This is a genomic window from Salipiger sp., from assembly GCF_048261495.1.
Lineage (GTDB): Bacteria > Pseudomonadota > Alphaproteobacteria > Rhodobacterales > Rhodobacteraceae > Salipiger.
This window is the reverse complement of record NZ_JBLXFX010000004.1, coordinates 54,447-110,437: the sequence shown is the minus strand read 5'-3', so window position 1 is coordinate 110,437 and position 55,991 is coordinate 54,447. Positions and strand designations below refer to the sequence as shown.

49 protein-coding genes and 1 pseudogene (2 of these 50 cut by a window edge) are annotated in these 55,991 nt (G+C 67.4%); 14 read left to right on the top strand and 36 right to left on the bottom strand.

Annotated features, from left to right (window positions below):
* Positions 1 to 723, top strand: partial view of a UTRA domain-containing protein gene (locus ACN0RJ_RS09725; RefSeq protein ID WP_417719127.1) — the 3' portion only. It extends 12 nt beyond the left edge of the window; the window shows 723 of its 735 coding nt (coding positions 13–735); its start codon lies off the left edge, out of view; the stop codon is at positions 721 to 723.
* 4 nt (positions 724 to 727) lie between these two features.
* Positions 728 to 1,645, top strand: coding sequence for a LysR family transcriptional regulator (locus ACN0RJ_RS09720; RefSeq protein ID WP_417724131.1), 918 nt, complete (start codon positions 728 to 730; stop codon positions 1,643 to 1,645).
* On the opposite strand, the gene ACN0RJ_RS09715 is transcribed toward ACN0RJ_RS09720, so the two are convergent.
* Genes ACN0RJ_RS09715 through hutI form a run of 5 tightly spaced genes read right to left on the bottom strand, consistent with a single transcriptional unit; the run spans position 1,612 to position 7,337 of the window.
* Complete coding sequence (locus ACN0RJ_RS09715) at positions 1,612 to 2,136, bottom strand: HutD family protein (protein WP_417724130.1); 525 nt, start codon at positions 2,134 to 2,136, stop codon at positions 1,612 to 1,614. The genes ACN0RJ_RS09720 and ACN0RJ_RS09715 overlap by 34 nt on opposite strands.
* Positions 2,136 to 3,818: a urocanate hydratase gene (hutU, locus tag ACN0RJ_RS09710; protein ID WP_417724129.1), complete on the bottom strand. Its 1,683-nt coding sequence runs from the start codon at positions 3,816 to 3,818 to the stop codon at positions 2,136 to 2,138. Before hutU ends, ACN0RJ_RS09715 begins: the two co-directional genes overlap by 1 nt.
* An 11-nt stretch (positions 3,819 to 3,829) precedes the next feature.
* The gene (gene hutG, locus ACN0RJ_RS09705) at positions 3,830 to 4,636 is read right to left on the bottom strand and encodes an N-formylglutamate deformylase (protein WP_417724128.1); all 807 of its coding nucleotides are present in this window, start codon (positions 4,634 to 4,636) and stop codon (positions 3,830 to 3,832) included.
* On the bottom strand, positions 4,636 to 6,156 hold the full coding sequence (gene hutH, locus ACN0RJ_RS09700; RefSeq protein WP_417724127.1) for a histidine ammonia-lyase: 1,521 nt from the start codon (positions 6,154 to 6,156) through the stop codon (positions 4,636 to 4,638). The genes hutG and hutH overlap by 1 nt, the downstream gene beginning before the upstream one ends.
* Positions 6,153 to 7,337, bottom strand: coding sequence for an imidazolonepropionase (gene hutI / locus ACN0RJ_RS09695; protein WP_417724126.1), 1,185 nt, complete (start codon positions 7,335 to 7,337; stop codon positions 6,153 to 6,155). Before hutI ends, hutH begins: the two co-directional genes overlap by 4 nt.
* A gap of 90 nt (positions 7,338 to 7,427) precedes the next feature.
* On the opposite strand from hutI, the gene ACN0RJ_RS09690 reads away from it, so the two are divergent.
* Positions 7,428 to 8,759: a formimidoylglutamate deiminase gene (locus ACN0RJ_RS09690; RefSeq protein WP_417724125.1), complete on the top strand. Its 1,332-nt coding sequence runs from the start codon at positions 7,428 to 7,430 to the stop codon at positions 8,757 to 8,759.
* 17 nt (positions 8,760 to 8,776) lie between these two features.
* Here the strand turns inward: ACN0RJ_RS09690 and ACN0RJ_RS09685 are convergent, their stop codons facing one another.
* The 11 genes from ACN0RJ_RS09685 to ACN0RJ_RS09635 all read right to left on the bottom strand — a co-directional run bounded on the left by ACN0RJ_RS09685 (position 8,777) and on the right by ACN0RJ_RS09635 (position 26,072).
* Positions 8,777 to 9,664 carry a DMT family transporter gene (locus tag ACN0RJ_RS09685; protein WP_417719135.1) on the bottom strand — a complete coding sequence of 296 codons (888 nt, stop codon included), beginning with the start codon at positions 9,662 to 9,664 and terminating at the stop codon, positions 8,777 to 8,779.
* A 10-nt stretch (positions 9,665 to 9,674) separates the two neighbouring features.
* The gene (locus ACN0RJ_RS09680; RefSeq protein WP_417724124.1) at positions 9,675 to 11,312 is read right to left on the bottom strand and encodes an alpha-D-glucose phosphate-specific phosphoglucomutase; all 1,638 of its coding nucleotides are present in this window, start codon (positions 11,310 to 11,312) and stop codon (positions 9,675 to 9,677) included.
* Positions 11,309 to 13,171, bottom strand: a complete 1,863-nt coding sequence (locus ACN0RJ_RS09675; protein ID WP_417719137.1) for a 4-alpha-glucanotransferase — start codon at positions 13,169 to 13,171, stop codon at positions 11,309 to 11,311. The genes ACN0RJ_RS09680 and ACN0RJ_RS09675 overlap by 4 nt, the downstream gene beginning before the upstream one ends.
* Positions 13,168 to 15,225: a glycogen debranching protein GlgX gene (glgX, locus tag ACN0RJ_RS09670; protein ID WP_417724123.1), complete on the bottom strand. Its 2,058-nt coding sequence runs from the start codon at positions 15,223 to 15,225 to the stop codon at positions 13,168 to 13,170. Before glgX ends, ACN0RJ_RS09675 begins: the two co-directional genes overlap by 4 nt.
* On the bottom strand, positions 15,222 to 16,661 hold the full coding sequence (gene glgA / locus ACN0RJ_RS09665; protein ID WP_417719139.1) for a glycogen synthase GlgA: 1,440 nt from the start codon (positions 16,659 to 16,661) through the stop codon (positions 15,222 to 15,224). Before glgA ends, glgX begins: the two co-directional genes overlap by 4 nt.
* Positions 16,658 to 17,923: a glucose-1-phosphate adenylyltransferase gene (gene glgC, locus ACN0RJ_RS09660; protein WP_417719140.1), complete on the bottom strand. Its 1,266-nt coding sequence runs from the start codon at positions 17,921 to 17,923 to the stop codon at positions 16,658 to 16,660. Before glgC ends, glgA begins: the two co-directional genes overlap by 4 nt.
* A gap of 91 nt (positions 17,924 to 18,014) precedes the next feature.
* Positions 18,015 to 20,198 carry a 1,4-alpha-glucan branching protein GlgB gene (gene glgB, locus ACN0RJ_RS09655; RefSeq protein ID WP_417724122.1) on the bottom strand — a complete coding sequence of 728 codons (2,184 nt, stop codon included), beginning with the start codon at positions 20,196 to 20,198 and terminating at the stop codon, positions 18,015 to 18,017.
* A gap of 54 nt (positions 20,199 to 20,252) precedes the next feature.
* Positions 20,253 to 22,628, bottom strand: coding sequence for a glycogen/starch/alpha-glucan phosphorylase (locus tag ACN0RJ_RS09650; RefSeq protein ID WP_417719142.1), 2,376 nt, complete (start codon positions 22,626 to 22,628; stop codon positions 20,253 to 20,255).
* A gap of 108 nt (positions 22,629 to 22,736) precedes the next feature.
* Positions 22,737 to 23,708, bottom strand: a complete 972-nt coding sequence (locus ACN0RJ_RS09645; RefSeq protein WP_417719143.1) for a glucokinase — start codon at positions 23,706 to 23,708, stop codon at positions 22,737 to 22,739.
* 5 nt (positions 23,709 to 23,713) lie between these two features.
* Positions 23,714 to 25,036 carry a GH1 family beta-glucosidase gene (locus tag ACN0RJ_RS09640; protein ID WP_417724121.1) on the bottom strand — a complete coding sequence of 441 codons (1,323 nt, stop codon included), beginning with the start codon at positions 25,034 to 25,036 and terminating at the stop codon, positions 23,714 to 23,716.
* 1 nt (position 25,037) lies between these two features.
* Entirely contained in the window at positions 25,038 to 26,072 is a 1,035-nt protein-coding gene (locus ACN0RJ_RS09635; RefSeq protein WP_417719145.1) for a LacI family DNA-binding transcriptional regulator, read from the bottom strand.
* A 267-nt stretch (positions 26,073 to 26,339) separates the two neighbouring features.
* On the opposite strand from ACN0RJ_RS09635, the gene ACN0RJ_RS09630 reads away from it, so the two are divergent.
* From ACN0RJ_RS09630 to ACN0RJ_RS09610, 5 genes are all read left to right on the top strand, one after another.
* Entirely contained in the window at positions 26,340 to 27,683 is a 1,344-nt protein-coding gene (locus ACN0RJ_RS09630) for an ABC transporter substrate-binding protein (protein ID WP_417724120.1), read from the top strand.
* Positions 27,684 to 27,793: 110 nt separating this feature from the next.
* Positions 27,794 to 28,768 (top strand): carbohydrate ABC transporter permease, encoded by a 975-nt coding sequence (locus ACN0RJ_RS09625; protein ID WP_417719147.1) that lies wholly within the window; start codon positions 27,794 to 27,796, stop codon positions 28,766 to 28,768.
* A gap of 10 nt (positions 28,769 to 28,778) precedes the next feature.
* On the top strand, positions 28,779 to 30,032 hold the full coding sequence (locus ACN0RJ_RS09620; RefSeq protein WP_417719148.1) for a carbohydrate ABC transporter permease: 1,254 nt from the start codon (positions 28,779 to 28,781) through the stop codon (positions 30,030 to 30,032).
* A 13-nt stretch (positions 30,033 to 30,045) separates the two neighbouring features.
* Positions 30,046 to 31,701 carry an alpha-glucosidase gene (locus tag ACN0RJ_RS09615; RefSeq protein ID WP_417719149.1) on the top strand — a complete coding sequence of 552 codons (1,656 nt, stop codon included), beginning with the start codon at positions 30,046 to 30,048 and terminating at the stop codon, positions 31,699 to 31,701.
* Between the two features lie 27 nt (positions 31,702 to 31,728).
* Entirely contained in the window at positions 31,729 to 32,817 is a 1,089-nt protein-coding gene (locus ACN0RJ_RS09610; protein ID WP_417719150.1) for an ABC transporter ATP-binding protein, read from the top strand.
* A gap of 35 nt (positions 32,818 to 32,852) precedes the next feature.
* On the opposite strand, the gene ACN0RJ_RS09605 is transcribed toward ACN0RJ_RS09610, so the two are convergent.
* Positions 32,853 to 33,230, bottom strand: coding sequence for a hypothetical protein (locus ACN0RJ_RS09605; RefSeq protein ID WP_417724119.1), 378 nt, complete (start codon positions 33,228 to 33,230; stop codon positions 32,853 to 32,855).
* 290 nt (positions 33,231 to 33,520) lie between these two features.
* Between ACN0RJ_RS09605 and uvrA the strand changes: the two genes are divergently transcribed.
* On the top strand, positions 33,521 to 36,397 hold the full coding sequence (gene uvrA, locus ACN0RJ_RS09600; RefSeq protein ID WP_417724118.1) for an excinuclease ABC subunit UvrA: 2,877 nt from the start codon (positions 33,521 to 33,523) through the stop codon (positions 36,395 to 36,397).
* Positions 36,398 to 36,467: 70 nt separating this feature from the next.
* On the opposite strand, the gene ACN0RJ_RS09595 is transcribed toward uvrA, so the two are convergent.
* Both ACN0RJ_RS09595 and ACN0RJ_RS09590 read right to left on the bottom strand, forming a co-directional pair.
* Positions 36,468 to 36,851 (bottom strand): excinuclease ABC subunit A, encoded by a 384-nt coding sequence (locus ACN0RJ_RS09595; protein WP_417724117.1) that lies wholly within the window; start codon positions 36,849 to 36,851, stop codon positions 36,468 to 36,470.
* Between the two features lie 103 nt (positions 36,852 to 36,954).
* Positions 36,955 to 37,749: pseudogene (locus tag ACN0RJ_RS09590) on the bottom strand (enoyl-CoA hydratase); the annotation flags it as partial.
* 62 nt (positions 37,750 to 37,811) lie between these two features.
* On the opposite strand from ACN0RJ_RS09590, the gene ACN0RJ_RS09585 reads away from it, so the two are divergent.
* Positions 37,812 to 38,234 (top strand): PaaI family thioesterase, encoded by a 423-nt coding sequence (locus ACN0RJ_RS09585; RefSeq protein ID WP_417719154.1) that lies wholly within the window; start codon positions 37,812 to 37,814, stop codon positions 38,232 to 38,234.
* A gap of 106 nt (positions 38,235 to 38,340) precedes the next feature.
* Here the strand turns inward: ACN0RJ_RS09585 and ACN0RJ_RS09580 are convergent, their stop codons facing one another.
* On the bottom strand, positions 38,341 to 38,568 hold the full coding sequence (locus ACN0RJ_RS09580) for a DUF1127 domain-containing protein (RefSeq protein ID WP_417719155.1): 228 nt from the start codon (positions 38,566 to 38,568) through the stop codon (positions 38,341 to 38,343).
* 68 nt (positions 38,569 to 38,636) lie between these two features.
* On the opposite strand from ACN0RJ_RS09580, the gene ACN0RJ_RS09575 reads away from it, so the two are divergent.
* The 3 genes from ACN0RJ_RS09575 (at position 38,637) to rpsI (ending at position 41,166) form a co-directional block, all read left to right on the top strand.
* Positions 38,637 to 40,058: a PLP-dependent aminotransferase family protein gene (locus ACN0RJ_RS09575; protein WP_417724116.1), complete on the top strand. Its 1,422-nt coding sequence runs from the start codon at positions 38,637 to 38,639 to the stop codon at positions 40,056 to 40,058.
* A 158-nt stretch (positions 40,059 to 40,216) separates the two neighbouring features.
* The gene (gene rplM / locus ACN0RJ_RS09570; RefSeq protein ID WP_417719157.1) at positions 40,217 to 40,675 is read left to right on the top strand and encodes a 50S ribosomal protein L13; all 459 of its coding nucleotides are present in this window, start codon (positions 40,217 to 40,219) and stop codon (positions 40,673 to 40,675) included.
* Positions 40,676 to 40,677: 2 nt separating this feature from the next.
* The gene (rpsI, locus tag ACN0RJ_RS09565) at positions 40,678 to 41,166 is read left to right on the top strand and encodes a 30S ribosomal protein S9 (protein ID WP_417724115.1); all 489 of its coding nucleotides are present in this window, start codon (positions 40,678 to 40,680) and stop codon (positions 41,164 to 41,166) included.
* Between the two features lie 61 nt (positions 41,167 to 41,227).
* Here rpsI and ACN0RJ_RS09560 read toward each other — a convergent pair whose 3' ends face one another.
* The 5 genes from ACN0RJ_RS09560 to ACN0RJ_RS09540 form a co-directional block, all read right to left on the bottom strand.
* On the bottom strand, positions 41,228 to 42,079 hold the full coding sequence (locus ACN0RJ_RS09560) for a sulfotransferase family protein (protein ID WP_417724114.1): 852 nt from the start codon (positions 42,077 to 42,079) through the stop codon (positions 41,228 to 41,230).
* Between the two features lie 120 nt (positions 42,080 to 42,199).
* Positions 42,200 to 42,817, bottom strand: coding sequence for a TetR/AcrR family transcriptional regulator (locus ACN0RJ_RS09555; protein ID WP_417719160.1), 618 nt, complete (start codon positions 42,815 to 42,817; stop codon positions 42,200 to 42,202).
* The gene (gene ppk2 / locus ACN0RJ_RS09550; RefSeq protein WP_417724113.1) at positions 42,810 to 43,679 is read right to left on the bottom strand and encodes a polyphosphate kinase 2; all 870 of its coding nucleotides are present in this window, start codon (positions 43,677 to 43,679) and stop codon (positions 42,810 to 42,812) included. Before ppk2 ends, ACN0RJ_RS09555 begins: the two co-directional genes overlap by 8 nt.
* A 51-nt stretch (positions 43,680 to 43,730) precedes the next feature.
* On the bottom strand, positions 43,731 to 44,681 hold the full coding sequence (locus tag ACN0RJ_RS09545) for an alpha/beta fold hydrolase (protein ID WP_417724112.1): 951 nt from the start codon (positions 44,679 to 44,681) through the stop codon (positions 43,731 to 43,733).
* 3 nt (positions 44,682 to 44,684) lie between these two features.
* Entirely contained in the window at positions 44,685 to 45,638 is a 954-nt protein-coding gene (locus ACN0RJ_RS09540; protein ID WP_417719163.1) for a homoserine O-succinyltransferase, read from the bottom strand.
* A gap of 118 nt (positions 45,639 to 45,756) precedes the next feature.
* On the opposite strand from ACN0RJ_RS09540, the gene ACN0RJ_RS09535 reads away from it, so the two are divergent.
* Entirely contained in the window at positions 45,757 to 46,326 is a 570-nt protein-coding gene (locus tag ACN0RJ_RS09535; protein WP_417724111.1) for a hypothetical protein, read from the top strand.
* A 6-nt stretch (positions 46,327 to 46,332) separates the two neighbouring features.
* Here the strand turns inward: ACN0RJ_RS09535 and ACN0RJ_RS09530 are convergent, their stop codons facing one another.
* From ACN0RJ_RS09530 to ACN0RJ_RS09480, 11 genes are all read right to left on the bottom strand, one after another.
* Positions 46,333 to 47,190 carry an ATPase gene (locus ACN0RJ_RS09530; RefSeq protein ID WP_417724110.1) on the bottom strand — a complete coding sequence of 286 codons (858 nt, stop codon included), beginning with the start codon at positions 47,188 to 47,190 and terminating at the stop codon, positions 46,333 to 46,335.
* Positions 47,191 to 47,245: 55 nt separating this feature from the next.
* A complete protein-coding gene (locus tag ACN0RJ_RS09525; RefSeq protein WP_417724109.1) occupies positions 47,246 to 48,160 on the bottom strand; it encodes a DMT family transporter in 915 nt (304 codons plus the stop codon).
* 110 nt (positions 48,161 to 48,270) lie between these two features.
* Positions 48,271 to 49,389 (bottom strand): OmpP1/FadL family transporter, encoded by a 1,119-nt coding sequence (locus tag ACN0RJ_RS09520; RefSeq protein WP_417724108.1) that lies wholly within the window; start codon positions 49,387 to 49,389, stop codon positions 48,271 to 48,273.
* A gap of 153 nt (positions 49,390 to 49,542) precedes the next feature.
* The gene (locus tag ACN0RJ_RS09515; RefSeq protein WP_417724107.1) at positions 49,543 to 50,433 is read right to left on the bottom strand and encodes a DMT family transporter; all 891 of its coding nucleotides are present in this window, start codon (positions 50,431 to 50,433) and stop codon (positions 49,543 to 49,545) included.
* Positions 50,430 to 50,702, bottom strand: a complete 273-nt coding sequence (locus ACN0RJ_RS09510) for a putative quinol monooxygenase (protein WP_417719169.1) — start codon at positions 50,700 to 50,702, stop codon at positions 50,430 to 50,432. The genes ACN0RJ_RS09515 and ACN0RJ_RS09510 overlap by 4 nt, the downstream gene beginning before the upstream one ends.
* Positions 50,699 to 51,349: a CatB-related O-acetyltransferase gene (locus ACN0RJ_RS09505; protein WP_417719170.1), complete on the bottom strand. Its 651-nt coding sequence runs from the start codon at positions 51,347 to 51,349 to the stop codon at positions 50,699 to 50,701. The genes ACN0RJ_RS09510 and ACN0RJ_RS09505 overlap by 4 nt, the downstream gene beginning before the upstream one ends.
* A 70-nt stretch (positions 51,350 to 51,419) precedes the next feature.
* A complete protein-coding gene (locus ACN0RJ_RS09500; protein WP_417719171.1) occupies positions 51,420 to 51,941 on the bottom strand; it encodes a hypothetical protein in 522 nt (173 codons plus the stop codon).
* 80 nt (positions 51,942 to 52,021) lie between these two features.
* Positions 52,022 to 53,587, bottom strand: coding sequence for a glutamine-hydrolyzing GMP synthase (guaA, locus tag ACN0RJ_RS09495; protein WP_417719172.1), 1,566 nt, complete (start codon positions 53,585 to 53,587; stop codon positions 52,022 to 52,024).
* A 52-nt stretch (positions 53,588 to 53,639) separates the two neighbouring features.
* A complete protein-coding gene (locus ACN0RJ_RS09490) occupies positions 53,640 to 54,320 on the bottom strand; it encodes a DUF2270 domain-containing protein (RefSeq protein ID WP_417724329.1) in 681 nt (226 codons plus the stop codon).
* Between the two features lie 101 nt (positions 54,321 to 54,421).
* Positions 54,422 to 55,288: a delta-class carbonic anhydrase gene (locus ACN0RJ_RS09485; RefSeq protein WP_417724106.1), complete on the bottom strand. Its 867-nt coding sequence runs from the start codon at positions 55,286 to 55,288 to the stop codon at positions 54,422 to 54,424.
* Between the two features lie 66 nt (positions 55,289 to 55,354).
* Positions 55,355 to 55,991: the 3' portion of a DUF2270 domain-containing protein gene (locus ACN0RJ_RS09480; protein ID WP_417719174.1), read on the bottom strand. It continues 41 nt past the right edge of the window; the window shows 637 of its 678 coding nt (coding positions 42–678); its start codon lies beyond the right edge, outside the window — the gene reads right to left on this strand; it ends in the stop codon at positions 55,355 to 55,357.

The following is a 55,991-nucleotide window of genomic DNA, read 5'->3' as shown; positions in this document are numbered from 1 at the left end:
GACAGCACAGAGGCGACACGCTCGCTTCACGAGACGATCCTGACGGATCTGGAAACCCGCATCCTGTCGGGGGACTGGCCGCCGGGCCATCGCGTGCCGTCGGAACTGGAACTGGCGGAAACCTATGGCTGTTCGCGCATGACCGTGAACAAGGTGATGACCCAGCTCGCGCAGGCGGGGCTCGTGCTGCGGCGCCGCCGCGCCGGGTCGGTGGTGCTGCCGCAGCGCTCGCAGAACGCGGTTCTGGAGATCCACGACGTCAAGGAAGAGGTGCTGGCCGTCGGAGGCTGGTATCGCCACGAGATCCTCGGCCGCCGCCGCCGGACGATGGAGCCGGTCGAGGACCTGGAACCCGTGCCGGTGCCGGGGGTGGCGGTGCTCGACGTCACCTGCCTGCACACCAACGACGGCGCGCCGTTCTGCCTGGAACAGCGCCTGATCTTTCTCGACGCGGTGCCCGAGGCGCGGGACGAGGCGTTCCGCGACAAGGCGCCGGGCGTCTGGCTGCTGGCGCATGTGCCCTGGTCCGAGGCCGAGAACGAGATCGGCGCCGTCGCCGCCGATCCCGGCACCGCCGCGCGGCTGGGGCTGTCCGAGGGCGAGCCGCTGCTGACCATGACCCGGCGCACCTGGAAGAACGGCGAGCCGGTGACGGTGGCGCGGTTTTCCTATCCCGGCCGGATGCACCGGCTGAAGGCGCGCTTCACCCCGTCGCAAAGCTGACGCGATGGCCCGTCTGCCGCACCTGCGCGCCATGGAGAGTTTCGACGCGGTGGCGCGGCTCGGCTCGGTGCAGGGCGCGGCGCAGGAACTGGGCGTGACCCCCGGCGCGGTCAGCCAGCAGGTGCGGCGGCTCGAGGCGCATCTGGGCGTGACGCTGCTGGAACGCCGGGGCCGGGGGCTGGAACTGACCCGCTGGGGCGCGCTGTATCATGCGGAACTGAGCGCCGCCTTCGAGCGGCTGGCACAGGCGGAGCGACCGCTGCGCGCGGCCCTCGGCGGGGCGCCGCTGGTGGTCGCGGGTCTGCCGACCGTCGCGGCGAAATGGCTGGGGCGGGCGCTGTACGACTGGGCGCGCGACTACCCGGAGGTGCCGGTGCGCCTCGTTGCAGAGGACGGGGAACCGGATTTCGGCGCGGTCGATTTCCACATGGGCTTCGGCGCGCCGCCGTCCGACGGGCCGGGGGCGGAGCTGTTCACCGACCGCGCCGTGCCCGCCTGCGCCCCCGCGCTGGCCGCGGGCCTTGCCGCGCCTGCCGACCTCTTCGCGCGGCCCGTGCTGCGCATCGAATGGGGCGCTCGCTACGACCGTTTCACCCCGCCGGGCTGGGAGCCCTGGGCGGCGCTTCACGGCGTTCCGGTCCCGGAGCCGTCCCCGGCGATGCGCTTTGCACTGACCTCCTCGGCGATCGACGCGGCGGTCGCGGGGCAGGGCGTTGTGCTGGGGCAGGTGGCCATGATGCAGGAGGAACTCCTGACCGGCCGGTTGGTGATCCCCTTCGACCTGCGCCTGCCGCTCAGCGAACCCTATTCCCTGCGCTGGTCCCGCGCCGCGCTGGAAAAGCCCGGCGGCGGGCGCTTGCGGGACTGGCTGATCGCGCGCGGCCGCGCTCAGGCCTCGGCGCTGGAATCGGGCGCGCGGTAGAGCGCGACCGAAAGCGCGCCCTCCGCGACGGCATCGGTTTCGGCCATGTCATGCGCGGCAAGGCCCAGCGACGGGATCGGGGCGCAGGCAAAGAGGAACCGTCGCGCTGCCCCCGGAAGCGGGCCGGGGCCGATCTCGGCCCGGAACGGCGCGCGCGTCATGAGGTTCAGCGCCAGCGTCGGTGCCCCGTCGTGATGGCAGTCGCAGCCGAGGTCGCCGGAAAACCGCAGCGCGCCGTCGCCCGGCCCGCGCCGTTCGCAGCGGCCGTCCGACAGGTGCAGCGTCACCGGCGCTCCGGCGATCACGGTGAACAGGCGCGTGCAGCCCGGAAAGGGCGAAAACGGCCCGGAGCGCGCGATGATGGCCGTGCTGATGCGCCAGTCGAACCCGTCCGGCCCGGCGCCCTCGGGGGCACCGAGCACGGTGGCCGTCTCGCCTCCGCCGTTCTTCCAGGGCTGGAAGACCCGGTCGGAGGCCCGCCAGATCCGCATCAGCCGAGGATGCGCGGCAGGCGCAACCCGTTGGCGCGGGCGCACTCGATGGCCTCGGGATAGCCCGCATCCGCATGCCGCCAGACGCCGGAGGCCGGATCGTTCCACAGCACCCGCTCAAGCCGTTTGGCCGCTTCGGGCGTGCCGTCGGCGCAGATCACCACCCCGGCGTGCTGGGAAAAGCCCATGCCGACACCGCCGCCGTGGTGAATCGACACCCAGGTCGCGCCCGAGGCGGTGTTGACCAGCGCGTTGAGCAGCGGCCAGTCGGACACGGCGTCCGAGCCGTCGCGCATCGCTTCGGTTTCGCGGTTGGGCGAGGCGACGGAGCCGGAATCCAGGTGATCCCGCCCGATCACCACCGGGGCCTTCAATTCGCCCGAGGCCACCATTTCGTTGAACTTGAGGCCGGCGCGATGCCGGTCGCCAAGGCCGATCCAGCAGATCCGCGCCGGAAGCCCCTGAAAGGCGATCCGCTCCCGGGCCATGTCGAGCCAGCGGTGCAGATGCTCGTTCTCGGGGAACAGCTCCTTCATCGCCTGATCGGTCTTGTAGATATCCTCGGGATCGCCGGACAGCGCGGCCCAGCGGAACGGCCCGATCCCCTTGCAGAACAGCGGGCGGATATAGGCGGGCACGAAACCGGGGAAGGCAAAGGCAGTCTCCAGCCCCTCGTCCTTGGCGACCTGGCGGATGTTGTTGCCGTAATCCAGCGTCGGCACCCCGGCGTTCCAGAAGCCCACCATCGCCTCCACATGCGCCTTCATCGAGGCGCGGGCGGCGGCTTCGACCTCCCTCGGGGCGCTCTCCTGCTTTTCGCGCCACTCGGCCACGCTCCAGCCGGCAGGAAGATAGCCGCGATAGGGGTCATGGGCAGAGGTCTGGTCGGTCACGATATCGGGGCGGGGGCCACCGTTCTGCATCCGCTTCAGTAGTTCGGGAAAGACCTCGGCCGCATTGCCGATGAGGGCGACGGATTTCGCCTCTCCGGCCTTGGTCCAGCGGTCGATCAGGGCAAGCGCCTCGTCAAGATCGTGGGTCTTTTCATCGCAATAGCGCGTGCGGATGCGGAAATCGGCGCGGGTCTCGTCACATTCGACCGCAAGGCAGCAGGCCCCGGCCATGACCGCGGCCAGCGGCTGCGCGCCCCCCATGCCGCCAAGCCCGCCGGTAAGGATCCACTTGCCGGTGAGATCGCCGTCATAGTGCTGGCGACCGGCCTCTGCGAAGGTCTCGTAGGTGCCCTGCACGATGCCCTGCGCGCCGATGTAGATCCAGGACCCGGCGGTCATCTGGCCGTACATCATCAGGCCCTTCTTATCGAGCTCGTTGAAATGCTCCCAGGTCGCCCACTCCGGCACGAGGTTGGAGTTCGCGATCAGCACGCGGGGTGCATCCGTGTGGGTGCGGATGATGGCGATGGGCTTGCCTGACTGGACGATCAGCGTCTCGTCCGCCTCCAGATCCTTGAGGCTTTCGACGATGGTGTCGAAATCGTCCCAGGTCCGTGCCGCCCGCCCGATGCCGCCATAGACCACCAGCTCGTGCGGGTTCTCGGCCACGTCGGGGTGCAGGTTGTTCATCAGCATCCGCAGAGCCGCCTCGGTCTGCCAGCTCTTGGCATTCAGCTCGGTCCCGGTGGGCGGGAAGACATCGCGCAGGTTGTGGCGGGGATTGGTCATGGCGGATCCTTTCAGGCGAGCGATCGGGCGAGCGTGCGGGCGACGTCGATCAGGTCTTGGAGAATGGGTTCGAGGGTGGCGCGCAGGGCCTCTGCGCGGTCGGGGTCGAGCGCGAAATCCGGCTCCTCGCGGGCGAGGTGGCTGGATTGCGCCAGCTCCATCTGGATGGCGTGGATGTTGTCGCCGGGCCGACCGTAGTGGCGCGTCGTCCAACCGCCCTTGAAGCGGCCGTTCAGCACATGGGTCCGACCCGAAGCGGCGCAGCGATCGAGGACGGCGGCCTCGACGGCGGGGGCGCAGGTGGTGCCGCCATTGGTGCCGATGTTGAAATCGGGCAGGGTGCCGTCGAACAGCCACGGGATGACCGAGCGGATCGAGTGGCAATCATACAGGATCGCAACCCCGTGGATGGCCCGGACGCGCTCCATCTCGGCCTCGAGCGCGGCGTGATAGGGGCGGTGCCACGCGGCCAGACGGGCGGCGGTGTCGGCCTCGGTCGGCTCCTGTCCTTCGGTCCAGATCGGCGCGTTGTCAAAGGTGGTGAGCGGGATCAGCCCGGTGGTGGTCTGGCCGGGATAGAGCGAGGCGCCCGAGGGGTCGCGGTTGGCGTCGATCACATAGCGGTGGAAATTGGCCCGTACCGTCGTCACCCCGGGCACGAGGTCGCGGTAAAGCGCATCAATGTGCCAGTCGGTGTCGCGCAGCAGCAGCCCTTCCGGGGCCAGGCGGGCGCGGATGTCTTCGGGAAGCCAGGTTCCGGTGTGCGGGAAGGCCAGAACCAGCGGGCTGTCGCCGCGGGCGACGGTGACGGGATGCATCAGGAAACCTCCGGCAGGGATAGCGAACGGGTGAGCGCGCCGGTGGCGACGGCCTCGCCCGCGGCGGCCATGTCGGGGGCGAGATAGCGGTCGGGGCCAAGCTCCGGCACCATTTCGCGAAAGGCCGAAATAACCCCCCGCAAGGCGGGCGAGGTGGCAAGCGGCGCGCGCAGCGCGATGCCTTGCGCGCCGGTCATCGCCTCGACCCCGATGATCCAGAACAGGTTCTGCGTCATCGGAAGCAGGCGGCGCGCGCCGTGACAGGCCATGCTCACGTGGTCTTCCTGGTTGGCCGAGGTCGGGGTGCTGTCGACCGAGGCGGGATGTGCCATCTGCTTGTTTTCGCTCATCAAGGCGGCCGTCGTGACCTCCGCGATCATCAGGCCGGAATTCAGCCCCGGCTTGGGCGACAGGAACGCCGGCAGGCCGAAGTTCAGCGCCGGATCCACAAGCAATGCAATGCGCCGCTGCGCGATGGCGCCGATCTCGGCCACGGCGAGGGCGATCTGGTCGGCGGCAAAGGCCACGGGTTCGGCGTGGAAATTCCCGCCCGAGACGATGGAGCCGTCCGACAACACCAGCGGGTTGTCGGTTGCGGCATTGGCCTCGATTTCGAGCGTGCGCGCGGTCTGGCGCAGCAGGTCGAGGCAGGCGCCGCCGACCTGCGGATGGCAGCGGATGCAATAGGGGTCCTGTACACGCTCGTCGCCCTCGCGGTGGCTGTCGCGGATCTGCGATCCGTCGAGCAGGGCGCGCAGGGCGGCGGCGACGTCGATCTGACCGCGATGGCCGCGCAGGTCGTGGATCTCGGCGGCAAAGGGCGCGGTGGAGCCCATCGCCGCATCGGTCGACAGCGCGCCGGTGACGATGCTTGCCTGCAAGGCGCGCTCGGCGCGGAACAGTCCCGCCAGCGCCAGCGCGGTCGACACCTGCGTGCCGTTGATGAGGGCCAGCCCCTCCTTCGCGATCAGCGCGACGGGGGCCAGCCCGGCGCGTTCCAGCGCCTCGGCGGAGGGCATGCGCCGACCGTCGAGGGTCGCTTCGCCCTCTCCGATCATGGTGGCGGCCATGTGGGCGAGCGGGGCAAGGTCGCCGGAGGCTCCGACCGAGCCCTTTTCCGGGATCACCGGCAGCACGCCCTTGTCCAGCATCGCCTCGAGCAGCGCCACGAGGCCCGGCCGCACGCCCGAGGCGCCGCGCCCGAGCGACATCAGTTTCAGCACCATGACGAGGCGCACGATTTCCGGTGGCAGCGGATCGCCGACCCCGCAGCAATGGGACAGGATCAGGTTGCGCTGCAGCGTGGCGACATCGGCCGGCGCGATGCGGATGGAGGCGAGTTTGCCGAAGCCCGTATTGATGCCGTAGACCGGTTCGGTCCCGGCCGCGACCTCGGCCACGCGGGCGCAGGCGGCTTCGATGCCCGGCATCGCGGCAGGGTCGAGCCGTACGGCGTCCCCCTGCCAGTAGATTGCCGCGAGCTCGCGCAGCGTGACCGTGCCGGGGGTGAGGGTGATCATGCGATCTCTCCCTTGAAGACGCGCCATTTCAACGGGTTGAAGCCGATCCGATTGACGAGGAGCGCGGCGCTCCCCGCGTTCCACAGGGCGAAGTCCGCAGAGAGACCGGGCGCGATGCGCCCCGCCTCCTGTCCCAGCCCCAGCGCGGTCGCGGCATGGCCTGTGACCCCGGAGAGGCATTCCGGCACGGTGAGGCGGAACAGGGTCGCCCCCATGTTCATCGTCAGCAGCAGCGAGGTCACCGGCGAGGTGCCGGGGTTGCAATCAGTGGCGAGGGCCATCGGAACCCCCATTTCGCGAAAGGCCGAAATGGGCGGCACCTGCGTTTCGCGCAGGGTGTAGAACGCCCCCGGCAGCAGCACGGCCACGGTGCCGGAGGCCGCCATCGCGGCGGCATCCTCGGCCGTCGCATATTCCACGTGATCGACCGACAGCGCGCCGTGACGCGCCGCCATCAGCGTGCCGCCCGAACGGGTGAGCTGTTCGGCATGAAGCTTGACCGGAATTCCCAGCGCCTTTGCATGGGCGAACAAGGGCTCAAGCTCCTCCACCGAAAAGGCGATCCCCTCGCAGAAGGCATCGACCGCATCGACCAGCCCCTCGGCCCGGGCAAGGTCGAGCCCGGCGATGGCAACCTCGCGGATGTAATCCTCGGCGCGGTCCCTGTAGGCGGGGGGCAGTGCATGGGCGGCAAGCCAGGTGGTGACGATGCGCACCGGGCGGCATTCGGCCAGACGGCGGGCGGCGCGCAGCATGTTCAGCTCGGCCTCGATATCCAGCCCGTAGCCCGATTTGACCTCGACCGTGCAGACACCTTCGGCCAGCAGGTGATCGAGCCGGGGCAGGGCGGCGGACACCAGATCGTCGACCGACAGGGCTCGCGTCGCCGCCATGGTCGCGGCGATCCCGCCGCCTTCGCGCGCGATCTGCTCGTAGCTCGCACCTTCGAGCCGCAGCTCGAATTCCCGCGACCGTTCGCCGCCGAAGACGATGTGCGTGTGGCAGTCGATCAGGCCCGGCGTCATCAGCGCGCCGCCGCAATCGACGATCTCGGCCCGCGCGCGGTCGAGGGCGGGACCGACGGCTAGAATGCGCCCGTCCCCGGTCAGCACGTCCAGCGCCTCGGGGGAGACACCTGCTTCTCCGGTGATCACCTGCGCATTTGTCCAGAGCTTTCGCATCGTCGCCTCTTTCGTCGGGAGTCGAATAAGTATATACATATTGCCAGCGGCTCACGAAAGCCAAAAATCGCAAGTCTCGGGAGAGATGCCATGCAGCTTCACGCAAACCGGGCGCTGTTGCCCGATGGTTGGGCAGAGAACGTGCTCGTGACCCTCGAGGGCGGGCGGATCGCGCGGGTCGAGCGCGGCGCGGCGCCCGCGGGCATCCGGACGGACACGCTGATTCCCGGCACCGGAAACCTGCACAGCCATGCCTTCCAGCGCGGTTTTGCCGGTCTGACCGAGGCACGCGGACCGGGGCGCGACAGCTTCTGGACCTGGCGCGAGATGATGTACCGCTTTGCGCTGCAGCTCGATCCGGACGGCGCGCAGGCGATTGCCGAAATGGCCTATGTGGAGATGCTGGAGGCGGGCTACACCCGGGTGGGCGAGTTCCACTACCTGCATCACGACCGCGACGGCCGCCCCTATGCCGACCCGGCAGAGATGTCGTCGCGCATCTTCGCGGCCGCGGCCGAGACCGGCATCGCGCTGACCCACCTGCCGGTATTCTACGCCCACGGCGGCTTCGGCCCCGTTGCGGCGACCGAGGGGCAGCGCCGCTTTCTGCACGGGCGCGAGGCCTTTCTCGACCTGGTCGCGCGGTGCGATGCGATGGCCCGGCCCGGCGACGTGGTCGGCTACGCGCCGCATTCCCTGCGGGCGGCGGATGCGGCGGATCTTGCCGCGCTGGCGCAGGCGCTGCCGGGGCGCAAGGTGCATATCCACGTGGCCGAGCAGGTGAAGGAGGTCGAGGATTGCCGCGCCTTCTGCGGCCGCCGCCCGGTGGAGCGGCTGTTCGACACCGCCGAGGTCGGCCCGGACTGGTGTCTGATCCATGCCACCCATCTCACCGCGGACGAAGCGGCGCTGATCGCGGCCTCAGGCGCGGTGGTCGGCCTTTGCCCGGTGACCGAGGCCGATCTCGGCGACGGAGTCTTTCCGGCACCGGACTTTTTGGCGCAGGGCGGGCGGTTCGGTGTCGGCACCGACAGCAATGTCCGCATCGACCTTGCCGAAGAGTTGCGCATCCTCGAATACGGGCAGCGCCTGACCCGGCGCGAACGCAACGTGATGGCGGCCGAGCCCGGCTCGACCGCTACGCAGATGGCCCGGCGGGCACGGGACGGCGCGGCGCAGGCGCTGGGGGCGGGCGCGCGGATCGAGGCGGGATCGTCCGCGGATCTGGTGGCGCTGGCCGATCCGCTCGACCTCGGGAGCGATGGCGCGCAGACGCTGGACCGCTGGGTGTTCGGACCGGACATCCGGGTCGCGGATGTCTGGGTCGGGGGCCGCCACCTCGTGCGCGAGGGGCGCCACATTGCCCGCGACGGCATCGGGTCGCGCTTCGCCCGGGTGGTGCGCGGGGTGCTCGCGGGCTGAACGCGGCGGCCTCGCGCCTAGGGTTCCAGCACCGCGAGCGAGGCGTTGCGCGCCAGGCGACGCTCGCGCAGGAAGGTATAGAGCCCGGCGGAGAGGATCAGCGCCGCCCCGGCCAGCGTCCAGCCGTCGGGCCGCTCGGAAAACACTGCCATGCCGAGGCCGGTGGTGAAGACCAGCCGCGTGTAGCGGAACGGCGCCACGGAGGAGACCGGCGCCATGCGCATCGCCGCCGTCACCGCGAGGTAGCCGCCCGTCGTCACCACCACGGCGCAGCCCATGTAGACGAAGACCATCGGATGCGTCGAAACCGGCGCGTCCGACAGCAGCGTCATCAGCAGGCCCACCGGCATGACGCTGGCGAAACCGAAGGTCGAGATCGCGAGAGCGGGCATTTCGGGGGGGATGACCCGTGTCACCAGGTCGCGCGCGGCAAGGCCGATGACCCCGAAGACCGCGAAAAGCTCCCAGCCGGAGAAATCCGCGCCGAACGGGCGCACCACCATCAGCATGCCCGTCATGCCCACGGCGATCGCCGCCCAGCGGCGCCAGCCCACGGGTTCGCGCAGGAAGATCGCCGCGCCCAGCGTCACCACCAGCGGCGCCGCCTGCAGGATCGCCGCCATGAGCGACAGGGGGATCTTGGACAGGCCAACGAGCATGCCGATGGCGCCGACGATCTCGAAGGCGTTGCGCAGCATCACCTTGGGGCTGATCGCGTCGCGCAACCGCAGCGGCACGCCGCGCAGGGTCGAGACCAGCATGAACAGCAGGGTGCCGCCGACGCTCAGCAACAGCATGATCTCGCCCACCGGGGCGTGACGGGAGGCAAGCTTGATGAAGGCGTCACTGGTGGCCAGCAACGCCATCGACAGCACCATCACGCCGATGGCGCGTAACGTTTCCAATGGTTTGTCCTCAGGTGATGACGTCCGGCGCGGCGCGCCCGGTGCGGGACCGGATCCCGGCGATGGCCTCGGCCGCGGCGATGACCTCGGCCAGCGCCTCCTGCGGGTCGATGCCGAAACGCGCGGGATCGGTTTCGAGCCTTTCGAGGTAGACCCGCAGCGTCGCGCCCGAGGTCCCGGTGCCCGAGAGGCGCATCACCACGCGCGCACCGCCGTCGAAATGGATGCGCAGGCCCTGGCCTTCGGAGCGCGAGCCGTCCACCGGATCGTCATAGGCGAATTCGTCGGCGCTCTCGACCGTCAGCCCGGCAAAGGTCTTGCCCGGCAGGTCGGCCAGCTGGCCGCGCAGATGATCGACCAGCCCGTTGGCGGCGTCGCTTTCCACGTCCTCGTAATCGTGGCGCGAGTAGTAGTTGCGCCCGTAGCTGGCCCAATGCGAGGTCATGAGGTCGGCGACGGAGCATTTGCGCACCGCCAGCACGTTCAGCCAGAACAGCACCGCCCAGAGCCCGTCCTTTTCGCGCACGTGATCCGACCCGGTCCCGGCACTTTCCTCGCCGCAGAGCGTGGCGCGGCCCGCGTCGAGCAGGTTGCCGAAGAATTTCCAGCCGGTCGGGGTCTCGAAACAGTCGATCCCAAGGCTTTCGGCCACGCGGTCCACCGCCTTGGAGGTCGGCATGGAGCGCGCGACCCCCTTCAGACCGCCGGAATAGCCCGACACCAGCGTCGCGTTGGCGGCCAGCACGGCAAGGCTGTCGGACGGCGTCACGTAGCAGCCCTTGCCGACGATCATGTTGCGGTCGCCGTCGCCGTCCGAGGCGGCGCCGAAATCCGGGGCGTGATCGCCCATCATCTCGTCCATCAGCGGCTTGGCCCAGATCGGGTTCGGATCGGGGTGGCCCTGGCCGAAATCGGGCAGGGGGATGGCGTTGATGACCGTGCCCGGCGGGGCGCCGAGCTCTTCTTCGAGCAGCACCGTCGCATAGGGGCCGGTCACCGCGTGCATCGCGTCGAAGCGCATCTTGAAACCCGAGCGGAACAGCGCCTTGATCGCGGCGAAATCGAAGATCCCGGCCATCATGGCGGCGTAATCCTCGACCGGGTCGACGATCTCGATCTCCATGTCGCCCAGCATCACGGTTTCGGCGATGCGCAGCCCCACGTCCTGGGAGTCGACGATGTGATATTCGGTGATGGTCTTCGTCGCCTCGAAGATCCGTTCGGTCACGGATTCCGGCGCGGGGCCGCCGTTCGCGGTGTTGTACTTGACGCCGAAATCGCCCTCGGGGCCGCCGGGGTTGTGCGAGGCGGACAGGATGATCCCGCCGTCCGCGCCGCGCGTGCGGATCAGGTTCGACGCGGCGGGCGTCGACAGCAGCGCCCGTTTGCCGACGATCACCTTTTTCGCGCCACCGGCCGCCGCCATGCGCAGCACCACCTGCGCGGCCTGCGAATTGAAGTGCCGCCCGTCACCGCCCAGCACCAGCACCTTGCCCGCGACTCCGCCGATTCCCGTCCAGATGCTCTGGATGAAATTCTCCAGGAAATGCGGCTCCTGAAAGACCTTCGTCTTTTTGCGAAGTCCCGAAGTGCCGGGTTTCTGGCCCGCGATGGGCCGGGTGGAAACGGTTTTGATGCTCAGGCTCATGACGGATCCTCCTGTCGTCCGGCACGTTTCATGATCGCCGCGGCATTTGCAAGGACCGGGGCGTCGGCAATCGCCCCGGGCCCCTCCGGCAGGCGTTGCCGCCAGTTGGGATATTCGCTCACCGTGCCCGGCAGGTTGGGCTGGTCGGACAGTCCCAGCACATCCTCGACCTGCAACGCCACGAGCCGCGACCGGGTTGCGGCCAGCAGCGAGACCATCGCCTCCGGGCTCTCCGGTGCGGCACCGTCGCGGTACTGGCCCGACATCCAGTCAAAGCCCGCCACCTCGCGCCCGCGCCAGGCGAACATGCCCTCGGCATGCTCGGGCGGGGTCAGCCCGATGTCGCGGCGCAGGGCGATCTCGCGCCCTTCGCGCCAGCCCTTCCAGGTCGGCAGATCATGGGTCGAAAAGCTGGCGACGACCGCCTCGTCATAATCCTCGGGCCGCTTGAAATCGGGCGGATCGCCGCGATGCTCGAAACAGGCGAGGCGGCAGCCGAGGATGCCGCTGTCGGCCAGCGCATGTTGCAGCCCGTCCGGGATGACGCCCAGATCCTCGCCCACGATGACCGCCCCGGCACGCGTCGCCTCGAGCCGGGCGACCGCCAGCATCGGTTCGCGCGGCATGCTGACATAGGCGCCGGGCAGGTCGTCGGGCACCCAGTAGGCGCGTTCGAAGCCGATGATGTGGTCGATGCGCAGCGCGCCGGCAAAGCGCAGCTGCTGGCGCAGGGTCATGGCCAGCGCCTCGAACCCGGTCTCGATCAGCTTGACCGGGTTGAACGGCGCGAGATGCCAGTTCTGCCCCTGCGGCGCAAAGGCATCCGGCGGCGCGCCGAGGCTGGCACCGAAAGCAAAGGTCTCGCGGTCCTTCCAGGTCTCGGCGCCGTGCGGGTGGGTGCCCACGGCCAGATCCAGGTAGAGCCCCAGCGCCATTCCGGCGCCCCGGGCCCGGGCCTGCGCCCCGGCGAGGGCGGCCTCGGCCTCGTATTGCAGCCAGGCGTGGAAGCGGACGCGGTCGGCCATCTCGCGCGAAGCCTGTTCGACCTGCGGGCTGTTCGGGTCCTGGTAGGCGCCCGGCCAGTCGCCCCAATAGGCGCCGAGCCTTTCCGACAGGGCCTGGTGGGTGGCAAAGCGGTGTAGCTGGTCGCCCTCGCGGGCGAGGTAGGCATCGAAGGCGGGGCCGGGATCGGCGGCGTGAAAGGCCTGGTCGAGCAGGGCCATCCGCACCGGCGTTTCGGTGGCGAAGATCAGCGGCCCCTCGGCAGAGGGCGTGCCCGGCGTCGGCAGGTAGACCGAGGCAAAGCGCCGTCGGTGCGAGGGGGTGTAGGGGCTGAAACCGCCGGGATCGGCGGGGAAACCCGCATGGATCGGATTGATCCCGAGAAAGGACGCCCCGTGCGCCCCCGCGCCTTCGGCCATGAGACCGAGGTCGTCATAGCTGCCGATCCCGCCGACGCCGGGCGGTCGCAGACCGGCAAGCGGCACCATCAGCCCCCACATGCGCGCGGGCAGCGGCAGGCGCGCGGGCGCGACGATCAGCCAGCAGGTTTCGCCCCCCGCGATCATCCTGTGCCGGCCGAGCGGCAGCGCGGGCAGGGCGCCGCGCCCCTCGTGTTCGCTGCCGTCCTCGCACCGCAGACGCCACTCTCCCGCCGTCAGTTCGGGCGCGGCGCCCGGTTCGCAGACATGCCACTGCGGCAGGGTGCGCGCGGGCGCGGGCGGCGCTCCCTCGGCCAGCCCCATGGCCGAAAGCAGCGCGGCCTTGGTTTCGGCCCCGGTGACACGCCATTCGCCGAACAGGTCGCGGTATTCCGTCAGGATGCCGGCCGCCGCCGCGCGGGTATCGAGATCCGTCATGCCGCCTCCTCGACCAGCGCCACCACCGCGTTTTCGGCCAGTTCGAAACTGTCGCCCACAGGCTCGGGCGCCAGATCGGGGCGGGAGGTGTCGAGATGGCAGACCCAGCGGAACCCCGCCTTGCGCGGCGGCAGGGTCAGGGTGACCGCCTCGCCCGCGTTGAAGGCAAGGTAGAGCGCCTCTTCGCGCTGCGAATAGAGCGGCGTTCCCGAGGCCATGCGGAATTCGGCGCACAGCGTGTGCAGGTGGCCGTTGGTCCAGTCGGCGCGGGCCATCTCCTGACCGTCGGGGCGCCACCAGAACAGGTCCGTCACCCCGTCCACCTTGCGCGGCAGGGAATGCAGGAACCGCTTCTGGCGCAGGATCGGATGTTCCTTGCGGAAGGCGATCAGCATCTTCACGAAGGCGCGGAAATCGTCGTCCGCCGCCTCCCAGTCGATCCAGCCGGTTTCGTTGTCCTGGGCATAGGCGTTGTTGTTGCCGCCCTGGCTGTGGCCGATCTCGTCCCCCGCGAGGATCATCGGCGTGCCCTGCGACAGCAGCAGCGTCGCCATCATGTTGCGCCGGCGCAGGGCGCGGGCGGCGAAGATTTCGGGATCGTCGCTCGGCCCCTCGGTGCCGAAATTGTCCGAGAAATTCTCGTGGTGGCCGTCGCGGTTGTCCTCGCCGTTGGCCTCGTTGTGCTTTTCGCGGTAGCTGACCGTATCCATGAGGGTAAAGCCGTCATGGGCGGTGAGCAGGTTCAGCGACGAGGTCGCCGGACGCCCGGAATGATCGAACAGCCCGGCCGAGCCGGTGATGCGGTCGGCCATCACCGGCACATGGCCGAGGTCGCCGCGCCAGAAGCGGCGCACGCCGTCGCGGTACTGGTCGTTCCATTCCGAGAAGGGCGGCGGGTAGCCGCCGAGCTGATAGCCGCCGGGACCGATGTCCCAGGGTTCCGCGATCATCTTTTTCGTTGCCAGAACAGGGTCTTGCCGCAGCGCCTTGAAGAAGGAGGCGTTGCGGTCGAAGCCCTGCGGTGTCCGCCCCAGGGTCGAGCAGAGATCGAAGCGGAAGCCGTCGACCCCCATCGTCGTGGCCCAGTAGCGCAGCGAATCCAGGACCATGCGCAGCACCATCGGATGCTCGATGTTCACGGTGTTGCCGGTGCCGGTGTCGTTGATGTAGTAGCGCCGGTCGTCCTGCAACATGTAGTAGCTGGCGTTGTCGAGACCGCGAAAGGCAAAGGTCGGGCCGTGCTCGTCGCCTTCGCAGGTGTGGTTGTAGACCACGTCGAGGATGACCTCGATGCCGGCCGAATGCAGGCGCGCGACCATGTGCTGGAATTCCCAGAGCGCGCCCTGCGTCAGGTAGCGCGGTTCCGGCGCGAAAAACCCGAGGGTCTGATACCCCCAGTAGTTCCGCAGCCCCTTCTTCACCAGGAAGCGGTCGTCGAGAAAGGCCTGCACCGGCAGCAGTTCCACCGCCGTCACGCCGAGGTCGGTCAGGTAGTCCAGTACCGGGTCCGAGGCGAGCGCGAGGAAGCTGCCGGGATGGTCGGCGCCGGGAAACCGCTTGGTGAAGCCCTTGACATGGGCTTCGTAGATCACGCTTTCCTCGGGCGGGATGCCGGGGGCGGTGTGCTGGCCCCAGTCGAAGCTGGGATCCTCGATCACGCATTTGGGCATGTAGCGGGCGCTGTCGTGCGGGTCCGCCGCGTCGGTGCCGCCCAGAAGCGCGTCGTTCCAGGTCGGATGCCCGGTGAGGCGGCGCGCATAGGGGTCGATCAGCAGCTTGGCGTGGTTGAAGCGGTGGCCTTCCTCTGGGGCAAAGGCCCCGGCGGCGCGGAAACCGTAGTGCTGGCCCGGCGTCAGGCCGGGAACCCGCCCGTGCCAGACGTCGCCGTCGCGCTCTGGCAGGGCGAGCCGGTGGGTCTCCTTGCCGTGGTCGTCGAAGAGGCAGAGGTCGATGGCCTCGGCATTCTCGGAAAACACGGCGAAATTGACGCCATCCCCGTCGAAGGTGGCGCCAAGCGGGGATGCATGCCCCGCCTGAATCACGGGGGTGGTCATTCGCTTGCGGCCAACTCGGCGTAAAGCTTTGCGTAGGTTGCTGCTGAGTGATCCCAGCTTACCGGGGCTGCCATGGCGTTCTTCATCATCCTGGTCCAGGTCTCACGATCCTGAAACAGATTGACCAGTTTCATCAGGGCTTGTGCAAGGGCCTGCGCGGTAATGGGGTGAAATTGCAGCCCCGTCGCGGCCCCCGCTGCCAATCCGGCAGGCGATGCGTTGATGACGGTGTCCGCCAGCCCCCCGGTCAGCCCGACCAGCGGCAGGGTGCCGTGGCGCAATCCGTAGAGCTGCGTCAGCCCGCAGGGTTCGAAGCGCGACGGCACGAGGATGGCGTCGCCGCCCGCGATCAGGCGGCGGGCAAGCGCCTCGTCATAGCCGATGGTGGTGGCCACGCCTTCGTGCCCGGCGGCATAGTCGAGAAAGGCGCTTTCGAGTTCGGGGGCGCCGGAGCCGAGCAGGATCAGCTGTCCGCCCCGGTCGAGCAGCGCCGGAAGCGCCTGCAGCAGGATGTCGATGCCCTTCTGTTCGGTCAGCCGCGAGACGAGCACGCAGAGCGGGCCGGGCCAGTCGGGCAGACCGAATTCCGCGCGCAGGGCCTGCCTGCATTTCGCCTTGCCGGCCAGCGACTTGAAGGGCGGGGTCCAGATGTCTTCGTCGATGCCGTTGAGGATGCCGACCAGATCCTCCTGCCGCTGCTGGAGGATGCCTTCGAGCCCCATGCCGAATTCCGGCGTCATCAGCTCAGACGCATAGGTGGGCGACACGGTCGAGAGCTTGTCCGCATAGACAAGACCGGCCTTCAAGGCACTGATATTGTCCCAGAATTCGTACCCGTCCCGGGTGAATCCCGAGCGCGGCAGCCCGAGCGGGCCGATCATCGAGGCGGGCGCCATGCCCTGGAAGGCGATGTTGTGGATCGTCATCAGCGACCGGACGCGCGGCGCGGCGCCCAGTTCGCGCAAGTAGAGCGGGGCAAAGCCCGACTGCCAGTCGTGGCAATGCAGCACCTGCGGCGTCCAGCCGCCGATGCCCTCGGCGGAGATCATCGCCGCGACCGAGGACAGCGCGGCAAAGCGTTCGGCATTGTCGGCCCAGTCCCGGCCCGAACGGTCCACATAGGGTCCGCCGTCGCGGTCGAAGAGATGCGGCGCATCGAGGAACCAGATCACCCGCCCGTCGGCCCGGTGTTCGATCAGGCGCGCGAATCCGCCGAACAGGTTGTCCCATTCCGCGACGGGCGCCCTGTCGGAAGGTTTCGCCCCCGGCGCCCCTCCGGGCAGTTGCGCCAGGACCTGCCGGTAGCCGGGCAGCAGCACCCGCATGTCGACGCCGTGCCGGGCCAGCGCGCCGGGCAGGGCGCCGACCACGTCGGCCAGCCCCCCGGTCTTGATGAAGGGCACGCATTCCGAGGCGACGGACAGGACCCGTGTCATCGTTCGGCGTCTCTCCGGTCGAGCATGTCCTGGGTGATGAGCGTCACGCCCCCGGGCGAGACGCGGAACCACTTGGCGTCCTCCTCCGGGTCCTCCCCGACGACGAGACCCTCGGGGATGTGCACGCCGCGATTGATGACGACGTTCTTCAGCCGCGCATGGCGCGAGACGTAGACATAGGGCAGGGCGACCACCCGCTCCATCGAGGAATAGGAGTTGGTGTGGCATTGGGTGAACAGCAGCGATTCCCGGATCTCGGTCCCGGAGATGATGCAGCCGCCCGCGATCATCGAACTGACCGCCGTGCCGCGCCGGTCCTTTTCGTCGTGGATGAACTTGGCGGGGGGCACCAGCTCGGAATAGGTCCAGATCGGCCAGCTCGTGTCCCAGAGGTCGAGCTCGGGGTTGAAATCGGTGAGGTCGATATTGGCCTTCCAGAAGGCGTCGATGGTGCCGACGTCGCGCCAGTAAGCGGGCACGTCGCGCGAGGGGCGCACGCAGCTGTCCTCGAACCGGTGGGCCTGCGCCTTGCCGGAGGCGACGATCTCGGGGATCATGTCATTGCCGAAATCGTGGCTCGATCCCTCGTCCTCGATGTCGCTCAGCAGCGCCTCGCGCAGGTATTTCCAGTCGAAGACGTAGATCCCCATGCTGACCAGCGTCTTTTCGGGATCGTCGGGCAGGCCCGGCGGGTCCTTGGGCTTTTCCAGGAACGAGGTGATGCGGTCCTGCGCGTCCACCGCCATGCAGCCGAAGGCGCCGGCCTCGTGCCGGTCGACGGTGAGACAGCCCACGGTCACCTCGGCGCCGCTGTCGACATGCTGCTGGATCATCAGCTCGTAATCCATCTTGTAGATGTGATCGCCGGCGAGGATCACGATGTACTCGATGTCGTAGCTGTCGATGATGTCGATGTTCTGGGCCACCGCATCGACGGTCCCGCGATACCAGGTCTGTTCGTTGTAGCGCTGCGACGCGGGCAGGATGTCGAGGAATTCGTTGCGCTCGGCGCGGAAGAAGTTCCAGCCGCGCTGGCAATGCCGGATCAGGCTGTGCGCCTTGTACTGCGTCGCGAGGGCGATCTTGCGCACCCCGGAATTCAGCGCGTTGGACAGGGCGAAGTCGATGATCCGGGTCTTGCCGCCGAAATAGACGGCCGGTTTCACCCGGCTGTTGGTCAGCTCGTGAAGGCGCGATCCGCGCCCCCCGGCGAGCACGAAGGCCATGCTTCGGGCGGCGAGCCTCTGGCTTCTCGGTGGCATCGAATTCCTCCTTCTTCCTCCGTGGCGGTCACCCCGCCGATCCCTTGTCCCTCCGGGCAGCGCCCGCCGCCCGGCACCGTCTTGCCGCCCCTCAGCCCTCGAACACGAGGAAAACGACCGAGAGCGGCGGCAGCGTCACCTCGGCCACGGCGGGCAGGCCGTGGCTGGCGCCGTCCGTCGCCTCCACCGCGCCGAGATTGCCCCGGTTTCCGCCGCCGTAGATCTCCGCGTCGGTGTTGAGCGCCTCGCGCCAGCTGCCCGCGCGGGGCAGGCCGATGCGGTAGCCGACATGTTCCTGCGGCGTGAGGTTGCAGATGACGGCGACGGGCGCATCGCCCTCTGCGCCGCTGCGCACCCAGGAGAACACCGAGTTGATCGAATCCCCGCCCTCGATCCAGCGGAAGCCCGAGCCGTCGCAATCCTTGACATGAAGCGCCGGGGTGTCGCGGTAGAGATGGTTGAGATCCCGCACCAGCCGCTGCATCCCCGCGTGGCGGGCATCCCCGAGGCAATCCCAGTCGATCTGGGCGTCGTGGTTCCATTCGCTCCACTGGGCGAATTCCTGGCCCATGAACAGCAGCTTCTTGCCCGGGTGCCCCCACATGAAGCCGTAATAGGCGCGCAGGTTGGCGAATTTCTCCCAGTCGCTGCCGGGCATCTTGCCGATCATGCTGCCCTTGCCGTGAACCACCTCGTCATGGCTGATCGGCAGGATGAAATTCTCGGAAAAGGCATAGACCAGCCCGAAGGTCATCTGGTGATGGTGGTAGGAGCGATAGACCGGATCCTTGCGCATGTATTCCAGCGTGTCGTTCATCCAGCCCATGTTCCACTTGAACCCGAAGCCGAGGCCGCCCTGGTCGACGGGGCGCGACACGCCGGGGTAGGCGGTGCTTTCCTCGGCCACGGTGACGATCCCGCCATCCATGCCGTAGGCGGCGGTGTTCATGCGTTGCAGCATGGCGATGGCTTCGTAATTCTCGCGGCCGCCGTCCTTGTTGGGGATCCATTCGCCCGAGGCGCGGGAATAGTCGCGGTAGAGCATCGAGGCGACGGCATCCACGCGCAGCCCGTCGACGTGATATTCCTCAAGCCAGAACAAGGCGTTGGCGGTGAGAAAGTTGGACACCTCGGCACGGCCGTAATTGTAGATGAGGGTGTTCCAGTCCTGGTGGAACCCCTCCTTGGGATCGGAATGTTCGTAGAGCGCGGTGCCGTCGAAGCGACCGAGCCCGTGTTCGTCGGTCGGGAAATGCCCCGGCACCCAGTCGAGGATGACGCCGACCCCGGCGCGGTGCGCGGCGTTCATCAGGTCGCGGAACTCGTTGGGCAGCCCGCAGCGGATCGTCGGGGCGAAAAGCCCGATGGGCTGGTAGCCCCAGGAGCCGTCGAAGGGGTATTCGCTGACCGGCAGCAGCTCGATGTGGGTGAACCCCATCTCCCGGACATAGGCGATCAGCTCGTCCGCCGCCTCGATGTAGGAGATCGGCCGCCCGCCGTCCTTGCGCCGCCACGAGGGCAGGTGCACCTCGTAGACCGACATCGGGGCGGCGGGGTCGTGGCGCTTGTAGCGCGTCGCCATCCACAGGTCGTCCGACCAGCCGTAGCTGGCGATGTCGCGCACGACCGAGGCATTGGCCGGCGGATGTTCCGACCCGAACCCGACCGGGTCGGCCTTGCGCGGCTGGACGGTGCCGTCGGCGCCGAGGATCTCGTAGCGATAGACCGCGCCATCCGCGACGCCGGGCAGGAAGATCTCCCAGACGCCGGTGGCGCCGCGCCGGCGCATCGGGTGGCGGCGGCCGTCCCACCAGTTGAACTCGCCCACCACCGAAACCCGGCGGGCATTGGGCGCCCAGACCGCGAAATGCGTGCCCGGCACGCCTTCGTGTTCGGTCACATGCGCGCCGAGCGCCTCCCACAGCCGCAGGTGGCTGCCCTCGCCGAGCAGATATTCGTCGATCTCGCCCAGCACGGGCGGAAAGCGGTAGGGGTCCTCGACCGTCCAGTCCGAACCGCCCGCGGCTCCGCGCAGGCGGTAGGGCGCATCCCCGGGCACGTCGCCCCGGAACAGGCCGTGCGCATCGTGGACGGGGTGTAGCGGGTGCTCGGCCCCTTCGGTCAGCGCCCACATCCGTTCGGCACCGGGGTCGAAGGCCGTCACGACACGCGCCTCTCCCGTGCCATGCGGCCCGAGCAGCGCGAACGGGTCGTCATGCTCGCCGCGCAGCAGGCGATGGAGGTCGTGTTCGGGGTGATGCGTCGGGGTGCTCATGACCCCGACTGTAGCTCTTGCTGGCCATTGCGCAATGATTACGCTCGACCGCCGTCAAAGAAGGCTCTTGGCGTTCCAGATATCGGCCATGTACCCGCGGATCGTCCGGTCGGACGAGAACCACCCCGAACGCGCGGTGTTGAGCGCGGCCATCGCGGACCAGCGCAGCGGATCGGCAAAGACCTCGTCGACCTCGCGCTGCGCCCGCCAGTAGTCGGTGAAATCCGAACAGACGAGGAAGTAGTCCGCGCCTTCGAGATTGCCGGTGATGTTGTGATAGCGGCCCGGTTCGTTGGGTGAGAACCGCCCGTCGCGGATCAGGTCGAGCGCGGCCTTGAGGCGCGGATCGGCCTGCACGGCCTGCCAGGCGTGGCCCTCGACGCCGCGGCGTTCCATCACCTCTTCCGCGGTCATGCCGAAGAGGAAGAAGTTCTCGGCACCCACGAGGTCGCGGATTTCCACGTTGGCGCCGTCGAGCGTGCCGACCGTCGGCGCGCCGTTCAGCGCGAACTTCATGTTGCCGGTTCCCGACGCCTCCTTGCCGGCGGTCGAGATCTGTTCCGACAGATCGGCCGCGGGCACCAGCCGTTCCGCCAGCGAGACGTTGTAGTTGGGCAGGAAGGCGACCTTGAGCCACTTGTTCGTCACCGGATCGGCATTGATGACCTGTGCCGCGTCGTTGATGAGGCGGATGATGTCCTTGGCAAAGAAATAGCCCGGTGCCGCCTTGCCCGCGAAAAGCTTGAGACGCGGCGTCCAGTCCTTGTTCGGATTGTCCCGCATCTCCTGCCAGAGGGCGATGGTTTCGAGGATGTTGAGATGCTGGCGCTTGTATTCGTGCAGCCGCTTGATCTGGACGTCGAACAGCATGTCCGGGTCGACGGTCAGCCCGTAGGTCTTGCCCATCCAGTTGGTCAGATCGACCTTGTTGGCACGCTTGACGGCGGCGTAGCGGTCCAGCCAGGCGGAGTCCTCGACGAAGGGTTCGAGCTTTTGAAGCTGTTCCAGGTCGTCGACCCAGCCGTCGCCGATCGATTCCGTGATGAGCCCGGCCAGACCGGGATTGCAGGCCAGCAGCCAGCGGCGCGGCGTCACGCCGTTGGTCTCGTTGACGATGCGACCGGGGTGCAGGCCGTTCAGCTCTTCGAACACGGTGGATTTCATCAGCTCGGTGTGCAGCGCCGAGACCCCGTTGACGTGATGCGCCATGACGAAGGACAGCTGGCCCATCTTGACCTGATGATCGGCGCGCATCGACTGGGTGCGGCTCGGGTTGCGGGCGGCATGGGTCGCGTCGATGCGGTCGATCAGCTGGATGTGGCGGGGCAGAAGCCGGCCGAACAGGCTTTCGTCCCAGCTTTCCAGCGCCTCGGGCAGCAGGGTGTGGTTGGTGTAGCTGAGACAGCCCTGCGCGATCTCCATCGAGTCGTCGAAGGAGAGCCCGCGCTCGTCATGCAGCACGCGCACCAGTTCCGGCCCGGCGATGGCCGGGTGGGTGTCGTTGAGCTGGATCGCCACCTTTTCGGGAAGCTTGCGCAGGTCGCCGAACTGGTTGCCGAAGCGGCGCAGGATGTCGCGCAGCGCGGCGGCGGTCAGGAAGTATTCCTGCTTGAGGCGCAGTTCCTTGCCCTGTTCGGTGGTGTCGTCGGGATAGAGCACGCGGCTGATGGTCCGGGCCAGCGCCTCGGGCGCGGCAGCGCGGGCATAGTCGCCGTGGTTGAAGGCATCGAGGTCGAAGGGATGGATCGCGCGCCCCGACCACAGCCGCAGCGTGTTGGCCCAGCGGCCCTTCCAGCCGACGACCGGCGTGTCGTAGGCCTCGGCCTCGACCTCTTCGGCGGGATACCAGCGGGTCGTCTCGCCGCGCGTGTCGACGTGGCCGCCGAAGCCGATGCGGTAGCGCACCTCGGGGCGTTCGAATTCCCAGGCGTGGCGCTGTTCCAGCCAGTGCTCGGGCATTTCCACCTGCCGGCCGTCGACAAAGCTCTGCCGGAACAGCCCGTGCTCGTAGCGGATGCCGTAGCCATGTGCCGGGCAGCCGATGGTCGACAGACTTTCCATGAAACAGGCCGCAAGCCGCCCGAGACCGCCGTTGCCGAGCGCCGCGTCGGGTTCGTCCGCCAGCACCTGGTCGTAATCCTTGCCGAACTCCGCCAGAACCGCCTTGGCCTCGTCCACCAGTTCGAGGTTGACGATGCCGTCCTCGAGCAGGCGGCCGATCAGGTATTCCATCGACAGGTAGTAGACCCGCTTGGCGCCGGTGTCGTAGGTCCGTCCCGTCGCCTTGAACCAGGCATCCACGATGTGATCGCGCACCGCATAGCTGAGGGCCATGCGCCAGTCTTCGAGGATTGCATGGTCGGGATCCTTGCCGAAGGAATAGGTCAGGTGCCGCAGGATCTTCTCGCGGAATGATTTGGTCTCGGTCATGTGGAACTCCGCCTCTCGCTCGTGGAGGGTTGGGGGCCGGCGCATGTCGGCGCCCGCCCTTGGAACTTGAAACTCCCTGCCGTTCGGAAAGGCAAGCGCACAGAGCCTCTAGTCCGGGTTTTCGACCTGTTCGGTCAGATGGGATGCACAACCGCTGAGCGCCGCGTAATCGTCGGTGACGAGGCTGACCGGAAACTGGTCCATGAACTCCGAGAACCGCCCCTTGTCGCGAAAGGCTTCGGCAAAGCCGCAATCCAGCAGGTGCGGCCCGAAATGCCGCGTCACGCCGCCGATCAGGTAGATGCCGCCGAAGGGCAGGGTGTTGAGCGCGAGATTGCCGCAAACCCTTCCCAGAATTCGGGAAAACACCTCGACCGCACGGCGGGGACGGTCCTCTCCGGCCTCCATGCGGGTCATGATCTCGGCCGCGTCGAGCGGGCTGCCCGCGCCGTCCTCCTCGCAGAGCCAGGCGTGGACCTGTTCGAACCCGCGCCCGGACAGCACGTCCTCGGTGCCCGGCCCGGAATGCTTGCGGCGCAGGAAGTCGAGCAGTCGCAGGTCGGCCTCGGACTGTACCGGCAGGCTGGTGTGCCCGGCCTCGGCCGGGGGAACCAGCGTGCGGTTGCCCAGCCGGAACACCGGCGCGGCGTTCATCCCGGTGCCGACGCCGATCACCAGCCGGGCGGACTGGTCGGGGGCGGGCTTGCCGGGCAGGATGGCGGTCAGGTACTCGGGCGCGATCCGGCCGAGCGCATGGCCCTGTGCCTGGAGATCGTTGAGGATCGACACCACCCCGGCGCCGGTGGCATCGCTGACCGATTGGCGGTCGATGTGCCAGTCGATGTTGGTCAGTTGTCCGGCCCCATCGCGCACCGGCCCGGCAACGGCGACGCAGGCGGCGGTCGGCACCGCGTCACTTTCGGCGAGATACGCGCGAAGAACATCGCCTATCCCGTTGAATTCGCTGTTCTTGAACCGCTTCGTGCTCTCGCGGTCCAGATCCGGCCCGTGGCTGATCGCGACACGGGTGTTGGTGCCGCCGACATCGGCCAGAACGGCGGTGGTCGTCTGCAATCCCATGGCACTCACCCTTTCAAAGCCTTCGCAACCTCGTGGTAGGAAGCTTTCGGCGTGCGTGCAAGCGTGTCGAAATCCACGTGAACGAGGCCGAAGCGCTTTTCGTAGCCGAGGGACCATTCGTAATTGTCGAGCAGGGACCAGATGAAATAGCCCCGCACCGGCGCGCCCTCCGCGATCGCGCGGCGCACCTGGTCGAGATGGGCGTCGAGATAGTCGGTCCGGTGCGGATCGTCGACCTTGCCCGCCCGCAGGTCGTCCTGCCCGGCCATGCCGTTTTCGGTGACGTAAAGCGGCAGATCGCCGGTGTAGTCCCGCGCCGTCCGGGTCAGGAAACGGTAGAGCCCCTCGGGGCAGATCTCCCAATCCATGAAGGTCTTGGGCAGCGGGCCCTCGACCTCCTTCAGGCCGGGCCAGGGGCCGGGGTCGGGCGCGATCAGCTTGCGGGTGTAGTAGTTGATCCCGCACCAGTCGAGCTTGGCGCCGATGGTCGGGAAATCGTCCTGCCAGCCGGTCGGAAGATGCGGTTCGAGCCCGGCCAGAACCTCGTCGGGATAGGCGCCCCGGAACACGCCGCCAAGGAACCATCGGTTGTAGATCGCATCGTAAAGCTTTGCCTTTTCGGCGGATTCCGCTGTGTCGTCGGCCGGATCGGACCATTCCATGTTGAACACGCCGCCGAGGTTGGACATGCCGAGGCCGCGCATCGTCTCGATCGCGCGGCCATGCGCCAGCAGCACGTGATGCATCGCGCGGGCGGTGGCGCGGATGTCGCGCAGGCCGGGGGCGTGATAGCCCATGAAATGCGACAGCCAGGCGACGCACCACGGCTCGTTGATCGGCGCGACGGAGTGCATCCGGTCGCCGATCCGCCCCATGACGACCTCGGTGAAATCCGCGAACCAGCCGGCGATGTCGCGGTTGCGCCAGCCGCCGAGGTCGGCGAGCGGCGAGGGCAGTTCCCAGTGATAGAGCGTCGCGCAGGGCTTCAGCCCGCGCTCCAGCATCGCGTCGGTGAGGCGGTCGTAATAGTCCAGCCCGGCCTCGTTCACCGGGCCGCGCCCCTCGGGCAGGACCCGCGCCCAGGAGGTCGAGAAGCGGTAGGCGTCGAACCCGGCGTCGCGCACCAGGTCCAGATCCTCGCCGAAGCGGTGGTAGTGATCGCAGGCGAGATCGCCGTTCTCGCCCCGCACCACGTTGCCCGGGGTGGCGGCGAAATCGTCCCAGTGGGTGCGGCCCGCGCCGCCCGTGGCGTGGCCTTCGATCTGGTAGCTCGATGTTGCGGCCCCGAAGAGGAAACCTTCGGGGAAATCGCGTCTGGCATTGCGCATGTCAGGGGTCCTGTCGTGGGGCGGGGCCGGTCGAGGCGCCGATGATGAGCTGCGCTTCGAGCAGGCAGGTTTCCGGTTCCGCATCGGGGCGGGCGATCAGACGCAGCAGCATGTCCGCCGCCAGCTTGCCCGCCTCGCGCACCGAGGAGCGGGTCGCGGTGAAGATCGGCACGTCCGGCCCGTTGCGCAGGTAGCTGAGATCGTCGTCATGGGTGATGACCGAGACGTCGCGCCCCATCACCAGCCCGGCGTCGTGGATCGCGCGGCGCACGCCGATCGCGGTGATGAGCGAGGAACAGAGCACCGCCGTCGGGCGCATCGGGGCGGCGAGGATGCGCGACATGGCGCGGTGGCCGTTGGTCTCGGTCATCTCCTCGGAGACCATGATCGCGGGATCGGGCACGAGCCCCCGGCAGGCCAGCGCGGCCTCGTAGCCGTGGCGCCGACGAAAGGCGAAATCCATCGATTCCAACCCGTTGATGAGCGCGATGCGGCGATGGCCGAGGTCGACGAGAAACTCCGTGGCACGCTGGAAAGCGCGGGCGTTGTTGACGTCGATCCAGCAATATTCCTCGTCCATGTCCGAGGCGCGGCCATGCACCACGAAGGGCAGGCCGAGGCTCTTGAGAAAGGGAATGCGGCTGTCGCGCATCTTCGGCCCGTGCACCACGATGCCGTCGACATTGCCCTTGGCCTTGAGACGGCGGTAATTCTCGGCCTCGTCCGCGTCCCCGGTCAGCGACAGCGTCATGTCGTAGCCCGCGGCGAGATAGGATTCCGACGCCCCGGCGATGAAATCCCCGAACACCGGGTTCACCATCTCGTGCTGGGTCGAGATCGGGATGACGTGGCCGATGGCCATGGCGCGGCCCGTGGCCAGCCCCTTGGCGCGGGCATTCGGCGCGTAGTTCAGGCGCAGGGCGGCTTCGGTCACGCGCTTGCGGGTGCCCTCGCTGACCTCCGGATAGCCGTTCAGAGCCCGGCTGACCGTGGTCTGGGACAGCTCCAGGTGCTGCGCCAATTGCTTCAGATTCACCGCCACCCCTCCCAAAGCGCTTCGGACGTTTGACAAGCTAACCCCGAATCCCATGTTACGAAAAGAGCTTTTGCAAAGGCCCGGATCTAGCTGCGCTGCAGCATGATTGCCTCGCGTTATCCGGGCGCTTCGTGATTGACAGATGAGCGGAATCGCGGGACGCTCGCGCATCTTCAAAGCGCTTTGGTCCGACTCGGCCGCGCGCCGGAACCGGACCAGGGGGGAGACCGCGCGATCCGATCGCGCAAATCGGGAGGACGATTATCCATGAAGACGATCTTGCTGGGCGGAGTTGCTGCCGTGGCCCTGTCATCGGGCATGGCACGGGCAGAAAGCCATCTGATGTTTCCCGAGGGAGAGGGGGACTTCAACTGGGACAGCTACACCGCCTTTGCCGAGTCACACGACCTGTCCGGTCAGACGGTGACGATCACCGGCCCGTGGACGGGCAAGGACGGTGAACTGGTCGAATCCGTGCTGGCCTATTTCGAGGCGGCGACGGGCGCGACGGCGAACTATTCCGGCTCGGACAGTTTCGAACAGGACATCGTGATCTCGGCCCGCGCCGGATCGGCGCCCAACGTCGCGGTGTTCCCGCAGCCGGGCCTTGCCGCGGACCTTGCCGGGCAGGGGTTCCTGACGCCCCTGCCGGAGGGCACGGCGGAGTGGACGCGCGAGAATTACGCCGCCGGCGACAGCTGGGTCGACCTCGGCACCTACACGGACAAGGCGGGGGCGGACGGCTATTTCGGCTTCTTTTACAAGGTCGATCTGAAATCGCTGGTCTGGTATTCGCAATCCGCCTTCGACGAGGCGGGCTACGAGATCCCCGAGACCATGGAAGAGCTGAAGGAACTCACCCAGCAGATCGTCGACGACGGCGGCACGCCCTGGTGCATCGGCCTCGGGTCCGGGGCGGCAACGGGCTGGCCGGCGACCGACTGGGTCGAGGACCTGATGCTGCGCACCCAGGCGCCGGATGTCTATGACAAGTGGGTCTCGAACGAGATTCCCTTCGACGATCCGGCGGTGGTCGGCGCGATCGAGGAGTTCGGCTGGTTCGCCAAGAACGACGATTTCGTCAAGGGCGGCTCGCAGGCCGTGGCGACGACCGATTTCCGCGACAGCCCCGGCGGGCTCTTCACCATTCCGCCCGAATGCTACATGCACCGGCAGGCGAGCTTCATCCCGACCTTCTTCCCGGAGGGCAACGACAGCGCCTTCTTCTACTTCCCGGCCTACGAGGAGAAGGATCTCGGCAAGCCGGTGCTGGGGGCGGGCACGCTCTGGGCGATCACCAGCCCGTCCGACGCCGCCAACGCGCTGATCGAATTCCTCGAAACCCCCATCGCGCACGAGATCTGGATGAACCAGTCCGGTTTCCTGACGCCGTTCAAGGGCGCGAATGCGGATCTCTACGCCACCGACGAGCTGAAGAAGATGGGCGAGATCCTTCTCGGCGCCACCACCTTCCGCTTCGATGCCTCGGATCTCATGCCGGGTGAAATCGGCGCGGGGGCGTTCTGGACCGGCATGGTCGATTACGTCACCGGCGAAAGCGCCGAGGACGTCGCGGCCGGTATCCAGAAGCGCTGGGATTCGATCCGCTGACGTCCGGCGTCAGCTGACCTGACCCTTCGCGTCCCGGTGGCGCGCAGGGTTCGCCGGAGGCGGCCGCAGCGACGGTCCGCCCCGGCATCCAACGGGGGGAGACGGACGCGATGTCACCGATGTTGCAGGGCATTCTCACCATCCTGATCGGGGTGGGCGGATGCGTGGCCTATTTCTATTTTTCCAACATGGTCCTCGACAAGGTCATCTTTCCGCCGCGGAAGGACGACCAGGGCCGCAATATCCACCGGGCCACCATGGTGCGCCCCTGGCTGTTCCTGTTCCCGGCGATGTTCGCGCTGGGGCTCTACCTCGTCTACCCGGTGATCGGCTCGTTCTGGCGGTCGCTGTTCAACCGCGCGGGGACCGAATTCATCGGCCTCGGAAACTATACGCAGATGTTCTCGGAATCCGGGTTCCGCACGGCGCTGTTCAACAATTTCCTCTGGGTGCTCGTCGTGCCCGCCGCCTCGACCTTCTTCGGGCTGCTGGTGGCGCAGCTCACCGACCGGCTGAAATGGGGCAACATCGCCAAGTCGCTGATCTTCATGCCGATGGCGATCAGCTTCGTCGGCGCCTCGCTGATCTGGAAGTTCGTCTATGCCAACGATCCCGACATCGGCATCATCAACGCGGTGCGCGATTATGTCGGCCTGTCGCCGGTGGACGTTCTGCAGATCCCGTTCTGGAACAACTTCTTCCTCATGGTCATCCTGATCTGGATCCAGACCGGCTTTGCCATGGTGATCCTGTCCGCCGCGCTGCGCGGCATCCCCGAAGAGACCATCGAAGCCGCGATCATCGACGGCGCCAACCCGTTCCAGGTGTTCTTCCGCATCAAGGTGCCGCAGATCATGGGCACCATCGTGGTGGTCTGGACCACCATCACCATCCTCGTGCTCAAGGTCTTCGACATCGTCTATGCCATGACGGGGGGCAATTTCGACACCGCGATCCTGCCCAGCTACATGATGACCTACATGTTCCGCGACGACGGGCGGGCGACGGCGGTGGCCTTCGTGATCATGATCATCGTGCTGCCGGTGATGATCTGGAACATCCGCCAAGCGCGGAAAGAGATGTGAGGGCAGGGACATGGACAACATAGCTGGTCAGAAAAGCTCTCTCTCTATCGTCACCAACATCACCGTCGCGCTGCTAGTCGTGCTCTGGCTGGTCCCGACCGTGGGGCTGCTGGTGTCGTCGTTCCGCGACCGCGAGCAGATCTCGGAAAGCGGCTGGTGGAAGGCGATGGTCCCGGTGGAACAGGCCTTTCGCGTGCAGCCCGACCTTGACGGCGTCGTGCAGGAGGGCGGGCTCTACGTGCTGTCGGGCAACGTCTTCGGCGAGGGCGGCTCCGGCACCGTCGGCGGCTTCGGCATCGCCTCGCGCGATCCGGGCGCGGCAGAGCCGGGACAGACCTACGGCCGCCTGAAGCTGGAGGTGACCGAGCCCGGAGGCGGCACCGACACCGAAAACCACGAGATGGCCTGGCCCGCGGACGAAACCCCGCAGCCGCCCGAGACCGACGGCGACGGGCGTCCCGTCACCGGGTTCACGCTCGACCGGGCGCTGACCGTGGCACGGAACGGCGATTTCACCTGGGTGCAGGACACGGAGATCACGCGCCCGCCCTCGCTCTATTTCGAGGCCGAGCAGGCGCCGGAATTCGGACTGCAGAACTACCGGACCATCCTTGCCTCGGACAACATGGACCGGGCCTTCATCAACACGCTGACCGTGACGATCCCGGCCACCATCATCCCGATCCTGATCGCGGCCTTCGCGGCCTACGCGCTGGCCTGGATGGATTTCGCCGGGCGCGGGCTGCTGATCGCCGTGGTGGTCGGGCTGCTGGTGGTGCCGCTGCAACTGGCGCTGGTGCCGCTGCTGACGCTGCACAACCGCATCGGCATCGGGCAGAGCTTTCTCGGCATCTGGCTGGCGCATACCGGCTTCGGCCTGCCGCTGGCGATCTACCTGCTGCGCAACTACATGGTCGGTCTGCCGCGCGACATCATCGAGAGCGCAAAGGTGGACGGAGCGACCGATTTTCAGGTGTTCACGAAAATCGTGTTGCCGCTTTCCTTCCCCGCCCTTGCCAGTTTCGCCATCTTCCAGTTCCTCTGGACATGGAACGACCTGCTGATCGCAAAGGTTTTCCTGCCGTCGAACAGCGAAAGCTGGGTGATGACGGTCAAGATCGCCGACGACCTGCTGGGATCGCGCGGCGGCGACTGGGGCATCCTCGCGGCGGCGGCTTTCGTGTCGATCGCCGTGCCGCTCGGGGTGTTCTTCGCGATGCAGAAATACCTGGTGCGCGGCCTGCTGGCCGGCTCCGTGAAATGACAGAAAGGCCGATATGACGGACATGTCCAACACCGCCCTCATCAAGACCGATACCGTGGACCGCGACTGGTGGCGCGGGGCGGTGATCTACCAGATCTACCCGCGCTCCTACCAGGACACCAACGGCGACGGCATCGGCGACCTGCTGGGCATCGCGCAGCGGCTGCCGCATGTGGCCTCGATGGGGGTGGACGCGATCTGGATCTCGCCGTTCTTCCGGTCTCCGATGAAGGACTTCGGCTATGACGTCAGCGACTACTGCGACGTCGATCCGATGTTCGGCAGTCTCGCGGATTTCGACATCCTGATCGAGACGGCGCACATGCTCGGTCTCAAGGTGCTGATCGACCTCGTGCTGTCGCACACCTCGGACCAGCACCCCTGGTTCGTGGAGAGCCGGGCCTCGAAGGACAACGACCGCGCGAACTGGTACGTCTGGCACGACGCCAAGCCCGACGGCACGCCGCCCAACAACTGGCTGTCGATCTTCGGCGGCTCGGCCTGGCAATGGGACACCACGCGCTGCCAGTACTACCTGCACAACTTCCTGACCTCGCAGCCCGACCTCAACTTCCACGAACCGCAGGTGCAGGACGAACTGCTGCGCGTGGCGGAATTCTGGCTGGATCGCGGGGTCGACGGCTTCCGGCTGGATACGGTGAACTTCTACGTCCACGACGTCGAATTCCGCGACAACCCGCCCCTCGCGCCCGAGCGGCGCAACCCGATCACCGCGCCGGCCGAGAACCCCTATACCTGGCAGGAACATCTCTACGACAAGACCCGGCCGGAGAACCTGGCCTTTCTCGCCAGGCTGCGCAAGCTGATGGACCGCTTCAACGCCGCCGCCGTGGGCGAGATCGGCGACGATCTGCGCGGGCTGGAAATCCTCGGGGAATACACCTCGGGGCAGGAGCATCTGCAGATGTCCTATGCCTTCGAGCTGCTCTCGGCCAAGGCCCCGACCGCCGCCTACATCAAGGAGGTGATGGACCATGTCGCCGAGGCCGCGGGCGACGGCTGGGCCTGCTGGGCGTTTTCCAACCACGACGTCGCGCGCCACATCACCCGCTGGAACATCCCCGAAGCCGGGGCGCGGCTCTATGCGACGCTGATGATGTGCCTGCGCGGATCGGCCTGCATCTACCAGGGCGAGGAACTGGCCCTGCCCGAGGCCGACCTCGCCTTCGAGGATCTGCAGGACCCCTACGGCATCATGTTCTGGCCCGCCTTCAAGGGCCGCGACGGCTGCCGCACCCCGATGGTCTGGGAACAGAACGCCCACCACGGCGGCTTCACCACCGGCCAGCCCTGGCTTCCGGTCAGCCACGAGCATCTCAAGCATACCGTGGCCGATGCCGAACAGGACCCCGCGTCGATCCTGCATCACTACCGCCGTGTCATCGGCTTCCGCCACGCCCACTCCGCGCTGATGAAGGGCGACATGATCGACATGCAGAGCGACGGCAAGGTGCTGTCCTTCATCCGCAAGAACGGCGACGAGGAATTGTTCTGCGCCTTCAACATCTCGCCCGAACCTTCGGTGATCGACGCGCCGGGCGGCAACTGGCAGCAGGTGGGGGTCGAATTCGGCTCGGCAGGGCCGGCCCCGGACGGGCGGCTGCATCTGGGACCATGGCAGCCCGCGCTGGCGCTGCGTCACGGGTAGAACGGAACGACGAGGGGGGAGGAAACCATGGCCGATCTGAAACTGACCGATGTGGGCAAGACCTACGGCGGGGCGGTCGAGGTGCTGAAACACATCGACCTCGATATCAAGGCGGGGGAGCTGATCGTCTTTGTCGGCCCCTCCGGCTGCGGCAAGTCCACGCTGCTGCGTATGATCGCGGGGCTGGAAAAGATCACCTCCGGCACGCTGGAGATCGACGGCCAGCGGGTCAACGACGTGCCCCCCGCGCAGCGGGGCATCGCCATGGTGTTCCAGAGCTACGCGCTCTACCCGCATATGACGGTGCGCGAGAACATGACCTTCGCGCTCAAGATCGCGAAGAAGTCGAAGGAGGAGATCGACGCCGCGGTGACCCGCGCGGCAAAGATGCTGCAGCTCGAACCCTATCTCGACCGCCTGCCCAAGGCGCTGTCGGGGGGGCAGCGGCAGCGGGTGGCGATCGGGCGCTCCATCGTGCGCGACCCCAAGGTCTACCTCTTCGACGAACCGCTGTCGAACCTCGACGCCGCGCTGCGCGTCGCCACCCGGATCGAGATCGCCCGCCTGAAGGAGGCGATGCCCGAGCGAACGATGATCTATGTCACCCATGATCAGGTCGAGGCGATGACCCTCGCCACGCGCATCGTGGTGCTGGCCGACAAGGGCATCGCTCAGGTCGGCTCTCCGCTTGAGCTGTACGAGACCCCGCGCTCGGAATTCGTCGCGCAGTTCATCGGCTCTCCCGCGATGAACCTCCTGCCGGGCAGGGTGACGGGGACGGGCGCGCGGACCACCGTCGCGCTGGACGGGGGCGGCAGCGTGATGGCGGACATCGCGACCACGGACTCCGACATGGGTCTGACCGTCAATGCCGGGATCCGCCCGGAGGATTTCGTGGAATCGCCCGGTGCCCCGGCCTTTACCGGCCGGGTCGACATCACCGAGGCGCTGGGAGAGGTGACGCTGCTCTACTTCGAGGCGGCGCCGGGCACCGAGCCCGTCATCGCCAAGCTTCCCGGCATCCACCGCAACGTGCGCGGCACCGAGGTGGCGTTGTCGGCCGATCCGTCCAAGGTGCACCTCTTCGCCGACGGAGTCTCGCTCAGGTACCGCTAGGGGGTGTCCTCCCCGGAGGGGGAGGACCTGCCGGCTCAGCCGATCTGCTTCTCGCGCAGCACCGCAAAGCGGTGGCCGCCGGTGACGACCGCCTCGGCGATCATCCGGCGGTCGGGATCGTCGCGATCCCGGATGCCGAACACGGTGATCTGGCGCCCAGGCGCGATCATCGCGTCGTTGAGACCGGCCTCCCGGTTGCGCTTCGGCTCGCCGATGTCGACGGACCAGAGTTCTCCGCCGGTATCGACCTCGAGCCGCCCCTGATGCGCGGCCAGATCCGCGACGGTGACGCGGCCCGTCACCTCCGTCGCCGCGCCGAGCGAGGCAAAGCCCAGTTGCATGCGCGTTCCGACGGCGATGACCGTGCCGGTCAGAAGCGCGCCGAGGATGAATTCTCTACGGGTTATTTTCATTTTTTTCTCCGTGTTCTGCTCGGTGTCCAATCTGGCGTCCGGGACGGATTCTGCGAAGCCACGGTTTCGTGATGTTACGGCGGTCGGCGGAAGCGCGCTGCGGCGTGCGCGGCCATCTGCCCGAAACGCCGGGCGAATTTCCGCCATCCGGCGGCAGGGCGGGCGTCATCTGCCCGATCGCTGCTCTCCGCAGCGTCGCGACCGGCCCTTGTTCGCTCAATGTTCTCACTTTCCGATTGGCGATCCGGCGCGGATCGCCTATGTGTTAAGCGTTCCTTTCCGAGGGTCTCATGCCAGAGCTGAAGCAGATCGAAGTGCGCGGTGCGCGCGAACACAATCTCAAGAACATCGACGTGGATATTCCGCGCGACGAGCTTGTGGTGATCACCGGGCTGTCGGGGTCGGGGAAATCCTCGCTCGCCTTCGACACCATCTATGCCGAGGGTCAGCGCCGCTACGTGGAATCGCTGTCGGCCTATGCGCGGCAGTTCCTCGACATGATGGAAAAGCCCGACGTGGACCATATCTCCGGCCTCAGCCCGGCGATCTCCATCGAGCAGAAGACCACCTCGAAGAACCCGCGTTCCACGGTCGGCACCGTGACCGAGATCTACGACTACCTGCGCCTGCTCTTCGCCCGTGTCGGCACGCCCTACAGCCCCGCCACCGGCCTGCCCATCGAGGCGCAGCAGGTGCAGGACATGGTCGATCGCGTGATGGCGATGGAGGAGGGCACCCGCGGCTACCTGCTTGCCCCGATCATCCGCGACCGCAAGGGGGAGTACCGCAAGGAATTCCTCGAACTGCGCAAACAGGGTTTCCAGCGCGTCAAGGTCGACGGCCAGTTCCACGAGCTCGACGAGCCGCCGACGCTGGACAAGAAGTTCCGTCACGACATCGACGTGGTCGTCGACCGCATCGTCGTGCGCGAGGGGCTGGAAACCCGGCTGGCGGATTCCTTCCGCACCGCGCTGGACCTCGCATCGGGGATCGCCGTGCTGGAAACCGCGCCGCGCGCCGAGGAGGGGGCCGAGCCCCCCGAACCCGAGCGCATCACCTTTTCCGAGAATTTCGCCTGCCCGGTCAGCGGTTTCACCATCCCCGAGATCGAACCGCGGCTGTTCTCGTTCAACGCCCCCTTCGGTGCCTGCCCGGATTGCGACGGGCTCGGGGTCGAGCTCTTCTTCGACGAACGCCTCGTGGTGCCGGATGTGACGCTGAAGGTGTCGGACGGCGCCATCGCGCCCTGGCGCAAGGGCAAGTCGCCCTATTTCCTCCAGACCATCGAATCCATCGCCAAGCACTACGGTTTCAAGAAATCCAGCCCCTGGAAGGACTTGCCGGAGAACGTCCGGAATGTTTTCCTGCGCGGTTCCGGCGAGGAGGAGATCCGCTTCCGCTATGACGAGGGCGGCCGGGTCTACCAGGTGGACCGGGTCTTCGAAGGCGTCATTCCCAACATGGAACGCCGCTACCGCGAAACGGATTCAAGCTGGGTCCGCGAGGAATTCGAGCGCTACCAGAACAACCGCCCCTGCGGCACCTGCCACGGTTTCCGCCTGCGCGAAGAGGCGCTGGCGGTCAGGATCGCCGATCTGCACATCGGTCACGTGGTGCAGATGTCGATCAAGGAGGCCCATGCCTGGATCGAAACCGTACCGGGGCGCCTGTCGGGACAGAAGAACGAAATCGCCCGCGCCATTCTCAAGGAAATCCGCGAACGTCTTGGATTCCTGAACAATGTCGGGCTGGAATATCTCACCATGTCGCGGGCGGCGGGCACGCTTTCTGGCGGCGAAAGCCAGCGCATCCGGCTGGCCTCGCAGATCGGCTCCGGGCTGACCGGGGTGCTCTACGTGCTCGACGAACCCTCGATCGGGCTGCACCAGCGCGACAACGACCGGCTGATCGGAACCCTGAAATCCCTGCGCGATCAGGGTAATACGGTGATCGTCGTCGAACATGACGAGGACATGATCCGACAGGCCGACTACGTCTTCGACATCGGTCCCGGCGCGGGTGTGCACGGCGGGCAGGTGGTGAGCCACGGCACCCCCCGTGCCATCGCCGACGATCCGGCGAGCCTCACCGGCCAATACCTTGCGGGATCACGGGAAATCCCGGTTCCCACCGACCGGCGCAAGGGCAGCGGCAAGAAGCTGACGGTGGTCAAGGCGACGGGCAACAACCTCAAGTCCGTGACCGCCGATTTCCCGCTGGGCAAGTTCGTCTGCGTGACCGGCGTGTCCGGCGGCGGCAAATCCACGCTCACCATCGAGACGCTCTACAAGAATGCCGCCATGCGTCTCAACGGCGCGCGCGAAACCCCGGCCCCCTGCGAGACAATCAAGGGGTTCGAGCATCTGGACAAGGTCATCGACATCGACCAGCGCCCCATCGGGCGGACTCCGCGTTCGAATCCGGCCACTTATACCGGGGCCTTCACGCCGATCCGCGACTGGTTCGCGGGCCTCCCCGAGGCCAAGGCGCGCGGCTACAAGCCGGGGCGCTTCAGCTTCAACGTGAAGGGCGGCAGGTGCGAAGCCTGCCAGGGCGACGGTGTCATCAAGATCGAGATGCACTTCCTGCCCGATGTCTACGTGGAATGCGAGACCTGCAAGGGCCAGCGCTACAATCGCGAAACGCTGGAAGTTCGCTTCAAGGGCAAGAGCATAGCCGACGTTCTTGATATGACGGTCGAAGAGGCGCAGGGCTTTTTCCAGGCCGTTCCCAGCATCCGCGAAAAGATGGATGCGCTGATGCGCGTGGGGCTGGGCTATATCAAGGTCGGCCAGCAGGCGACGACGCTTTCGGGCGGCGAGGCGCAGCGCGTGAAGCTGTCCAAGGAGCTGGCGAAACGCTCCACCGGGCGCACGCTCTACATCCTCGACGAGCCGACGACCGGCCTGCATTTCGAGGATGTGAAGAAGTTGCTGGAGGTGCTGCACGAACTGGTCGAGCAGGGCAATTCCATGGTGGTGATCGAACACAACCTCGATGTCATCAAGACTGCCGACCACATCATCGACATCGGCCCCGAAGGCGGGGACGGCGGCGGCGAGATCGTCGCCACCGGCACGCCCGAGCAGGTGGCCGAAGAGGATCGCTCCCATACCGGGCGGTATCTCAAGACGATGCTGTCCGCCCGGAAGGTCGCCGCGGAATAGCCTCCTCCAAGGACGCAAAAAAGGGCCGTATCACGGGGTGATGCGGCCCTTTTCTCATGTCGCGTGTCGCTCAGTTCAGCAGCGAGGAAATGGCCCCGATCACGTTCAGAACCTGGCGTGTCTCCGGGTCGACGCGATAGATGATGTCGTCGTTCCGGTAGTAGGTATAGGCGGGCGACAGCCCGTAGCGGGACGGGTCGCGGATGATGATGCGGTCGCCGTCGTAGCGGTCGCCGACCTGGTAATGATGGATGACGCGGACTTCCTCGCGGTCCCGGTCACGGTCGTGATCGTGGTCACGGCGGATGTCCATCTTCTTGGCCAGGCCCGGCGGCATGCAGGCGGCGTTCTTCTTGGCCAGACCGGGCGGGCAGCCCTTGGGAGCGGCGGAAGCGGCCATCGGCATGGCAAGGGCGGCGGCGGACAGCGCGACGAAGGTGATGTGGCGGAACATGGAAGTCTCCTTATCCTGTCTCTGTATCACGTACCCAACGCCCGGTCCCGTCGCAGGGTTTCCCGATTTCCGGTTCATGCGCGGCATCGTGCCGACGTCCGGATCACTCGGACCAGTCGGGCGGGCGCTTTTCGAGGAAAGCCGAAATGCCTTCGTCCGTGTCGCGCCAGAGCATGTTCTCGACCATGATCCGCCCGGTGTGCTCATAGGCTTCGGCCAGGGTCATCTCGCCCTGCTCGTAGAAGGCGCGCTTGCCGATGCGCACCGCGGCAGAGAGCTTGGCCGCGACCTGTTCCGCCAAGGCCTGCGTTTCGCGGGCCAGAGCCTCCTCCGGGACGACCCGGTTGACCAGCCCCATGCCGCGCGCCTCCTGTGCGTCGACGAACCGGCCGGTGCTCAGCATCTCGAAGGCCTGCTTGGCGGGGACATTGCGTGTCAGCGCGACCATCGGAGTGGAGCAGAACAGGCCGATATTCACCCCGTTGACGCCGAAGCGCGTGCCCTCGGCAGCCACGGCCATGTCGCAACTCGCCACCATCTGACAGCCCGCCGCGGTGGCGATGCCGTGGACCTGCGCGATGACCGGCTGGGGCAGGCGGCGCAACCCGGTCATCACGCGCGCGCAGCGGGCGAAGAGATCGGCGAACGCCGCGGCGCCCCTGTCCTCGGCCTGACGCGCCGCCTGCATCTCCCCGAGATCGTGCCCGGCGCAGAACGCCCGTCCGGCCCCGGACAGGATCACGACGCGGACGGCGCGATCCTCGGCCAGGGCGTCGATCTGGTCCTGCAGCGCGGCGAGCATGGCGTCGGACAGGGCGTTGAGCTTCTCCGGCGCGTTCATGCGCAGATGCGCGACCCCGTCGGTGACGTTCCGTTCCAGCAATGCCATCTTGTCCTCCCGTTCCTGTTCGGCGCAGTCTAGCGGTCGTTGAGGGAAGGGGAAGAGATGGGTTTCGCGACATGGGGTTGAAGTTCACGGTCGAAAGCATGACCGCGTTTCTGGACGAGGTGTTTCCGCAGGTCGACGGCATGTTCGGCATCGACCGTCTGGAGGAGGGGCTGGTCGTGATGCGCCTGTTTGCGCACGAGCGGCACCTGCGGCCCGGCGGCACGGTCTCGGGACCGGCGATGTTCGCGCTGGCGGATGTGGCGGCCTATGTCGCGACGATGGCGCCGATCGGCCCGCAGGCGCTGGCCGTGACGACGCATTGTTCCATCGACTTCATGCGCAAGCCCGCGGCTGGCTGTGATGTGCTGGCCGAAGCGCGGGTGCTGAAGCAGGGCCGGGCGCTTTGCGTCATCGACGTGCTGCTCCATTCGGAGGGCGACCCGGCGCCCGTGGCCCACGCCTCCCTGACCTATTCGATTCCGCCGGCCCGCTGAGGGGGCGGCAGGATTCCGGCGAAAGATCGCGGCACGGGACGCGGGACGAAAAAGGGGCGCGGGGAATGCCCGCGCCCACAGGAAGAGGTTCCGACAGGCCGGGGAATCAGCCCTGCCAGAACTTGCGGCGCGCTTCCGTATAGGCCGCGTGCCGTTCCAGACCGACATCACGCAGGATGTGTTCATCGAGCTGTTTCAACGCCTTGCGCGTTCGCGACAACTCGGACCAACGGGCCAGGGCCACCGCTGCGCGCAACGCCACTGCCGAAAGCAGCGGCAGGGGGGACTGCGCTCCGAGATAGGCGAGTTGCGGGGCATGGGCGGCGCGGGTCATTGGTCTTCTCCATTTTGTATCGGTACAATTTGCTTGCTATGTGCCGTTTATTGATACATTGTCCTAAAATGACCGTCGAGAAAAACATTGTCACCGATACAATCTCCGAACTCTTCGCAACGCAGGAGGAGGGGCCCAAGTACCGGGCCCTGGCCGTCGCGCTGCGGGGCGGGGTCCGCTCCGGCAAGCTGGCGGCGGGCACGCGACTGCCTCCGGTGCGCGAGCTCGGCTGGCGGCTGGGGATGACGCCGGGCACCGTGGCGCGGGCCTATACCATCCTCACCGACGAGGGCACGCTGGTGGCCGAGGTCGGTCGCGGCACCTTCGTGCAGGGACAGGCGCCGTCGCCGCCGCTGATCGAGGGATTCCGCCGGCTCGAGACCCTCGACACCGCGCCGCTGGTCAGCCTCTTTACCGCACGGATTCCGGATCTGGGGCAGGTGGCGCTGATCCAGGACTGTTTCGCGGCGATCATGGCCGATCCCGGCAAGGCGCTGCTGGACTACCCCAGCGCCCGCGCCTTCGCCCCCGCGCGGCAGGCGGTCGTGGACTGGATGGCGGGCGTGCCGCTCGGCCCGGTGCAGCACGAGGACGTGGTGCTGTCGCACGGCGCGCAGAGCGGGATATCGCTGGTGATGCAGGCGGTCCTGCGGGGGCGCCGTCCGGTGGTCCTGGTCGAGCAGCTGAGCTACCCGGGCTTTCGCCGCGCGGCCGAATTGATGCGGGCCGAGATTGTACCCGTTCCGATGGACGAGCAGGGCATTGTACCCCGCGCGCTGGAGGATCTCGCCCGCAAGCACGAGGCGCAGCTGCTTTGTACCTCGCCCGAGCTGCACAATCCGACCTCTCTGGTCACGCCACCCGCGCGGCGGCGCGAGATTGCCGAGGTCGCGCGGAGCTGCGATTTTCACATCCTCGAGGATGACAGCACCTTTCTCGGCGAGGGGCGCAGCGAAACCTACCGCGCGTTGCTTCCGGACCGTGGCTGGTTCGTGTCGTCGATCTCCAAGACCCTGACCCCTGCGCTGCGCGTCGGCTTTGCCATCGCCCCGCAGGCGCGGAGGGGCGATCTGCGGCGCGTGGCGGAATACGGCTTCTTCGGGCTGGCGCGGCCGCTCGCCGACCTGATCGAGGAGATGCTGCGGCGCCCCGAGACCCGCGCCATCGTGCGCGCGGTCCGGCAGCGCAACAGCGATTACGTGCGCGCGACCGTCAATGCGCTCGGCGGGCACGACCTGCACTGGCACGAGGAGGCGCCCTTTGTCTGGCTGCGCCTTCCGGCGGGCTGGCGGGCGGCGGCCTTCTGCCTGGCCGCCGAGGCGCAGGGGGTGCAGGTGCGCGCGGCCGAGGAATTTGCCCTGCGCGACAGTTTCGCCCCCCATGCGGTGCGGATCGGGATGAACGCCCAGGTGCCGCTGCCCGCCTTCGAGGACGCGCTCGGCCGCCTGCGCCGGCTGCTGGACGATCCGCCGGAGCAGATTCTGGTCTGAAAATGTGGGGTATCTAGATACCATAATTTCAAGACATTGAAATTGCTTATGTAATTCGGATTTGTGGTGCTTGACTGGGGATTTTGGGCGCGTATAACCCGCCAATCGGATTTGGGCCCCTCGCGGGCCTTTTCAACAAGTCTCAAGGGCAACCCACGATGAAAACTTTCTCTGCGACTCCGGCAGACATCGACAAGAAATGGATCGTGATCGACGCTGAAGGCGTCGTTCTCGGCCGTCTCGCCTCGATCGTCGCCATGCGTCTGCGCGGCAAGCACAAGGCCTCGTTCACCCCGCACATGGATATGGGCGACAACGTCATCATCATCAACGCCGACAAGGTGCAGATGACCGGCAAGAAGCGCGAGGAGCACTTCTACTGGCACACCGGCCACCCCGGCGGGATCAAGTCGCGCACCAAGGCGCAGATCCTCGAAGGCGCACACCCCGAGCGGGTCGTGGTCCAGGCCGTCAAGCGGATGCTTCCGGGCAACCGCCTGTCGCGTCAGCAGATGACCAACCTGCGCGTCTATGCGGGCACCGAGCATCCGCACGAGGCCCAGCAGCCCGAAGTGCTGGACGTCAAGTCGATGAACAAGAAAAACACCCGGGTGTAATCATGGCCGAACAGATCAATTCCCTGGAAGAGCTCGGCGCGGCGGCAGGTATCGAAACCGCCCCCGCAGTCATCGAAGCCCCTCGCGAGCCCGTCCGTGACGAGCTGGGCCGGTCCTACGCGACCGGCAAGCGGAAGGACGCGGTCGCCCGCGTCTGGATCAAGCCGGGTTCCGGCAAGGTCACCGTCAACGGCAAGGACCTTAACGTCTACTTCGCCCGCCCCGTGCTGCAGATGATCCTGCGCCAGGCGTTCTCGGTGGCCGGTGTCGAAGGTGAATTCGACGTCATGGCAACCGTCAAGGGCGGTGGCCTCTCCGGTCAGGCCGGCGCGGTCAAGCACGGCATCTCGAAGGCGCTGCAGCTCTACGATCCCGCGCTGCGTCCGGCCCTCAAGGCCGCAGGCTTCCTGACCCGCGACAGCCGCGTGGTGGAACGCAAGAAGTTCGGCAAGCGCAAGGCGCGCCGGAGCTTCCAGTTCTCCAAGCGCTGATACGTTTCACGATCAAGGCAAGGGGCCGTCCGTTCGGGCGGCCCTTTCGCATGTCGGCCCCTCAACCCAGCAGGTGGGCATGGGGCCAGAGCCGCGCCGCCTCGGGGATGCGGGACAGGATGGCGGCATAGTCGCCGGCGAAGGCGGGAAAGACCGCGCGGGCGAGGTCCGGCGGCAGCGACGCCGCGTTGGCCGCTTCGTTGACCCGCTCGGAGCCCGCATCGGCGCGGGCCGGCACCCCCGCGAAGTCCGAGAAGGCGGCGATCGTCCCGGGCCGGAACAGGCTTTCGAACAGCGTCAGGAACAGCCTGTCCTCGGGAAAGACCGCGTCGAGATTCGCGAGGGAGGTCGCATAGGGCACTTCGGATTCCGTGCCGCCCGGTCCGTAGCGTTCGACAAAGGCGTCGGCATCGCTCTGATCCGCGGGCAGCCGCCCCTTGCGGCGATGCATCCGGAGCGCCGACCAGGCGCGTTCGACGGGATCGCGCATGGAGAAGACCGCGCGGGTTTCGATGCCGTCGGCGGCAAGACGGTCCCGGATCATCGCGAGGGTATCGGCGGAGAGTCCGGCATAGCCGGGGGTGATGTCGCCGGTCAGCGTGATCCCGGGGCGGCCGAGGATGTTTCGGAAATACGCGAAATAGCGATCGGGGTCCGATTGCAGCGCGTGGCGGAACATCTCGCCGCGCACGGGAAGGTGCAGCGCCCTGGCCAGGGCGTATTCGGCGCGGCGCAGCGGCGAGGGGGCGGCAATCCGGTAGCGGGCATTGGCGGGCAGGGTGATCGCGTCCCAGATCTGCATCTCGCCCATGCGGCCCATGTCGGCGCCGGGGCTGTCGCCGAGATAGCGACGGATCCACGTCGTGCCGGATTTCGCGGCGCCGGTGCAGAGGAGAAAGGTCTTTTTCGTCATTGGTGCGCTCCGGCCGGGGCGGGTTGCGGTTTGTCGTCGTCGCATCGGGGGCGCTGCCCCTCTTGGCCTGCGGCCAATTCACCCCGGGATATTTCGGGCCAGAAGAGGCCGGGTCGTGAGTCAGCGGTCGGGCGGGATCAGGCCGAGGCCGCGCAGGTAGATGCCGATGCCGGATTCCAGCAGGTCTTCGGGCGGGAAGGGAGAGCGGGTTCCGGGCGAGTTGCGCGCGAAGAGCTCCACGACGCCGTGCGACAGGGCCCAGATATGGGCCGAGAACATCGCGGCGGGCGGGCGCTTTTCCGGCGGGATGTGGGAGGAGAGTTCGGCGGCGGCCTTTTCCAGAACGCCGCGGGCGCGGGCCGAGATTGCCGCGAGTTCTGGGGAGTGGTTCACGGAGATGCCGGATTCGAACATGGCGATGTAATGGCCGGGGTGGCGCCGCGCGAAGGCGAGATAGGCGCGGCCCGTTGCCTCGAAGGCGGAGAGGGCCGAGGGCTGGCCGCTGTCATAGGCGTATTGCATGACATCGGCGAAGATCTCGTATCCCTGGCGGGCGGCCTCGGCGATGAGGTCCTCGCGGCCCTCGAAATGGCGGTAGACGGCGGCGGGGGTGACGCCGGCCTGCTTTGCCGCCTCGGACAGGGTGAAGCCGGTCGGGCCCTTTTCCTCGATCAGGCCGAGGGCCGCGTCGACCAGCGCCTGCCGGAGATTTCCGTGGTGGTAGCCGCGTTTACCCATCCCATAACTCGGGACCGCCGGCGATCTGCGTGTCCGGAGCGCCGAGGGCCTTGGCGGTCTTGTTGTCGTAGTCGAGATGGCTCAGCACGTGGCGGATCGCGGCGAGGCGGGCGCGCTTCTTGTCGTCGGAGCGGATCACGGTCCAGGGCGCCTCGGAGGTATGGGTGCGGCTGAGCGTTTCTTGGATGGCGGCGCTGTAGGCGTCCCATTTCTTGAGACCCTCGGCGTCGATCCAGCTCAGTTTCCACTGTTTCAGCGGATCGCTTTCGCGATCGAGGAAGCGGCGGAGCTGTTCGGCGCGCCCGACGTTCAGCCAGAACTTGAAGAGGCGGATGCCTTCCTCGACCAGCATCTTCTCGAAATCGGGGGTCTGGGCGAAGAAATGTTCGCGCTGTTCGTTGGTGCAGAAGCCGAAGACCGGCTCGACCACGCCGCGATTGTACCAGCTGCGGTCGTAGAACACGATTTCGCCGGCGGCCGGGAGATGGTCGATGTAGCGCTGGAAGTACCATTGCGTGGCCTCGGTGTCCGAGGGTTTGGAGAGCGCCACCACGCGGGCGCCGCGCGGGTTCAGGTTTTCGCGGAAGCGCTTGATCGTGCCGCCCTTTCCGGCGGCGTCGCGGCCTTCGAAGACCATGACGATGCGCTGGCCGGTCGCCTTGGCCCAGCTCTGCATCTTGACCAGTTCGATCTGGAGCTTTTCCATCTCCTTCTCGTAGGCCTTTTTCTTCATTTCCTCCGAATAGGGATAGGAGGTCGACAGGATCTCGTCCTTGTCGGCGCGACGGATGGCGTGGCGGATGTCTTTCGGGGCGTCGTTTTCGAAAAAGGCGGAGATGGCGCCGTCAAAGGGAAGGGTCAAGACTGCAGTCCTGTCTGTTGATTTGTCTGACAATATGGGTTGTGAACACGATCAACGCAAACCCGCGCTTGCGGCCACGCGGTCGATGGCGGCGTCCATTTCGGCGATGGCGACGTGCTGGGGCATGTGGCCGATGCCGGGCAGGATGGTGAGCGCGGCGCCGGGGATCTCGCGCGCCAGCGGGACGGAATGGACGGCGTGGCTGACGATGGTGTCGGCATCGCCGTGCAGGATCTCGGTCGGGACGCGGATCGAGGGGTAGAGCGGCTGCTGCGCGACGATCTCGGCCAGCAGGCCGGCCCGTTGCAGCGCATTGGCGCGCAGGGTGGCGCGGCGCAGGGTCAGGCCGGGGGCGATGTGTTCGGCATAGCCTTCGGGCGCGCTTTGCGGGGTGAAGACATCCTCGACGCTGGCGGTGACGATCCGTTCTGGCACCCAGGCGGTGATCAGGGGAATGACCGCGCGGCCGAGCGGGCCGGAGGTGACCTTGTAGAAGGTCGAAATGCCGGTGTCCCAGGGCCGCGAGACGGCGGCGAGCAGCACGAGGCCGGAGAGGGCGTCGGGGTGATGCACGGCCCAGGCGAGGGCGACGCCGCCGCCGTAGGACTGGCCGACGAGGATGGGTGCCTCGGCCCCGAGCCGCGCGGCCGCCGCGGACAGGAGCGCGGCCTGGTCGGCGAGGCTGTCGCCGTCCTCGGACAGCGCCGGGGTCCGGCCGAGCCCCGGGCGGTCGAAGGCGATGACCCGGTATCGGTCCGAGAGCCGCGCCACGGCGTCGAAGGTCCAGTCGCGCAGGTTGCCGGAGGCGCCGTGGATCAGCACGAGGGGCGGGCCGTCACCGGCTTCGACGTAATGCACCGGGTGGCCGTCGACCTCCACGACCTTGCCGACGGGGGGCCAGCGCCGTTCGGCCCGCGCCTCGGCGCGCCCGGCCTTCCAGAGGGTGACGCCGTAGCCTGCGACGAGCAGGATCAGAAGCGATATCAGGATCCTGATTGCCACGGGTCAGGGCCTTTCGGAGCGGCGCCAGTCGGTGGAATCGATCCCGATCCGGGCAAGGTCGAAGGGGGTGGTCTGGTAGATCTCGTTGATCCAGTTGCCGTAGAGCAGGTGGGCATGGCTGCGCCAGCGGTTCTGCGGCACCTTCGACGGATCGTCGCCGGGATAGTAGTTCGCGGGTACGTTGATCGGTTTGCCGGAGGCGACATCGCGGTCGTATTCCTCCTTCAGCGTGCCGCTGTCGTACTCGAAGTGGTTGAAGACGTAGAGCGCGCGGTGGCAGGGGTCCTCGACCAGCGCGGGGCCGGTTTCCGGGCTGTCGATCAGCACGGGCAGTCCGGCGGCCTCGACCTCGGCCCGGCGGACCTCGGTCCAGCGCGACACCGGCATCACCATGTCGTCCGAGAACCCCCTCAGAAAGGGCGAGGCCGGGGCGAGGTTGCTGTGCCGGACGCAGCCGAAGGCCTTGGCGTCGAGCATGTGTTTCGGCACTCCGTGAAAATACGAAATCATCGCCATGCCGCCCCAGCAGACGCCGAAGGTGGCGTGCACATGGGTCTGGGTCCATTCGAAGACACGGGTCAGTTCGTCCCAGTAGGTCACGTCCTCGAAGGGCATGTGTTCGATCGGGGCGCCGGTGATGATGAGACCGTCGAACTTCTCTCCCGTCGCCTCGACCTCGGCGAAGGGGCGGTAGAAGGTCTCCATGTGCTCGGCGGCGGTGTTCTTGGTCTGATGCTCGCTCATGCGGATCAGCGAGAATTCGATCTGCAAGGGCGTCGCGCCGATGAGCCGGGCGAACTGGTTCTCGGTCTGGATCTTTTTCGGCATCAGGTTGAGAAGCGCGATGCGGATCGGCCGGATGTCCTGTTTCGACGCCGCATCTTCCGGCATGACCATGACGCCCTCGCGGGTGAGGACATCGAAGGCGGGCAGGTCGGAAGGCAGTTTGATGGGCATCGGACACGATCTCTTTCGGGACGCCACAGATAGGGCAGGTCCGGGATCAGCACAAGCGTTGCGCGGTGGCCGCAGAATCGCCGAAGATCGGGGGAGGTGTCGAAAAGGGAGATCGACCATGAGGGGACGTATCGCGGCTCTGCTCTGCGCGCTCTGGACGGGGGCGCCGCTCTTGGCGCAGGAGGATCCGATGGTGATGCAGCGCTGCGTCTGGGCCTGCCTTGCCAACAACGGGCCGAACACCAATCCGGCCTATCATGCCTGCGTGCAGCGCGTCTGTGTCGAGGGGGCGAAGCCGACCTCTTCGGTGCCGCAGAAGGGCGCGACCTGGGGGGGCGGTGCGCTCGACGGCGGGCGCACGCGCTATGCCGGGATCGACACGCCGAACGGGCTGCGCGGGCTCTACTATTTCTGCAACCGCTCCGGGCGCAGCGAGCTCATGATCGCGGGGGTCCCGCCGCGCGCTTCCTCCTACGAGATCGAGGTCGGCGGCAAGCGTTTCGCCTTCCGATTCGCCCCGACGAAGAACGGCGTGGCGGCGACGGTCCCGGCGGGCCACGCGGTGTTTTCGGCCCTGCGCGGCGGCAGCGCCGTGAAGATCAGCCAGCAGGGCGGACCCGAGCGGATCGGTCTGAAGCTCGCGGGGTCCTCCGGGGCGCTCGGCGCCGCGATGGGCGGCTGCCGGTAGCCTCGTTCACGCCGGGAGCGCGGCGGCGATGATCTCGACGAAATCGGCCTCGTCGCGCACGGTCGCCATGTCCGAGGCCTCGACCGTAACGCCCCAGTTGCGGGCCATCGCCTCGTAGCGCGGCTGGCGGTGGGCCAGGGCGCGGGCATAGGTCCAGCGGATGAAGCCGTCGGGATCGACCCGCGCCTCGTCCACGCCCTTTTCGGCGAGGTATTCTTCCCAGCAGGCGTTGAGGAATTCCGGCTGGTAGGCCATGGGCTTGGGGGCCTTGTCGAAGCGGCGGATCAGCTCTTCGGTATGGGCCTCGGTGCCGCGGATCCAGACCGGAAGCGCGACGCGCGACAGCTCGGTCAGGATGGGGTCTTCGGGATCGTCGGCATCGACCCATTCGCAGATCGACCCGCCGGTGTCGCAGATGAAATGCGGATAGCCGTAGAGATCCTCGGCCCGGTCGATGAAATAGCCGGTGCCGAGCAGCGCCCGTTCCTCGGCGCGGCGGAACTGTTCCTGGCGGCGCCGGTAGGTGTCCATCGGCAGCCCGCCGAGCGCGGGATCGCCCGGTTTGCCGAGGTAGGTCGACACCGGCGTGAGGTTGCGGAAGGTGATGTTTGAGCCGATGTAGATCGAATCCGTCAGCAGCAGTTCGCGCAGGAAGGGGTTCTTCATCGCCTCGCGCTTGGCGTTGTCGGCGATGTATTCCCCCATGTACCGGGTGCCGATGCGGTAATCGATCGAGTAGTGGAACCACCCGCCCGCATCGCGCAGCATCGAGGAGACATGAGTCTTGCCCAGCCCCGACATGGCAAAGAGCACCACGCGCCTGCGCGGTGCGGCGCGCCAGTCGTCGGCGGTCTGGTAAAGCATGATCCGGCCCCCTGAATCTGATCCGGGCCAGAGCTACAGGCGCGCGCGGGCGGCGTCAAACCCGACGCGCGGGGGCGAGGCGGCGCACCAGCCGCCCGTCGAGCACCGCAAGGCCCGTCGCCAGCAGCGCGAACCCGGCATAGGCGCCGTGCGACAGCTCTTCGCCCCGGACCAGCGCGCCGAGGGTGATCGCGACCGGGGGAATCATCAGCGTCACCAGCATGAGGTTGCCGGACCCCGCCATCGCCAGCACGCGGTAGTAGAGCAGGTAGGCAAAGGCGGTCGCGATCAGCGCGTAGAAAACCACCGCCCCCCAGACCCTCGCGGAGAGGTCGAGCGAAGGCAGGCCTTCGCTCAGCGCGGTGATCGGCAGCATCAGCAGCGCCGCCCCGGTCAGCATCCCGGCCGAGGCCACCAGCGGGTGCAAGCCGCGCAGGTGCACCCGCGCCCAGGCCCCGGCGAGCGCATAGCAGAGCGTGCCCGCCAGCACGGCAAGCTGCGCCAGCGAGGTGAGGTCGAGGCCCGACAGGGTCTCGGCGCCGATGGCGGTGACCACCCCGGCAAAGCCGAGACCGACCCCGATGCCGCGCCGCAGGGTCAGCCGCTCGTCCGCGAAGACGAGGGCGGCGACGATCACCCCGAACACCGCCGTCGTGGCGTTGAGGATCGAGGTAAGTCCGGTCGGGATGTGCAACTGACCCCAGGCCATGAGCGAGAACGGCAGTACGCAGTTGAGCAGCCCCATCACCAGCAGGGCGCGCCAGGTGCGCGCCGTCGCGGGCAGCGGCAGGCGCCCCGCCAGCACCACCACCCAGAGCGCGACGGCGGCAATGCCGACCCGCAGCAGGACGGAGCCGAAGGGCGCGATCTCGTCGAGGGCGATGCGCACCGCGAGGAACACGCCGCCCCAGATCAGGGCGAGCAGGGCAAGTTCGGCAAAGGCGCGGGGGGTGAGCTGGGGCGATGTCATGGCCGAAGTCCTAGAGCGCGGCGCACGAAATCGCGATCCGGATTTTGCGCAATGTCAACGAAAACGCCCGGCCGCGGGGGGCCGGGCGCGCCGCAAGGTTCCGGTGAGGTTCAGAACTTGAATGCCACCTTCAGACCGATGCCGAGGGCGCTGTTGTCCTCGAACTTCGTGGCCGGCGCGAAGGGGCCGACGCGGGTCTCGGTATCGCCGATCCAGGCGTATTGCACGCCGCCGGAAATCTCCATGTTGTCCATGGTGTAGCTGGCGCCGAGCCGCAGCGCCCAGAAGCCGTCCTTGGGCCCGAGGTTCGAGGCATAGTTGCCGTTCGCCGGCTCGTAGCTGACCGCGACGGAGCCGGCCCATTTCTCGTTGAAGCGGCGCCCGACGCCCAGCGTGTAGGTCACCGTGTCGTCCTCGTAGGAGACCAGCGGCTGCCCGCCCAGGCGCGGATCGAGATAGGCCTTGGGAGAGATGTCGAATTCCGACCAGTCGACCCAGCGCACGCTGCCGAACAGCAGGGTGTCGGCGGCGATGCCGGTCTGGAACTCCAGGTTGACCGACTGCGGCGAATCCACGCTGGTCGTGCTCGACACGTTGCCGAGCGCGGTGGTCTCGGTCGTGGAAAGCTCGTGCCGGATGCGCGAATTGTAGGTCAGCGCGACCCGCAGCGCGATGTCGGGCATCTCGTAGGCGACGCCGATCAGGTAGCCCAGCCCGGTGTCGGACTTGCCGTCGGCCTCGTAGGGCGTGCCGGGCGCGGTGACGCCGGGCAGCGGCGCGCCGGTCAGCGGGTTGACCCCGGCGACGAAGGGGATCGTCGCCTTCGCCCCGAGGCTCTGGTAGCGCAGGCCGCCGTGCACGCTGAAGCGGTCGGTCAGCTTGTACTTCAGCACCGCCGTCAGGGCCCAGGAATCGAGCTCGGCGGTGGAGCCGGCGGCGAAGTAGGTCCGGCTGCTGGAATAGTCGACATCGGCGCCGTAGGGCTGATCGTAGATCAGCGCAAAGGCGAGCCGGTCGTTGATGTCGTATTTCACGGCCGCGCCGAAGCTGAGATAGTTCTCGGACATGTTGCCCGAGCTGGTTCCGAGCAGCGGCGTGGCCGCCTTGCCGGAAATCTCGGGGCGCACGCTGCCGAACGTCAGCTCTGCGCGGTTGCCCTGCTCGTAGACGAGCATGACGGATTGAGCGGTGCGCTCGACACCGCCGGCCTGGGCGATCCCTGCGCTCATCAACAGGGCCGTAGCCCCGCAAACTGCGGATTTCATGGTTGTCCTCTTCCCTCGAAAAAGTTCTCCTCCGGGGCCAAGTATCGGCTCACGAAATCGTGGGTCAATCTTTGACGGCACGTCAGCCTCGGTTCGCGCCGTAACGTCACATCCTTGTCATGCCGAGCGGGATTCGCGCAGGATATTGTAATAATTCGCCGCGAAAATGATCCCGGCGCCGAGGAAGACCCAAGGGTCGAGCGGTTCGGCATAGAGCAGCATCCCCGCCAGCGCGATGACCGGCAGGCGGGTGAAGTCGATCGGCATGACCACCGCAGCGGGTGCGAGGGACAGCGCCGTCGTCAGGCAGAAATGCGCCACCAGCCCGGCCAGCGCGATGATCACCACGAAGGGCCAGCTGCTGGCGGCGGGAAAGGCGATGTCGCCGTCGTAGCCCGCGCAGATCAGCCCGAACACGGCCTGGGTCAGCGTCAGCCAGAACAGGATGCAGAGGATGGTCTCGCTCCGCGTCAGTTTGCGGGTGAAGACGGCGGACCCGGCAAAGCCGAGCGCCGCCATCGCCGCCGCCACGAGGCCGAAGCTGAAGGTTTCGGGCGAGGGGCGGGTGACCACGAGGATGCCGACGAAGCCGATCGCCGCCGCGATCACGCGGGGTTTCGTCAGCCGTTCCCCCAGCACCAGCGTCGACAGCAGGATCGCCCAGAGCGGCGCGGTGAATTCCAGCGCGAAAACCTGCGCCAGCGGGATCACCGTGATGGCGAAGAACCAGAAGTTCTGGCCGGTGAAATGGCAGAGGTTGCGCACGATCTGCAGCCCCATGTGGCGCGTCGTGATCTCGTGCAGGCGGCCGGTCGCGGAAATGCCGATCACCACCAGGGCAAAGCCGATGAGCGAGCGGTAGAGCATGATCTCGAAGGTATCGAGATCGAGGCTCACCGCGCGCCCCGCGAGCGCCATCGAGGAAAACGACACGATGGCGCCGATCATCCAGAGACAGGCCTTGAGGGTCTGGCCGGGATGGGCGGGGGTGGCGGTCTGTGCACTCATTCTTCGGATACCTTGTAATCCCGCGGCCAGGCGGCGGTGAGGGTGAACCAGTCCGAGCCGCGGGTGCGCGTCTGATGCGCCTCGAAGGCGGCGCGGTCCCGGAACAGTTCGTCGACGGTGAAACGACACGGCGCCGACTCGCCGACCTCGAATGCCAGGCACCCCGGTTCGGCCCGCGTCAGGCGGATGTGTTCGGGCAGGGCGGCGCGCACCCCGGCGGCAGCCTCGGGCGGGCAGGTCATGGTGCCGCGAAGGCGGATGCGGGTCATGCCGGTGGCTCCGGATCGGGGGGCGCGCAAAGCTGCGGAATGCGGGCGCGGATCTCGTCCGTGTCGCATTCCCACCAGGGAGAGGCAAGCAGCGCCGCGATGGTGGGCGCGTCGAAGCGCCGGCGCAGCGGCACGGCGGGGTTGCCGGCGACGATCTCGTAGGGCGCGACGTCGCGCACCACCACCGCATGGGCCGCCACCACCGCGCCGGGGCCGATGGTGACGCCGGAGAGGATGACCGCCCCGGTGCCGAGCCAGACATCCGCGCCGATGGTCACGTCGCCGCGCGTGGCCGGATGGCCGGGCACCGGCGCGGCCGGAAAGGCCTCGCGCGCGACATGGCCGAAGGGGTAGGTGGTGATCCAGTCGGTGCGGTGATTGCCGCCGAGAAGCACCGTCACCCCCTCGGCGATCGAACAGAAGGCGCCGATGGTCAGCGCGGCGCCCTCGTTCCATTGCCGCACGATCAGCCCGCCGTGCCCGTAGGTGAAGCGCCCGATGGCGATGTCGCTCTTCCCGACGCGGAACCGCTGCTCCCGCGCCTCGGGGCGCAGGGCGACGGGCTTGCGCAGGCCCAGACGTTTCAGCCAGCGCGCGGCGCCGCGATGGCGCGCGCGCTCGACGTGTTCCTGCAGGGTGCGGGCCATCGGCGTCTCCTCTCCGGGCGGAGAGTGCCGCCGCTGGCGGGAAACGGCAAGACCGCGCCGACCGGAAGGATCAGGCCGGCATCAGCCCGCTTTTCCGAGCCTTGGCAGGCGCTTGGGTCTGTTCGTATTCCTTGCGCCAGACCCATTCGTCGCGCTCGTAATCGTCCAGCGCCTCGCGCAGCTTGCGCACGCGGTCGGTCTGGTGTTCGACCCGCGCCAGCGAAATCCCCAGGCCGATGGCCGCCACGGCCGCCGCCACGGTGAACACCGCGCCGAGGGTGGTCCAGCCCACGGCGGGCGCCGCGACCACCAGCGTCAGCGTCGCCGCGCCGCAGAGGTCGCGGGTCCGCTTGAATTCGGCCAGGTTTCGTTCCGCGCAGCGCACCCGCTCCGAGGTCTGGTCCACCAGCCGGCGGGACTTCTCGATCAACGAGCGGATGCGTTCACTTGCTTCGCCGGAGCGGCCGGCGATCCCGGCCTCCCGCGGCGGATCGCCGGGAGCATGGCGCCAGAGCGCCTGGATGGCGATATTGTAGGAAAATGCCGTCGCGACCAACGCGCCGACCAAAGCAATCGACAACAGGGCAAACATGTCTCGGTCCCCCGAAATTCATCAGATAATGGCTTCAGTCTATCACTTGTGACGTAACGGAACAGTCCGGAATCCCGGACCTATTCCCACTCGATCGTGCCCGGTGGTTTCGAGGTCACATCGTAGGTCACCCGGTTGATTCCCTTGACTTCGTTGATGATCCGCGTCGCGGTCTCGCCGAGGAATTCATGGCTGAACGGGTAGTAATCGGCGGTCATGCCGTCGACCGAGTTCACCGCCCGCAGCGCGCAGGCGTAATCGTAGGTGCGCCCGTCGCCCATCACGCCCACGGTCCGCACCGGGAGGATTGCGACGAAGGCCTGCCAGATCTCGTCGTAGAGCCCGTGCTTGCGGATCTGGTCGATGTAGACCGCGTCCGCCTTGCGCAGGATCTCGAGCTTTTCGCGGGTGATCTCGCCGGGGCAGCGTATGGCAAGGCCGGGGCCTGGGAAGGGATGGCGCCCGATGAAGCTTGCCGGCAGGCCGAGTTCGGCGCCCAGCGCGCGCACCTCGTCCTTGAACAGCTCGCGCAGCGGCTCGACCAGCTTCAGCCCCATCTTTTCCGGCAGGCCGCCGACGTTGTGGTGGCTCTTGATGGTGACCGAGGGCCCGCCCGAGAAGCTGACCGATTCGATCACGTCGGGATAAAGCGTACCCTGGGCGAGGAATTCGGCACCGTCGATCTGGTCGGCGTATTTCTGGAAGACGTCGATGAACAGGCGGCCGATGATCTTGCGCTTGGTCTCGGGGTCGGAGACGCCGTCGAGCTCGCCGAGGAACAGCTCCTGTTCCTGCGCGTGGATGACCGAAAGGTTCATGTGATCGCGGAACATGCCGACGACCTCTTCCGCCTCGTTGAGGCGCAGCAGCCCGTGGTCGACGAACACGCAGGTGAGCTGGTCGCCCACGGCCTCGTGGATCAGCGCCGCCGCGACCGAGCTGTCGACCCCGCCGGAGAGCGCGCAGATGACCTTCTTGTCGCCGATCTGTTCGCGGATCATGCGCACCGCATCCTCGCGGTAGGCGCCCATGGTCCAGTCGCCGGTGAACCCGGCGTCGCGCACGAAATTCTCGTAGAGCGTCTTGCCGTTCGGGGTGTGGTGCACCTCCGGGTGGAACTGCACGGCATAGAAGCGGCGCGCGAGGTCGGCGGTGATCGCGAAGGGCGCGCCGGGGGAGGTGGCGTAGACCTCGAACCCCGGAGCGATTTCCGACACGTGGTCGCCGTGGCTCATCCAGACCTGCTCGCGTCCGGAGCCGTCGAGGAACCAGCCGCTCAGCAGGTCGATGCGGTCGTCCTTGGGCGTCACCCAGGCGCGGCCGAACTCCGCGGTGTGGCTCTGGCCCGCTTCGACCTTGCCGCCGAGATCCTGCATCATCACCTGCTGGCCGTAGCAGATCCCGAGGATCGGCACGCCCATCTCGTAGGCGGCTTTCGGCGGGCGGGGCGAGCCTTCGCGGCAGACGCTGTCGGGTCCGCCGGAGAAGATGATGGCCTTTGGGGCGAAGTCCTCGAGGAACGTCCCGGTGACGTTCTGGTAGGGGTGGATTTCGCAATAGACGTTCAGTTCGCGCAGACGGCGCGCGATGAGTTGCGTCACCTGGGAGCCGAAGTCGATGATGAGAAGGCGTTCGTGCTGGGTCATGCCGCTGCTTTAGGTCGCGCGCGCGGGCCGCGCAAGAGGCAGGCGCGCGGCCTCAGCCCATGGAGTCGGATTTGGCCCGCCCGCGCCTGCGGTTTCGGCGCCGGTCGTCGTGTTTGCTCCACAAGGCGACGGCGATTCCGGCGGCGATGTAGAGACCGCCCATCAGCAGCATGATCTCGCCGGGGATCGGCCCGGCATCGGCGCGGGTCAGCGCCTCGTCCAAGGAGGCAACCGGCGTCGGATGCACGGCGATCTTGCCGAGATAGGCCAGCGCCTGGATCAGGAGGATCCAGAGGTAGTTGCGCCGCACCCGCCGCCCGAGCGCGACCATGAAGGGCACGTGGTAGCGCGGGCGGAGGTAATCCTCGGCCAGGGTGCGTTGCCAGCCGTCCTCCATGTGGAGATCGCCCTCGGCCAGCATGGGGGCGTAGAAATGCACCTCCATCCAGCGGGCGCGGGCCCGCCAGACGTTGAAATAGCGGTAGCGGCGCGCTTCGAGCGCGAGGAAGAAGATGATGAGCACGCCGACCAGCACCAGGGGCAGGGGCGAGGCATCGGGGGCGGCGTAGGAGATCGAGAGCGCCACGCCCAGCGTGACCACCGCCCAGTTGGTCGTGGTGTCGAGCCGGGTGCGCCAGATCGTGCTGCGATAGACTTCGCCCCGGTAGAGATGCGCGGCGGCGCCAAGCTCTGCCGAGCTCAGCTCCTTGCGCGGTGTCGGTTCCGCGTCGATGGCATGGTCCTCCTGTCCACGCGGGCCGGATGGCCGCGTGGTCCCCGGGGACCATGATGCATGGCGGGCCGGCGCCGGTCAAATGCCGGGGCCGCACGGGATCATTCGATCTGGCTCAGCAGGTCGGGATCGGTGACCAGCTGGCGCACGCCGTGGCTGTGCGATTCCTCGAACACGTTGCCCATGGCCGCCCATGCGTCGAGCGACGAGATGTCGAGCCGCGCGCAGCGCGGGCGCACCGACCATGTCACCTGCATGGGCGAGCAGACGGCGCGGGTGTAGCCCGGCCCCGTGGTCGAGCCGCGGAACACCACGGGATTGCCGGTGCCGGTGGGCAGGGCGCGGGCCTGGTACTGGCCGTTGCGGACGGTGCCGAACCAGATGAAGTCCCGGAAATCCAGCGCATTGGGATCGTTCACCACGAGAAAGACCTGGCTTTCCACCCGGAGCTGCGGGTTCGAGCATCCCTCCGACAGGCAGGAGCCCAGACCCGGCCCCGGCTTGACGTTGCAGGTGGAATGAACCCAGTGCACCTCGATCGTATCGCCGGGTTCGACGCCCTGAAAGGTGCCGTGCCCGCCGTGCGGCCGGGTCAGTTCCGCCGGGCTCAGCTGGCTGCCGCCGGCGCATTTGAAGCCGCCGTTTTCCCCCGATCCGGCATAGATCGAAAACCCCGGTCCCATGTGTTCGGCATTGGTGTGGGTGTGGATGTTGCAGAGGTTCATCTCTTCCGGCGGGGGGGCGATGGAGTAGCGCGCGGGATTGCGGCCGTAGGTGTTGGAGATATCGCGCGGCGTCTGCGGACCGAACCCCCGGCAGATGCCCTCGGCCCCGGTGCCGGCCGGGGCAGCGGCCGGAACGGCGGCGGCATGGGACGCATCGTGCCCGCCGGATTCGGCCGCGGCGGCGGTTGCGGCCAGAAGGGCTGCGGCGGCAAGGCGCAGGCATGCGGCAAGGGTCGGTGTCATGGTCTGCCTTTCGATGGATCGCTGCCGGGACGATGGCGCAAAGCGCTGAAGAACGTCTTAAGCGCCTCAGTAGATCGCATCCGGCAGCGGCACCCGGTATTGCAGCCGCGCATGGCGGTCCTTCATCGCGCACCAGATGGCCAGCGCGATGAAGACCATCGCGTAATTGAGCCCCGAAGCGAGGATCACCCACCCCGGGATGGAGCCGACGGCCGCCCGGTCGCCGAATTCCGCCCAGCTTGCCACCGGAGTCGGATGCACGACCAGCTTCCCGAGGAAGGCGGCGATCTGGATCAGCATGATCCAGAGATAACTGCGTACCACGCGCCGCCCCATCGCATGCAGGTAGCTGATCTGGAATTCCGGCCTGAGATAGCTTTCGGCCATGCTGTCCTGCCAGCCGTCGCGCTGCTCCGCCTCGCCCCGGGTCAGGATGGGCGCGTACATGTTGTTCTCGAAGCTTCGGAACCGCGACCGCCAGAGATCGCAATAGCGGTAGCGCCGCGCCTCCAGCGTCAGGAAGAACAGGTTGGACACACCGACCAGCACCAGCGGCAGCGGCGAGGCAAAGGGAGAGGCATAGGAGATCGAGAGCGCCACGCCCAGCGTCACGACCGCCCAGTTGGTCGTGGTGTCGAGCCGCGTGCGCCAGACGGTGCAGCGATAGACCTCGCCCCGGTAGAGATGCGCCAGCGCGCCGAGT

What these genes read in the sequence shown, in the direction of transcription:
- ACN0RJ_RS09515 (WP_417724107.1), bottom strand. Translation starts at nt 50,433, where the DNA reads ATGAGTGCACAGACCGCCACCCCCGCCCATCCCGGCCAGACCCTCAAG.
- ACN0RJ_RS09540 (WP_417719163.1), bottom strand. Translation starts at nt 45,638, where the DNA reads ATGCCCATCAAACTGCCTTCCGACCTGCCCGCCTTCGATGTCCTCACC.
- hutU (WP_417724129.1), bottom strand. Translation starts at nt 3,818, where the DNA reads ATGACCAATCCCCGCCACAACCTGCGCGATGTCTTCCCGCCCACCGGG.
- guaA (WP_417719172.1), bottom strand. Translation starts at nt 53,587, where the DNA reads ATGACCCAGCACGAACGCCTTCTCATCATCGACTTCGGCTCCCAGGTG.
- ACN0RJ_RS09630 (WP_417724120.1), top strand. Translation starts at nt 26,340, where the DNA reads ATGAAGACGATCTTGCTGGGCGGAGTTGCTGCCGTGGCCCTGTCATCG.
- ACN0RJ_RS09715 (WP_417724130.1), bottom strand. Translation starts at nt 2,136, where the DNA reads ATGCGGATCTGGCGGGCCTCCGACCGGGTCTTCCAGCCCTGGAAGAAC.
- ACN0RJ_RS09625 (WP_417719147.1), top strand. Translation starts at nt 27,794, where the DNA reads ATGTCACCGATGTTGCAGGGCATTCTCACCATCCTGATCGGGGTGGGC.
- ACN0RJ_RS09505 (WP_417719170.1), bottom strand. Translation starts at nt 51,349, where the DNA reads ATGGCCCGCACCCTGCAGGAACACGTCGAGCGCGCGCGCCATCGCGGC.
- ACN0RJ_RS09580 (WP_417719155.1), bottom strand. Translation starts at nt 38,568, where the DNA reads ATGACCCGCGCCGCCCATGCCCCGCAACTCGCCTATCTCGGAGCGCAG.
- ACN0RJ_RS09585 (WP_417719154.1), top strand. Translation starts at nt 37,812, where the DNA reads ATGGGGTTGAAGTTCACGGTCGAAAGCATGACCGCGTTTCTGGACGAG.
- ACN0RJ_RS09605 (WP_417724119.1), bottom strand. Translation starts at nt 33,230, where the DNA reads ATGAAAATAACCCGTAGAGAATTCATCCTCGGCGCGCTTCTGACCGGC.
- hutG (WP_417724128.1), bottom strand. Translation starts at nt 4,636, where the DNA reads ATGCATCCCGTCACCGTCGCCCGCGGCGACAGCCCGCTGGTTCTGGCC.
- ACN0RJ_RS09575 (WP_417724116.1), top strand. Translation starts at nt 38,637, where the DNA reads ATGACCGTCGAGAAAAACATTGTCACCGATACAATCTCCGAACTCTTC.
- ACN0RJ_RS09680 (WP_417724124.1), bottom strand. Translation starts at nt 11,312, where the DNA reads ATGAGCCTGAGCATCAAAACCGTTTCCACCCGGCCCATCGCGGGCCAG.
- ACN0RJ_RS09555 (WP_417719160.1), bottom strand. Translation starts at nt 42,817, where the DNA reads ATGGGTAAACGCGGCTACCACCACGGAAATCTCCGGCAGGCGCTGGTC.
- ACN0RJ_RS09595 (WP_417724117.1), bottom strand. Translation starts at nt 36,851, where the DNA reads ATGTTCCGCCACATCACCTTCGTCGCGCTGTCCGCCGCCGCCCTTGCC.
- ACN0RJ_RS09530 (WP_417724110.1), bottom strand. Translation starts at nt 47,190, where the DNA reads ATGCTTTACCAGACCGCCGACGACTGGCGCGCCGCACCGCGCAGGCGC.
- ACN0RJ_RS09720 (WP_417724131.1), top strand. Translation starts at nt 728, where the DNA reads ATGGCCCGTCTGCCGCACCTGCGCGCCATGGAGAGTTTCGACGCGGTG.
- ACN0RJ_RS09535 (WP_417724111.1), top strand. Translation starts at nt 45,757, where the DNA reads ATGAGGGGACGTATCGCGGCTCTGCTCTGCGCGCTCTGGACGGGGGCG.
- ACN0RJ_RS09560 (WP_417724114.1), bottom strand. Translation starts at nt 42,079, where the DNA reads ATGACGAAAAAGACCTTTCTCCTCTGCACCGGCGCCGCGAAATCCGGC.
- ACN0RJ_RS09610 (WP_417719150.1), top strand. Translation starts at nt 31,729, where the DNA reads ATGGCCGATCTGAAACTGACCGATGTGGGCAAGACCTACGGCGGGGCG.
- ACN0RJ_RS09510 (WP_417719169.1), bottom strand. Translation starts at nt 50,702, where the DNA reads ATGACCCGCATCCGCCTTCGCGGCACCATGACCTGCCCGCCCGAGGCT.
- ACN0RJ_RS09675 (WP_417719137.1), bottom strand. Translation starts at nt 13,171, where the DNA reads ATGACGGATCTCGATACCCGCGCGGCGGCGGCCGGCATCCTGACGGAA.
- rplM (WP_417719157.1), top strand. Translation starts at nt 40,217, where the DNA reads ATGAAAACTTTCTCTGCGACTCCGGCAGACATCGACAAGAAATGGATC.
- ACN0RJ_RS09650 (WP_417719142.1), bottom strand. Translation starts at nt 22,628, where the DNA reads ATGACCGAGACCAAATCATTCCGCGAGAAGATCCTGCGGCACCTGACC.
- ACN0RJ_RS09525 (WP_417724109.1), bottom strand. Translation starts at nt 48,160, where the DNA reads ATGACATCGCCCCAGCTCACCCCCCGCGCCTTTGCCGAACTTGCCCTG.
- ACN0RJ_RS09640 (WP_417724121.1), bottom strand. Translation starts at nt 25,036, where the DNA reads ATGCGCAATGCCAGACGCGATTTCCCCGAAGGTTTCCTCTTCGGGGCC.
- glgX (WP_417724123.1), bottom strand. Translation starts at nt 15,225, where the DNA reads ATGACCACCCCCGTGATTCAGGCGGGGCATGCATCCCCGCTTGGCGCC.
- hutI (WP_417724126.1), bottom strand. Translation starts at nt 7,337, where the DNA reads ATGCGAAAGCTCTGGACAAATGCGCAGGTGATCACCGGAGAAGCAGGT.
- ACN0RJ_RS09520 (WP_417724108.1), bottom strand. Translation starts at nt 49,389, where the DNA reads ATGAGCGCAGGGATCGCCCAGGCCGGCGGTGTCGAGCGCACCGCTCAA.
- glgC (WP_417719140.1), bottom strand. Translation starts at nt 17,923, where the DNA reads ATGCCACCGAGAAGCCAGAGGCTCGCCGCCCGAAGCATGGCCTTCGTG.
- ACN0RJ_RS09500 (WP_417719171.1), bottom strand. Translation starts at nt 51,941, where the DNA reads ATGTTTGCCCTGTTGTCGATTGCTTTGGTCGGCGCGTTGGTCGCGACG.
- glgA (WP_417719139.1), bottom strand. Translation starts at nt 16,661, where the DNA reads ATGACACGGGTCCTGTCCGTCGCCTCGGAATGCGTGCCCTTCATCAAG.
- hutH (WP_417724127.1), bottom strand. Translation starts at nt 6,156, where the DNA reads ATGATCACCCTCACCCCCGGCACGGTCACGCTGCGCGAGCTCGCGGCA.
- ACN0RJ_RS09485 (WP_417724106.1), bottom strand. Translation starts at nt 55,288, where the DNA reads ATGACACCGACCCTTGCCGCATGCCTGCGCCTTGCCGCCGCAGCCCTT.
- ACN0RJ_RS09645 (WP_417719143.1), bottom strand. Translation starts at nt 23,708, where the DNA reads ATGGGATTGCAGACGACCACCGCCGTTCTGGCCGATGTCGGCGGCACC.
- uvrA (WP_417724118.1), top strand. Translation starts at nt 33,521, where the DNA reads ATGCCAGAGCTGAAGCAGATCGAAGTGCGCGGTGCGCGCGAACACAAT.
- ACN0RJ_RS09620 (WP_417719148.1), top strand. Translation starts at nt 28,779, where the DNA reads ATGGACAACATAGCTGGTCAGAAAAGCTCTCTCTCTATCGTCACCAAC.
- ACN0RJ_RS09615 (WP_417719149.1), top strand. Translation starts at nt 30,046, where the DNA reads ATGACGGACATGTCCAACACCGCCCTCATCAAGACCGATACCGTGGAC.
- ACN0RJ_RS09690 (WP_417724125.1), top strand. Translation starts at nt 7,428, where the DNA reads ATGCAGCTTCACGCAAACCGGGCGCTGTTGCCCGATGGTTGGGCAGAG.
- rpsI (WP_417724115.1), top strand. Translation starts at nt 40,678, where the DNA reads ATGGCCGAACAGATCAATTCCCTGGAAGAGCTCGGCGCGGCGGCAGGT.
- glgB (WP_417724122.1), bottom strand. Translation starts at nt 20,198, where the DNA reads ATGAGCACCCCGACGCATCACCCCGAACACGACCTCCATCGCCTGCTG.